Here is a 57,552-nt window from a genome sequence, read left to right on the forward strand (position 1 = left end):
CGCCTCGACGACCACCCGCACCTGCACCCGCTCCAGTCCCGGCGCGAGCTCCTCCGCCGCGGTCATCGCGAGCACCGGCAGACCGTCCACGTCCCAGTGCACCGTCGCCGCGCGTGCGTGCCGGCGCGGGTCGTACAGCCCGGCATCGGTCGCCTCGCCCGGGTTGGACGTGTCCCCGACCGTGCGGGAGTGGTAGACGATCACCGGGTTGCCGAGCTCGTCGACCGTGAACGAGTTGTGCCCCGGGCCGACCTGACCGGGCACGTCGTCCGTGGTCAGCAGCGGGTACGGGTTCTTGGTCCAGGACGCCGGGTCCATCGGGTCGGCACCCTCGGGCATCCACAGCAGACCCACGCAGTACTTGTCGTCGACGGTGGCCGCCGAGTACGCAACCATCACCTTCCCGTCGTGGACGATCACCGCCGGGCCCTCGTTGATCGACTCGCTGCCGCTGGACTCCCAGGCGTACGTCGGCGAGGACAGCAGCACCGAACGGCCGATCAGGCGGGTCGGGTCCGCCGGGTCGATCTCGCCGATGCGCAACGTCGACGCGCCCGGCTTCTCCGCCCACACCAGGTAGTGCCGGCCCCCGGTGGTCAGGTACGTCATGTCGAGCGAGAAGTGCGTGAACGCGTCACCGTCGCCGGCCGCCGCGACCACCTGGCCCAGGCTCGTCCAGCTCGCCGGGTCGAGCGCCGTCTCACCGGTCAGCTCCCCACCGGTGAGCTTGAGCACCGCCGGGCGGATGTCCCACACTCCCCCGGTGCGCGCCGCCGTGAACAGCACGTACCAGTCGTCGCCGATCTTCGTCAGCTCGGGCGCCCACACGTACCGGTTGAGACCCGCGTCGGCAGACTCGTCCCAGATCGTCACCTCAGGGGCGTCGGCCAGGCCCTCGATGGTCTGCGCGCGGCGCAGCACCACCCGGTCGTAGCCCTCCGGGTCGGACGCGCGGGTCATCGGGTACGACGCCGTGAAGTAGTACCAGCCGTCGTCGCCGAGGGTCACGTCGGGGTCGGCCCGCCGCTCGATCAGCGTCTGCGGGTACTCCTGGCGCTGCACGGTCCCGTCGACCACGTACGTGCCCGGGGTCGAGGTGTCGACGGCGGCCACGTCGGCCGCATCCCACTCCACCGCCATCTGCGTCGTCGAGCCGCTGCTGTAGGTGACGCTCGCACTGGCAGGCAGGTCGGTCGTCGCGTCCAGTGCGTCACCCGCGGTCAGCTGCACGTCGGCGAGGGCGCCGACCCCGGTCGACACCACACGGCCGAGCTTGGCTGCGACCCGCGCGGCCTCGTCGGCGGTCACGCCGATGCTCGCCGTCTCCAGCGCACCGGCGGGGAACGCCCCCGCCTCCGGCGTCCGGGTGTCGACGACCTGCGTCGGCGCGGAGAACGTCACCAGGTCCGCCGACCGCACCTCGTACGTGAGTCCGTCCTCGCGCGCGGTGAACGTCAGGCGGTACGCGCCGATGCCGTTGTCGTACCGCACGCTGACCCGCGCCGCGGTCTTGCCGGTGACGAACGTGACCCGCCGCTCCCCCGTGTACGTGAGCAGGTCGGCGGAGTCGAACAGGTAGATCCGCGACGACGCGCTGTCCTCGGTGGCCACCAGGCCGAACGTGCCGTCGGGCTTGCGGAACAGCTCCGGCGAGCCGAGCTTGGCGCTGCCGATCGTCGGGTACAGCACCCCGCGGCCGCTCAGCAGCGCCGTGTACGTGCCGCCGTCGGCGGACGCCGCCAGGTGCAGCACATCCGTCCGGGTCGTGTTGCCCGACGCGATGTACGTGCCGATCCGGCCGGCCTCGGCGGGCAGCACCGTCACCGCGAACTGGCGGCTGGTGGACAGCCCGCCGCGGGAGAACGTCGCGGTCAACGTGACCTCACGGGCGCTCGCGGTCCGCGTCACCGCCCCGGTGGTGCTGACGGCGGCCGGTGCGGACGACTGCCACGTGACGGCGACGTCGTCCACGGCCGTGCGCAGCACCACGTCGCCGGTCAGGTGCGTGATGGCCAGGTCGTAGGAGTCCGCGACCAGCTCCAGGTTCCGTTGCGGGTTGTCCGCCACGACCGTGAGAACGAGCTCGCGCGTGAGGGTCTGCCCGGCCAGTTCTAGGGTCGCCGTGAGCGTGACCGGCGCGTCCGCGTCCGTCGGCCGGGTGACCGTGCCGTCCGCCGCGAGGAGGCTCGCGTCGGAGGTCGCCCAGGTGATCGTCGACCCCGTCGCTCCGGTGGTCGGCAGCGTGAGGTCCTCCGCGACACGCGTGCCCCCGAGGTCGATGGCCTGCGCGTCACCCTCCAGCGCGGCCGTCACCGCCGCCGCGTCGCCCAGCCCCGCGTAGTAGGTGCGGGCGACGTCCGTCGCCGAGAACGCGGACGTGTGCACGGTCAGGTCGCGGATCTGGCCCTTCCAGAGGTCGTCCGGGTACGACGAGCGGCCCACGTAGGCCACCAGGTCGCTGCCGAACTGGCTGACGGTGCGCGAGACCGCGACCGAACCCACCTGGGTGCCGTTGAGGTACCCCGTGATGCGGGTCGGTTCGATGACGGTCGTGTACAACGCCCACGCGGTGTCCGTCACCGGGCCGGCCACCCCGTTGGCGGCCACCGTCGGCGACAGGCCGTACTCGGTGGTCCACGGCGAGCCGGTGCTCAGGCCGTTGGTGAGCACCGACTTCAGCCGACCGGACGGGTTCTTGGGGTTGAGCAACCAGTACTGGCTCGGGTAGTTCTCCGTGGTGCCGAAGAACAGCGCGGCGTAGTTGCCCGACGCCTTCTCGTTGCGCAGCCACGCCGAGATCGTCAACGTGTCCTGCCCGTCGACCAGGCCCGTGGGCAGCTGCACGTACGCGGCGCCGCTGGCGGCCGAGCCGCCGGGCAGGGTGAGCGCGCCGTCGACGCTCGTGGCTCCCGCGCCCCGCAGCGTGGCGTCGTGCCCGGCGCCCGAGACGTCGGGCACCACGCTGTCGGCGGTCGGCGAGGCCGCGAGCGCCTCGAAGTCGTAGTGGGCCAGCAGGTCGGCGTCGGTCGCCACGGCGCCCCCGGCCAGACCGGCGGAGGTGGCGCCCGTGGCCGTGGCGGTGGGCACGGGACCGGCCAGCACCAGGGCTGAGGTCACCGCCAGGGTGCCCAGCAGGGCAGCACTGCGTCTGAACATCGTTCACTCCGTTGTGAGGTCCGAGCGCACGGGTCCGCCACGACGAGGGCCGTCGCGGGCAGCAGGTCGGCGGTGCCGCGAGGTGCTGCGGTCCGCCGCCGGGAGGCGTGGGGTGCACCGTCGCTGGTGCACCCCACGCCGGGAGGGGGTCAGTCGACAGCCGCCCCCAGGCGTCGGCGGCGGACCGCCAGCACCGCGGTGAGGCCGGCACCGAGCAGCAGCAGGGCGGTCAGTGCCACCGCCCCCGCGGCATCGGCACCTGTGGCCGCCAGGCCGCCGGTGGTCGAGCCCTGGACCACGACGGCGACCGAGGAGACCTGGACCCCGTCGACCAGCAGCACCAGGTGGTGCTTCCCCGCCGGGGTGCCGGTCGGGATCGACCCGGTGAGCACCGCGGTGCCGTCCGCGGCCGTGGTCGCCGAGGCGATCAGGACCGGGTCGGAGTGCAGCTCGAGCCGCACGGCGGATCCCGGTGCGGCACCGGTGACCTGCAGGGACACGGCGCTACCGGGCCTGAACGTCGTTCCGTCGCGCAGCACCTGGCCGCCCTGCACCCACCGGAGCGCCGGGGCGCCCGCGGGCGTGGTCGTCGTGCTGGGCGCGGGGGTGGTCGGCGCCGGGCCGGCCGTCGGCCCCGCGGTGGGCTCGGTGGTCGGCACCGTCGTCGGGGTCGCGGTCGGCTCAGCGGTCGGCTCGGCGGTCGGGGTTGCGGTCGGCTCCGGGTCCGGGTCGTCGGTCGGCAGGGCGACGTCGACCTGCGACCCGCTCCCGGTGATCTCCGCCGTGCCGGCGTACGCCGCCGCCACGGTGACCGTGCCGGTCAGCGAGTCGGGCAGGGTCGCGGTGGCCCGGTACACGCCGTCGTCCTCGGTCAGGTACACGGTCTGGGACCACGCACCGGCCGTGAACGTCACCGCCCCACCGACCTGACCGCCGTCGGCCGCCGAGACGATCGCCGTCGCGGTGCGCTGCGCGGCGGACGCCGTGACGCCCAGCGACGAGCCCGTGGTCTGCAGGGGGTTGCCCGTCAGCGAGTTCCACTGGTTCGCCGTGACGGGCATGACCGTCCCGTGGCGCGAGCTCGGCAGGCTGCCCGACACGCGGGTCCAGGCGGCGGCGTCGAGGTCGTTCGTGCCGAGCGGGAAGTACCCGCTGCCGCCGTAGTTGTCGAGGTACAGGTAGTAGTCGTACGGGCTGGTGTCGCCCTCGTTGGCCTTGAAGATCGTCGGACCCTCGACCGCACCGGAGAACCCGGCGTTCTTGGCGATGCAGGTCGCGACGCTGGTCCAGCCCTGGCCGGCGCCCAGGCTCGCGGCCGTGGTGACGGCGCTGAGGCTGGTCGACCGCTCCGAGATGATGTCGGTGCAGCCGGTCTGGCCGCCCTCGTCCTTGGTGAACCGGTAGTACGCGTCGCCGTCCTTGAGCACCGTGGAGTCGATGCGGGCGGCGCCGGTGTCCTGCCAGATGCGCGGCTCGGAGAACGTGATGAAGTCCTTCGTCGTCGCGTACATCATGCGGGCGTAGCAGCCGCTGCCGGACTCGGTGGTGATGCAGGTGGTGCGGGTGTCGTCGGTGAACACGCGCGACGCCCAGAACACGACGTACTCGCCGAGCTCGTCGTCGTAGTAGGCCTCGGGTGCCCAGGTCATGCCGGCGGTGTCGGGCGAGACCTTGACGTGCCGCTGCGCGGACCAGGTGACCAGGTCGGTCGACTCCCAGATCTCGATGTACTGGCTGCCGTCGGTCTGGGCCCGCCCCCAGTCGCCGTTGCGGCCGATCGAGAGGTCGGTCGCGATCAGGTAGAACGTGTCGCCCTCGACGGACCGCAGGATGAACGGGTCACGCAGACCCTTCTCGCCGTACTGCGAGGTCAGCACGTACTGGCCGCCGTTGAGCTCGCTCCACGACAGGGCGTTGTTGCCGTTGGACGCGGCCAGGTAGATGTTCTCGCCGGCCACGGAGTTGCCGGTGAAGTACGCGAACGCGTACGCCTCGTCGGGCACCTCGCGCGGCAGGGCCGCGACGGTGACGGGCACCTGACGGGTCACGGTGGCGTCCCCGGAGGTGACCCGGGCCGTGAGGGTGGCGTGCGTGGCGGGGTGCCCGTACGCCGGGCGGACCGGGTCGGCGTACACGGTGCCGGCGTCGGTGACGAGCGGCAGCACGTCGGCGTCGCCGGTGGTCCACGTGATGGTCGACCCGTTGACCGTGCCGGTGCCCGGCAGGGTGACGATGGTGCGCAGGGCGTCCGCGCCGGTGACCGTGAGCGCGGCGGCGTCGGCCTCGGCCTTCTCGGTGTCGCTGAGCTGCGCGAGGACCGTCAGGTCGAACGACTGCGTGAACGTCAGGCCGCCTCGCGTGAGGGTCGCGGTGAGCGTCACCGGGGCGTCGGCCGCCCCGGGTGCCGGGCGGGTGACGGTGCCGTCGGCGGCGACGACACCGGGCGCGCTGCTGGTCCAGGTGATCAGCGGTGCACCGGGCAGGTCGAGGTCCCCGGTGATCTGCGTGGTGTCGCCGAGGTCGACCGTGGCGAGCAGCTGCTGCCAGGCGAAGTCGGCGTCGACGCGCGCGAGGGCCGAGGCCTGGTCGGCGGTGACGGCGCTGCGGTAGACCTTCACGTCGCGGTACAGCGTCGGCACGTTGTAGAACGCGGTGGCGTCACGGTTGAGCCGCAGCACGCCGTTGCCGATCGACGAGGCGTCCTGCGTGACGCCGGTGGTCTGCGCCGCCTGCACGCCGTTCTCGTAGACGGTCAGGGTGTCGGCCGCGGCGTCCAGCACCACGGTGACGTTCATCCACGTGTCGCGCACCTGCGGGTGGTCGGTGGCCGCGACGGCCACCTGCGTACCGCCGACGGTGACGACCGCCGCGCTGGAGGTCGCGGTGCGGAACGGCCGGTACGAGATGTTCGTGGCCGTGGCGCTCGAGCCGTACGTGAACAGCGTGCTCGACGGCGACCCGGTCGCGGCCGACGAGACGTTCACGTCGAACGAGAACGCCATCGACCCGCCCGCGAGCGTGAAGCCGGTGAACGCGTTGTTGGCGATGTACCCGCTGGTCAGGTCGACGTACTGCTCGGCCCACACGGCGTTCGTGACACCCCCGATGCTCGACGTGCGCGTGGTGTCGGAGCCCTGGAACGCGGCCGTCAACGGGTAGTGCGCGGCCAGCGCGGTGGCCGGCGGCAGCGAGGTCTCCCCCGCCGCGAGCGCCGGCACGGTCACCGGGAACGTGCGGGTGCCGGTGGCCCCGCGCACGGTGGCGGTGGCCGTCAGGGTCGCGGTGGCGTCGGGTGCGCCGCTGGCGGGGCGGGTGACGGCACCCCCGGCGGTGACCACGGACGCGTCGCTGGTGGACCAGGTGACGCCGGTGGGCAGCACCAGGTCGGCGGTGACCGCGGAGGTGTCCCCCAGGTCCACGGCGGCCAGGACGGCGTCGGCGGTGCTGCGCGCGTCGGCGTCGGCCAGGTCGCGCACCTGACCGGCGTCGAGGGCCGCGGTGTAGATGCGGGCCTCGGCGAGCTCTCCGCCGAACCCGTTGTCGCCGGCGTACGCGGACCCGCCGAGGCGGTTCACGGTGTGGTCGGCCAGCGTCGCGGGCGACATCGTGACGGCCGCGTTCTGGGCGACCTGCGTGCCGTCGACGTAGAGGGTCATGGTCGAGGTGCCGTTGCCGTTGTCCGCGAACGTGGTGGTGACGTTCTGCCAGACCCCGGCGGTGAGGTTCGTGCCCGTCCAGGTGGCGTTCTGCTCGGCGGCCCAGTTGGTGGGGGTGATCGTGGAGCGCAGCGTGCCGTTGGTCGAGGTGAACCAGGAGCCGGTGCTGCCGCTGTTGCCCGACGTGCCGCCGAGGTTCCACAGGAACCCGGGCCGGCTGAGCGAGGCGGCGTCGGCCTTGACCTCGACGCTGACGGTCGCCTCGGTCTGCCCGGCGAGCAGCCCGGACGGCAGGGCGACGTAGCTGCCGTTGTTCGCGGCACCGGGCAGGTCGAGCGAGGCGCCGGTCCAGGTGGCGCCACCGACGACCGTGCCGTGCAGGCCGTGGCCGGTCGCGTCGGTGACCACCGTGCCGGTGGTCTCCTCGAACCGGTAGTGCGCGAGCAGGGAGTCGTCGGGGGCGGCGGCCAGTGCGGGTGGCGCTGCCACCAGGGGGCCGGCGAGGACGGCGAGTGCCGCGAGGGCACCGCCGACGGGTCGGGGAATCATCGTTGATCACCACTTCTTCCGCAGGGCAGGGGTGGGCGGTCGAGCCCGCGGCGGTCCGGCTGGACCGTGCGCGCGCACGACTGAGGGACGTCCGGAAGGGACGTCGCCGGTGTGGGGGTGCTGCGAGGTGGGGGTGCTGCGAGGGGCGCACGGGCTGTGCCCGTGCCGAGGGGAGCTCCCCACGCCGGCCCCCTGACGGCGCGGGGAGCGGGTCCTACTCGTTCTTGCGCGAGCCGACCACGACGCGCTGCAGGATCACGAACGCCAGCAGCACGACGCCGGTGATGATCGTCGTGGCCTCCGCCGGGATGCTGCCGTCGCGCGTGATGAGCACGTTCATCAGGCCGAGCACCAGGGCACCGACCACGGAACCGAGCACGAAGCCCGCCCCCCCGGTCAGGAGCGTGCCGCCGATGACGGTCGCGGCGATCGCGTCGAGCTCCCAGCCGGTGCCGGTGATGTTCTGCGCGATGCCGAGCTTAGAGGTGTAGACCACCGCTGCCAGGCCCGCGCAGGTGCCGCTGACCACGTAGATCAGCAGCTTGGTGCGGGTCACGGGCAGGCCCATGAGCGAGGCCGACTGCTCGGACCCGCCGATGGCGTACACGGTGCGGCCGAACCGGGTGCGGTGCAGCAGCACGAACCCGGCGACCACGACCACCACGGCGATCAGCACGTTCGGGGTGGTGACCAGGTCGTTCAGCTTGGGCCCGTCGATCAGCTTGATCTCGGTGGCCAGGTTCCGGAACGCGGAGTCGTCGGGCAGCCGCTCGGGCTCGGTGCTGAGGATCGAGGCCAACCCGCGGGCCAGGAACATCATGGCCAGCGTCGCGATGAACGGCTGCACCGAGAAGTACTGCACGAGCACGCCGGACAGCAGCCCGAAGAACGCGCCGATGAGCACCATGAGCACCATGGCGAGCCCGGCGGGCAGCCCGGCGTTGATGAGCATGACGCCGGACACCGAGGAGAACGCGACGACCGCGCCGACGGACAGGTCGATGCCGCCGGCGAGGATCACGAAGGTCATCCCGACGGCCAGGATGATCAGGTAGGCGTTGGTGATGAACAGGTTGGACACCGTGTTCAGCGCGAAGATCTTGCCGTAGGCCGCCTCGCCGTACACGAGCATGACCACGAGGATCGTCAGCGCCGCGACCGTGGGCAGGGCGCTGCGGTTGAGGTGGATGCGGGACCGCACGACGGTCGGCACGAGGCTGCGGGTGGCGTCCGGGCCCGTGGGGGCTGTGGTGGTGGCGCTCACGCGGCGACCTCCTTCGGGGTGACGACGCGCATCCGTCGTCGGGTGAACAGCTCGCGCACCCGCGGGGACTGCATGAGGCAGACGACCACGATGACGACGGCCTTGAACGCGGGGGTGGCCGCGGACGGGATGGACAGGAACGTGATGGTCTTGTCGAGCGTGACGATGAGGAACGCGCCGATCACGGACCCACCGAGGGAGAACTTGCCGCCGGCCAGCGACGTGCCGCCGATGACCACGGCCAGGATCGCGTCGAGCTCCATGTTCATGCCGGTCTTGGCGACCTCGACGGTCATCACGTTGGCCGTGGTGAACACGCCCGCCATACCCGCCAGCAGCCCGGAGACCGCGTAGACGGTGAACAGGATGTTCCGCGGCCGGATGCCCGACATGCGCGAGGCTCGCGGGTTGATGCCGACGGACTCGATCATGAGCCCCAGCGCGGAGCGCCGGACGACGAGCGCGAGCACCACCACGACGGCGATGGCGAGCAGGAACGCCACGGGGATGCCGAGCACGTACCCGTTGGCGATGAACTTGAAGGGTGCGCTGGTGGCGGTGGTGTTCTGCCCGGAGGTGATGACCTTCGCCAGGCCACGCCCGGCGAGCATCATGATCAGGGTCGTGATGAACGGCTGCAGGCCGATCACGGAGACGAAGAACCCGTTGAGCACCCCGAGCACGAGGCTCAGGCCCAGGGCCAGGCCGAGCGCCGTGAGCACCGCGGCGGGCGAGCCCGGGTCGCTGGTGCCGGCCAGGTACTCCATGGACACCGCACCCGAGACGGCCATGACGGCCCCGACGGACAGGTCGATGCCGCCCGTCGCGATGACCAGGGTCATGCCCGCGGCGATCATCAGCACGGGGGCGGCCCCGCGCAGGATGTCGATGAGCGAGCCGTACAGGTTGCCGTCGTTCAGGGTGATCTGGACGAAGCTGGGGTCCTTGGCGACGTTGACGCCGAGCAGCAGGACCAGGGCGACGATGCCCCACAGGTACTGGCTGCGCAGTGCGGTCCTCATGCGGCTTCGCCCTCTCTCGCGATGATGGTGACGATCGTGTCGGCGGTGACCTCGGGACCGTTGACCACGACGTCGACCTGGTGATGGTCCCGCAGCACGACGATGCGGTCACTGAGCCGGACGACCTCCTCGAGCTCGGAGGAGATGAACACGACGGCCATCCCCTCGCTCGCGAGGGCCACGACGGCCTCCTGGATCTCGGCCTTGGCCCCCACGTCGATGCCCCGCGTGGGCTCGTCGAGGATCAGCAGACGCGGTGCGGTGGCCAGCCACCGGGCAAGCAGCACCTTCTGCTGGTTGCCGCCGGACAGGTTCTTGATGGGGCGCTCGGCGTCGGCGGGCCGGATGTTCAGCTCGGCGATGTACTTCGCGCACAGCTCGTCCTGCTCGCGGCGCGGCAGCGGGCGCATCCAGCCGCGCTTGGCCTGCACGGCCAGGATCAGGTTCTCGCGCACGGACAGGTCGGCGATGATGCCCTCGTCGCGGCGGTTCTCGGTGGAGAACGCGACCCGGTTGGCCAGGGCGGCCACGGGCGAGCCGACGGTGGCGCGCTTGCCGTCCAGGTGCAGCTCACCGGCGTCGGGCCGGTCGGCGCCGTACAGCAGGCGGGCCAGCTCGGTGCGTCCCGAGCCGAGCAGCCCCGCGAACCCGACGACCTCGCCGGGGTAGATGTCCAGGTCGGCGGGCTGCACGGAGCCGCGCCGGCCCAGGCCGCGGGCCTCCAGCAGGGGCTTCTCGGCGGAGTCGCGCACCCGCTCCTCCCGTTCGGAGGCGAGCGAGGCCAGCGTGGCGAAGTCCTTGCCGATCATGAGCGAGATCAGCTCGTTGCGGGGCAGCTCACGCGTGAGGTACTCCCCCACACGCTGCCCGTTGCGCAGCACGGTGAGCCGGTCGGTGATCGCGTAGATCTGGTCGAGGAAGTGCGAGACGAACAGGATCGCCACGCCTTCGTCGCGCAGCCGACGGATCACCGCGAACAGGTTCTCCACCTCGTGCGCGTCCAGGCTCGAGGTCGGCTCGTCGAGGATCAGCACCTTGCAGTCGACGACCATCGCGCGGGAGATCGCGACGAGCTGCTGCAGCGCGATGGACAGGCTGGACAGGGGTGCGCGCGTGTCGAGGTGCTCCAGGCCGAGCTTGGCCAGGGCCTGCCGGGCCAGGGCGTGCGTGCGCCGCCAGCTGACGCCGAGCGGGCCGCGGGCCTCGTGGCCGAGCATGACGTTCTCGCCGATCGACAGGTTCGTGCAGAGGTTGACCTCCTGGTACACGGTGGCGATGCCCGCGTCCTGCGCGTCGGCGGTACCGCCCAGGTCTCGCTGCTGCCCGTCGACCACGATCGTGCCGCCGTCGATCCGGTAGACGCCGGTGAGCGCCTTGATCAGCGTGGACTTGCCGGCGCCGTTCTCGCCCATGAGGGCGTGCACCTCGCCCGGCCGGAGCGTCAGGTCGACGTCCTGCAGGGCCTTCACCCCGGGGAACTCGATGGAGATCCCCGTCATCTGCACCACTGGTTCTGGTTCGGTCATGTCCTCGCCTCGCGCGTCGCTGCGTCGTCGTGCCCCACCGGCAGGTCGGTGGCGCGGGTCGGTCGTCGTGCACCGGGCGGGTGGGTCCCCGCCCGGTGCACGACGGTCCGGTCAGTACTCGCGGTCGGGCAGGGCGGCCTCGGCGGCCTCCGCGGAGTCGAAGGTCACCGAGTCGATGATGATGTTGGACTCGACCTCCTCACCGGCGAGGAGCTTGTTGACGACGTCCACGGCCGTGTCGCCGAACAGCGGGTTGTACTCGGCGACGAAGCTCAGCTGGCCGTCGATGAGGCCCTGCAGCGCGGCCTTGGTGCCGTCGATCGTGATGATCTTGACGTCCGTGCCGGGCGTGAGACCGGCGGCCTCGACGGCCTGCGCGGCACCCAGACCCATCTCGTCGTTCTGCGCGAACACGAGCTGGATGTCGTTGTTGTGGGCCTTGAGCATGGTCTCGAAGACCTTCTTGGCCTCGTCCGTCGACCAGTTCGCGTCCTGGCTCTCGAGCTTGGTGAAGCCGGTGGCGTCGGCCATGGTGTCGTCCCAGCCGCGGTTGCGCTCGTTGACGACCGACAGGCCGGCGGGGCCTTCGAGCACCACGTAGTTGGCGCCCTCGGGGAAGGTCTCGATGGCCCACTCGGCGGCGGAGACGCTGATCGAGTAGTTGTCGGGGCCGATGTGCGTGGCGTACAGGCTGTCGTCGTCGGGCTCGATGCCGCGGTCGAGCAGGAGCACGGGGATCTCGGCCTCCTGCGCCTTGCCGAGCACGTCCTCCCAACCGGTGGCCTCGGTGGCCGACAGCAGGATCACGTCGACCTCCTCGTCGATGAACGAGGTGAAGGCGGTGATCTGCGAGTTCTGGCTGCCGTCGGTGGCCGGGGAGTACTTCAGGTCGAAGCCGGCCTCCTTGCTGAAGGCGGCCTTGACGTTGTTCTCGTTGGCGGTGCGCCAGCCACCTTCGGGGCCGACGGCCACGAAGCCGACGGTCACCAGGTCGTCGCCGCCGGCGGTGGCGGCGTCGTCGGTGCCTCCCCCGCAGGCCGCGAGGCCCAGGGCGAGTCCGGTCACGGTCAGCGCGGCCAGGCCGGCGCGGGTCTTCTTCAGGGACACGTCGTCTCCTCCTCGGGACGAGCCCGACCGTCGAGGCACCACGACGTGCTCGACGGCGAGCACTGCACGGACGACGGGCCGCATCGGTGCGGCACGTCGGGGAACCGGACCACCTCACGTGCCGATCGGGGCCGCCCGGCGCGGGGTCGTAGGGCTCGCACTCCGTTGCGCGAGCCGTTGTGAACCCTCACATCCGGCCGGTGTGCCGATCTACGCTCAGACTGAGCGCGTCGTCACGCCTGGTGTCGTGTCCGATATTAGCGCTCACAATTCGGTGCGCAAGGGGTTCGTCGACCTGCAAGGTCACGAAATGTTAACGCTCACGGTCTCCCGGGCGGGGCACGTCCGTCGACTCGCGCACCACCAGCGTGGGCAGCACCTTCGAAGGCCGCGGGGCGCCGTCCGACTCGATCGCCGCCAGCAACCGCGCCATGAGCAGCGCGCCCAGCTCCTCGAAGTCCTGCCGCACCGTGGTCAACGGCGGGCCGAAGTGCGCCGCCTCGGGGATGTCGTCGAACCCCACCACGCTCACGTCACGCGGCACCTGCAGCCCCCGGACCGTCAACGCGTGCATCACACCCAGGGCCATCGAGTCGTTCGACACGAACACCGCGGTGCACGCCGTGCCCACGTCCGGCGTCGACGCGTACTCGAACCCGCTGCGCGCCGACCAGTCGCCGTGCACCAGACCGCGCGCCGGCAGCCCCGCGTCGGCCAACGCGTCCCGCCAGCCCCGCACCCGCTCCGCCGAGTCGGGCGAGGCCTCCGGGCCGGCCAGGTGCGCCACCGCCGTGTGCCCCAGCTGCAGCAGATGCGTCGTGGCCAGGCGCGCCCCCGCGTACTGGTCGATCGCGACCGAGGCGCCCGTGGCCTGCTCCGTCGGGTCGACCGTCACCATCGGGACACCGATGTCCATCTCGTAGGTGGCGCTCACCACCGCCCGCTCGGCGGCGACCAGCACGATCCCCTCGACGTTCTGCCGGATCAGCGACTCGATCGCCTGCCGCACGTCGGCCACCACCGGGCTGAGCATGCTGATGGTCAGCACCGAGTACCGGGCCTGGCGCGCCGCCTCGTTCACGTGCAGCGCGATCGACGACGGCCCGTACCCCGCACCCGCCGTGACGATCAGCCCGACGACCCGCGTGCGCTTCGTGACCAGCGCCCGCGCCGCCGGCGAGGGCGTGTACCGCAGCTGCTTGATGGCCTGCTCGACCCGGTCGCGCGTGGTGGGACGCACGTTCGGCAGGTCGTTGAGCACACGCGAGACCGTCTGGTGCGACACCCCGGCGAGCCGGGCGACGTCGAAGATGGTGGCCGCGCGCTGCGGGACGTCCTTCTCGCTCACCGCTCCCGCCCTGTCACGTGCCTGCCGCTGCTCGACACGGCCATCACCGCTCCACGCGGTCCCCGTAGGCGATGAGCGCGAGCACGTCGTCGAGGGTAAGGCCTGCGTTCTCGACGTCGGCGACAAGGGTCCCTTCCCGCATGACGACGATCCGGTTGCCCATGCGCAGGTTCTCCTCGAGCTCGGCCGAGACGAACACCACCGACATGCCGTTGTCGGCCAGGTCCGCCACCACCTTCTGCAGCTCGGCCTTGGCCCCGATGTCGATCCCCCGGGTCGGCTCGTCGAGCACCAGCATGCGCGGAGCGGTGGCCAACCAGCGGGCCAGCAGCACCTTCTGCTGGTTGCCACCCGAGAGCGTGCCCGCCTTCACGTGCGGGTCGGCCGGGCGGATGTCCAAGGACTCGATGTAGCTGGCCACGAGTTCTTCACGCCGGGCCCGCCGCAACGGCCGCCACCAGCGCCGCTCGGCCTGCAGGGCCAGCAGGATGTTGTCGGCGACGCTCAGGTCCTCGATGATCCCGTCGCCGCGCCGGTCCTCCGAGGAGTACACGACGCGTGAGCGGATCGCGTCGCCCGGGTCACGGAACCTCACCGCCCGCCCGAGCACCCGCAACGTGCCCTGGTCGGGCTGGTCGACACCGGACAGCAGCCGCACCAGGTGCGTGCGCCCCGACCCCAGCAGCCCGGCCACGCCGACGACCTCGCCCTCGGACACCTCGAGGTCGAACGGGGTCACCGCGCCCTTGCGAGCCAGGCCCTGCGCGCGCACCAGCACGCGGCTCTCGTCCACGTCGCGCGCCTCGGCCTGCTCGGCGACCTGCTCGAGCACCGAGATCTCCTTGCCGATCATCTTGTGCACCAGGTCGACGCGCAGGATCTCCTCGGGCAGGTACTCCCCCACCAGCCGGCCGTCGCGCAGCACCGTCAACCGGTCGGAGATCTCGTACACCTGCTCCAGGAAGTGCGACACGAACACGATCGCGATGCCCTGCTCCTTGAGCGTGCGGATCGTGGAGAACAGCCGGGCCACCTCGTGCGGGTCCAGGCTCGAGGTCGGCTCGTCCAGCACCACGACCCGCGGCCGGACCACGGTCGCGCGGGCGATCGCCACGAGCTGCTGCACGGCCATCGGGTGGTCACCCAGGCGCGAGGCCGGGTCGACGTGCACGCCGAGCTCGGCCAGCACCTCCGAGGCCCGCGCCCGCATCGCCCGCCGCGAGATCAGGCCCCACCGCCGCGTCTCGTGGCCGAGCATCACGTTCTCCGCCACCGACAGGTTCGGCAGCAGGTCCAGCTCCTGGTAAACGGTGCGCACGCCCATCCGGATCGCGTCGGCGGGCCGCGGCACCTGCACGGGGCGGCCGTCCATCTCGATCGTGCCCGCATCGGGCTGCTGCACGCCGGTCAGCACCTTGAGCAGCGTCGACTTGCCGGCGCCGTTCTCGCCCAGCAGCGAGTGCACCTCACCGGGGAAGAGCCGCAGGCTGACACCGTCGAGCGCCAGGGTGCCCGGGAACGCGACCGTGACATCGCGCATGTGCACGATCGGATCGGGCGTCATCATCGACTCGATTCGTCCAGTGGCCTGCTCGTCCAGGCGGGCCGTGCGGGCATCGTAGTGGCGCCGACGGCCGGACGCCGGACCCCGTGGCCCAAGGATCTGACACGACGTGCGATCATGTCAGGATGCCGAAGATCATCGGGGGTTCTCTCCACGAGCACCGCGAGCAGACGCGCCTGAAGCTGTTCGCCGCGCTGTCCGCGCTCATGGCCGAGCGCGGGTTCGACGCGATCACCCTCGCCGAGATCGCCCAGGTGGCCGGCGTCGGTCGCACCGCGGTCTACAACCACTTCCCCGACAAGGAGTCCATGCTCCTGGGGTTCATCACGCACGAGACCGAGCAGTACGCCGCGACGCTGCAGCGGTCCCTCGACGACATCGAGGACCCGGTCGACCAGCTCAGCACCTACGTGCGCCAGCAGGCCCAGCTCAAGCGCGTCTACCACGTGGCCCCCGGGCCCGAGCTGCGCTCCGTGCTGTCCCGCGGCGCCCAGCAGCGCGTGCGCGAGCACGTGGTCGTCGTCGAGCTGATCCTGCGCCGCATCCTGGCCGCCGGCATCGCCTCCGGGGCGTTCCCCGAGCAGGACCTCGAAGTCACCGTGCCCCTGGTCAACGCCTGCCTGTCGGGCCGCGGTGTGCCCGACGACGGCCCCGACCGCGAGCGCGCCATCGCGCAGACCGAGGCGTTCGTGCTCCGCGCGGTCGGCGCGTCCGCGCCCGTCCCCGCGTGAGCACCGCCCCTCGCCCCAGGCGCCACGGCGACGCGCGACCAGCCCGCAACGACGAGCGTCGACCCGGTCGCCCGCAGGACGCCCGACCCGCTCGGCCGGACGCCCGTGCCGACCGGCAGGGCAAGCCGGGCCGACCTGTGGATCGCCACCCCGGCCGACGCGACCCGCGCGAGCAGACGCGCACCGCGCCGCGCAGCGGCCCCCGGGCGACCCGCGTCGAGCTGACCTTCCTGCCCGGCCTCGGCGACGTGCTGGCCGACGAGATCACCGCGACCTTGCGTCCCGAGCGCCCGGCACAGCCCGTGCGCGGACGCGAGGACGCCCTGGTCGTCGAGCACCGCGGACCCCTCACCGACGTCCTGGCCCTGCGCACCGCCGTCGCCGCGTTCGTCTCGCTGCACTTCGACGTGCCGCGTCCCCGCTCGCTGACGTCCGGCGACCACCTGGCCCGGATCGTCGAGGCCGTGTACGCCTCGCTGCGGGCCCGCGGCTCGTCCACCTTCCGGTTCGAGGCTGCCGGGCGCGACTCCGTCGCGTTCACCAAGCTCGCCGCCGCCGTCACCGAGGCCACCGGCCTGCGGTACGACGACACCAACGGCGAGCTCGTGCTCAAGGTCCGCCGCGGCGTCGCTCCCCGTGGCGACGCGCGCCGGGTGCCTGCGCGCGGGTCCGGCGCGAACCCCCGGTCCACGGGGTCCGCCACCGAGGTCGACCCCGGCTGGGACGTGCTGGTCCGCATCGGCCCCCGCCCGATGTCCGCCCGCACCTGGCGGGTCCGCGACTACCCGGGTGCGGCCAACGCGACCATCGCCGCCGCCATGACCCGGCTCGGCGGTATCCACGAGCAGGACCGGGTTCTCAACCTCATGAGCGGCTCCGGCACCCTGCTCATCGAACGCCTGCTGGCCGGCCCCGCAGCGCAGGCCGTGGGCGTCGACGTCGACCCCGACTCGACCGCCATGGCCACCGAGAACGCCGCCGCCGCGGGCCTGGCCCGCCGCACCACGTGGGTCACCGCCGACGTCCGCTCCCTGCCGCCCGAGCTCGACGGCCCGTTCGACCTGGTGCTCGCCGACCCGCCATGGGGCACCCTGCACGGCTCGCACTCGAGCGCAGTCGAGGTGCACACCGGCCTGCTGCACGCCGCGTACGACCGCACCGCCCCCGGCAGCCGCCTCGTCGTGCTCACGCACGAGATCACCGTGATGGAGAAGGTGCTCCGCGACCAGGCCGCCCGCTGGACCGTCCGCACCGAGCAGAAGGTCTACGCCAAGGGCCACCACCCCCGCATCTACGTCCTGGACCGCACATGAACCCCACCGACAGCCCGACCATCGACCGCGCCGACGGTGAGGTCCCCGCAGGCGACACCCACGCCCCCGAGCTGACGCTCACCCGACCCTCCGGGCGTACCCGCGGCCAGTGGCGGGAGACCGCAGGCAGCGGCACCGTGCTCGCGTTCAGCGCCCTCGCCGTCGTGCTGGCCGGCGCAGGCATCTGGGTCTGCATCCTCTGCCTCAACGCCGCGCTCTGACGCCTCCGTCGCACGCTGAGGTGCGGCGAGCGGACCACACGTCCTCTCCGGCGTGTTGCACTCCGCTCTCTCCGGACATGAAGGGGTGTGGGGATGGCTGCTGACGACGGGACGCGCATGGCCGAGTTGTGGGCGGCTCACAGCCGCAACGTCCTGGCATTCGCGAGTCGTCAGGTGGGCCCGGATGCAGCGCAGGACGTGCTCTCGGAGACGTTCGTCGTCGCGTGCCGGCGCATGGCGGACGTCCCAGAGGAGCCCCTTCCGTGGCTGCTCGTGGTCGCCAGGAACGTGATTCGCAACCAGCAGCGCAAGAGCCGCCGGGGCGAGGCTGCGTTCCGCGAGATGGCGAACCTGCGCGGCGTGCTGCTCCACGAGGCTCCCGAGCGGCACGTCGCCGAGCGAGAGGCGCTCGTCCACGGACTGGAGCAGCTGCCGCCCCTCCTGCGCGAGGCCCTTCTTCTGACGGGGTGGGACGGCCTCAGCAGTGAGGACGCCGCGCGGGTCGTGGGATGTCGACCTGCGACCTTTCGCGTCCGGCTCGCGCGGGCCCGCCGGAGGCTCACCGAGAGTGCGGAACGAGACGAGTGGACCCTCGACGGTGGCGCGACGCCCATCGTGGCCGCAGGGGCCCGAGCTGAGACGAAGGAGTGATGATGGCTGCGCCTGACCCGATCGAGCTGCTGGCGATCATCCGTCGCGAGCACGACATCGACGAAGCTCGTCTCGATGCCGCGTGGCAAACCGTGAGTGGCGCCACGCGGTACGACGGCCCGGCTGTCCCACGACTCACAGCGGTCAACCGCGGAGCCCTGTGGCGGGCCGGTGCGCGTCTGGTCGCCGTCGCCGCGGTCAGCGCGGGACTCGTGGTGTCCACAGCGTCGTGGTGGCGACCCGAACCGGCGTTCGCCGGGTGGACCGCAGTACCGGACGCCGTTGCTGAGTCGCCGAACCTGTCCCCGAACTGCCGGGGTGCACTGCAGGCCGCAGGAGCGCCGGACGGCGTCGAGGCAGTCGCTGCAGAACGCCGCGGCCTCAGCGTCCTCAGCCTGGCGGAGGGCGGCGATGGCTGGGGACTCTGCCTGTCGATCAGTGATGAGGCGCATGTCTGGTTCGCGTCGGACCTCACGACGCGCTCCACCGCGGTCCAGCACCTCGGCGGACTGTCGGTGGGAGCCCAGGCCGTCGGCGTCGTGATCGGCGTCGTGCCCGAAGGGTCAACGGTCACGATCGAGCCGGAGGATGGACCGCGCACCACTGCCACGGTCTTCGAGGGTCACTTCTTCGCATGGTGGCCGGCTGACCACGTAGGTGAGGTGACGGTCTCGGTGCAGGACCAGTCCGGCGAGGTCACATCGGTGAGCAGCTCGCTCGCGGGCTAGCGAGGTGGCCAGACCCAGGATGTTGCACCTTCGGCATTGCGGACATTGCTGGGTATGTGGACAACCAGCCGCACCAGGCGCCACGTGCGCCGATCACGTCATCGGACGTTGCGCCGTGGGCAGAGGCTCGCTGTCGGCGCCGTCACCCTGTGCGCTCTGCTGGCATCGACCTCGGCCTGCTCCAGCCCCGGCGGCCCGGCGACTCCGCCCGCAAAGACATCGGGCGCCTCGGCGGTTCCTGACGACTGGAGTGTGGACGAAGCGGGGCTGATGAGCCTGTACAGCCAGTACCTCGAGGGGCTCACAACCCAGTACATGCTCGACGAACCTCCGCAGACTGAGCTCGTCCGCTTCGTCAGCCAGGACGAGTGGGCACAGACGCAGATCGACTGCCTCGCGGGGGAAGGCGTCGCCGCCCACCTCGGGTCCCAGGGGGGTATCGAGTACGACGACGTGCCGACCGAGCAAGGACCGGCGTTGCGCGAGGCGGCCTACGTGTGCGCCGCCGAGTACGCGGTGGATCCGAGGACGCAGCAGCAGCTACCTCGTGTTCGAGCCAAGATGCAGTACGCGTACCTGGTCTCGACCGTCGCTCCGTGCGTGACCGGGCTGGGCTACCCGGTCGACGACGCCCCGTCGGAAGCGACCTGGTTGGGTCAGTACTACTCGGGTTCATCGCCCTGGGACCCGTATGCCGACGCAACGGCGACCGTCTCGGTCGGCGAAGCAGACCAGATCCTTGACGAACTGTACGAGCGGTGCCCGCACGACTCCCCGGACTTGTTCCCACCGGTGACACAGTGAGCACCCCCCGGCAGAACGGCTCCACAACGGCACGGCCTACGGGACGTAGCTTCGTTCGCATCGGTGCGGGTAGCGCGGCTGTCGTCGCACTGGCCGCCCTGGCGTTCTGGGCAGGGCGTGCCACCTTCGTCTCCCCCACCGCAGTCGCAGCACCGCAAGGCTCCGTGACGGCAACCGTCACCGAGTCCACGATCGGGAGATCCGTCGCGGTGAGCGTCACGGTGTCGCAGCCGACAGCGGCACTGGCGACGAACCTGCTCGCCGGAGTAGTCACCGCCGTGACCCCAGACGGTTCACGCGCGACGGGTGACCCCATCTACTCCGTGGCAGGCACCACGGTGCGCGTGATCGTCGGCGCGGTGCCCTTCTACCGGCCCTTGGCAGCGGGCACAGCCGGTACCGACGTCCGGCAGCTGCAGGATGCCTTGGTCGCGCTCGGCTATCTGGGCCGGTCCGACGGGACATTCGGCACGACAACGGACCGAGCGGTACGCGCGTGGCAGAAGGCGAACGGAGCAGCACCGACCGGGCAGGTCGCCCTCGGCGAGCTCATCGCCGTCCCGGCGCTGCCGTCCGAGCTCAGACTGGGCGACGAGATCACGCTGGGGGCGTTGATCGCTGGTGGGGAGGACGCGGTGATTGGCCGCACCGGCTCGCAGGACTTCCGTGCTGTGCTCTCCACGGAACAAGCCCAGCTGATCGCCCACGACACCCAGTTCGTGGTGTCCTACGACGACCAGACATGGACGGCGATCGTCGCCGACAGCGCCGTCGATGAGGACGGGAACACCGTGATGAGGTTGACCGCACCCGGCGGCGGGCCGGTCTGCGCGGATGCGTGCGCACGGCTACCAGGGGATGAGGTTGTCACCCTGCGCGCCACCGCCCTCGTCGTCCCTGAGACCCGTGGGCCATCCGTGCCGGTCGCTGCGCTACGGACCGCGACGAACGGCTCGTCCTACGTGCTGCTGGCGGACGGCCAGAGCGTCACGGTGACCTCGCTTGCGTCAGCGCAGGGACTTGCGGTCGTCGAAGGCCTGCAGGTCGGCCAGGTCGTGCTGATCGGCGACGCACCACAGCCCAAGGCCAGCGACTCACCTGGAGCCGGGTAGTGCTGGCCGTGAAAGACCTGGCCTTCACCTACCGCCGGGGTGGTGAGGAGCTCTTCGACGGCCTGAGCCACACCTTCGCGCCGGGGGCATTGACTGCCGTGACCGGCCCGTCCGGACGAGGTAAGTCGACGCTGCTGTACGTGTTGGGCCTCATGCTTCAGCCCACGCGCGGAGTGGTGGAGGTGAATGGAGCGCCGGTGAGCAGCCTTCCCGACAGCTCGCGTGCGTCGTTGCGAGCGCACCAGATCGGCTTCGTGTTCCAGGACGCCGCGCTCGACCCCTCACGGTCGGTCCTCGATGCCGTGGTCGAGCCGGCTCTGTACGCCGGGGTCAGGCGCTCGACCGCGTCGACGAGAGCTCGCGAGCTCCTTGCCGCCCTCGGAGTCGAGGATCGCGTCGATCACCGCCCCGGGGAGATCTCCGGTGGCCAAGCGCAGCGCGTGGCAGTCGCCCGAGCCTTGGTGAACGCGCCGACGATCGTGCTCGCTGACGAACCGACCGGGAATCTCGACCGAGCGAATGCCGCGACCGTGCTCCAAGCACTCCGATGGGCAGCGGCTGAGACGTCGGTCGTGATCGCCACACACGACCCCTTCGTGCTCGAGCATGCCGATGAAGTGGTGGCACTATGAGCCAGGATTCCCGTAGTCCCGCAACCGGGAACCAGGGTGCGTTCCGCGCAGGCGGGTCCGGCGTCCGCATGGGCGCCCTGTTGCGCGAAGCTGTGGTCTCCGCCTTGGCGCGGCCGGTTCCGACCGCCATGATTCTCGTCCTGGTGGCTGCCACGTGCGTGACCACGCTGCTGACCGTCGGTCGCGCGGCCGCCACCCAGGCGCAGGTTCACGCCCGCCTTGACTCAGCGGGGGCGCGCCTGATCGTCGTCAGCGACAGCGCCCACAAGGGTCTGATCTCCACCGCGGTGGTCGACGTCGTCAACCAGCTCAACACGGTCCAGGGGGCTGTCGCGATCGACACTCCACGGGATGTCGTCTCGACCGCCCAAGGCAGGGGTGGCACGAAGACCCCCCTGTGGCACGTACTCGGTGACCCGGCCACCGCGGTGACCCTCACCTCCGGTCGATGGCCACGTGCGGGAGAGGGAGTCGTGGCGGAGGACGCGATGACGAGCCTCGGCCTCGAAGGGCCCATCGGTTCAGTCGAGAACGACGTCGCCCAGTGGCCGATCGTCGGGACGTACCGCGCTCAGGACAGCTTCACTGAGCTCGACGGCGGCGTCCTCGCACGGCCTGTCGTCGTCCGGGAGGACCCGCAGGCTGCGACCGTCGACAGGCTCTACGTCCTGGCTTCCAGCGCCGGCGACGTCGAGTCCGTGCAGAGTCTGGTCCTGTCGGCGATTGCTCCGCCGGCGTTGACCGACGTCACCGTGCAGTCGCCGAGCACCCTCGCCGACCTCCAGGCCCACGTCGGGGCAGATCTTGGCTCCTTCAGCCACACGCTGCTCGTCCTGGTCATGACCGCCGGCGCGGGCCTCACTGCTGTCGTGGTGCTCGCGGACGTGCTCATCCGACGCCCCGACCTGGGGCGACGGCGTGCCCTGGGTGCCACCCGCTACACGATCATCTGTCTCATCACGCTGCGGACACTCGTTCCGGCGATCGCGGGCGCGGTACTAGGCACCGCCGTCGGTGCCCTGACGGGCGCAGGGTGGGGCGGACTACCCCCAGCCAGCTTCGTCGCCGGCACGGCAGTACTCGCGAGCTTGACCGCGGTCTTCGCCGCCGTTCCTCCGGCGATCGCTGCCTCGTGGGCTGACCCGGTGAGGGTGCTTCGCACGCCGTGACGGCGCGCTATCGCCGTAGTGCCTGCGAAGTGTCCGTAGAGCAGCGGACGGAAGCGCTCGGGCAGGGGACCGCCGGGACCGTCGGCCCCCTGCCCGAGCGATGAACCCGTCAGACCCCGCAGACGGTTCCCGCGGGGCAGTAGCAGGACGCGTTCATCGAAGTGAAGCTGCCGGTGGTTCCCATCGAGGCGGAGTGGCTTCCTGCTGTGGTCGCGCCGCTCCACGAGTGCGCACCGCTCGTCGACCAGGAAGCCTTAGGCACTCCGTCGACGGAGTAGGAGACACCGCCGGTGGTGTTCGAGGACATCGCACACCGGTAGTTGACGCCGCAGCCGCCGACTTGATATCGGGCCCACGGGGAACCCAGGCCGTCAAGCCGCAAACGTTCGCGACTGTGGCCCCGCAGAACACGGGCTAACCTCGTGCTTTGACCCCACCCGGGGCGCGCTGCGGCGGACAGTTCGCCTGCGCGCTACCTCAATGCTCGCGAATCGCGGATGGGGATCGTTCGGGTCCAGGCGATCGCCACGACCAATCGAAGGTTGTCCTCGACGTCCTGAATCCTGTGCGCGGCTATGCGCGCCACCCGATGCCGCACTGGCCGGCATTGGCGCGGCATCAGCAACCTCGAGTCCCGCGTGGCGAGGGGATCAGAGGATGCTGGAGATCGTCACCATGCCCGCGGTCGCCAGGAAGCACACGGTGATCGCGGCCAGCAGCCCGCCGTAGAACCGCCAGTCACGCCAGTCCGACGCGGCACGCTGCACCCGATCCGGCGCCGGCAACGGGCGGGCCAACCACGCGGCGGCGTGTTCCGTCGAGCAGAAGCCGCGGTACCAGTGCAGCTCGGTGACGCCCTCGTCGCTCTCCAGGTCCAGGGAGCACCAGCCGGGCGGGTGCGAGCGCGCGCGTCTGCCGCAGTAGGTGCACTCGAGGTGGCCGTCGTCGCCCGCCATGCGCCCAGCGTGCACCGCGTCCCGGACCGGCGCACGGGGACAAGAGTCCTCCCGGCACGCTTCACCCGGTCACCGTCGTAAGTGGGGAGACAGGTCTCACGCTCTGTCGTTGCCCGATCGACTCAGTCGCGATCGGGCCGCCGGCCGGACCCTCCAGCCGAAAGGCCGCCCGAAGGGGGCGTTCGGTCGAGACCCGCGCAGAGAACTCCACCACTGCCTCCCAGCCAGCGGGCTCGTCCGGGGCCGACCACAGCAACTCGCCGGCCACCATCACGTCACCGCCCCACACGCCCGTGTAGACCGCGGCCTGGTCACCCTCGGCCGTCACCACGAAGGCGTGGCAGTCGGCCAGCACGGTCGTGTGCCTCGCACCCCGACCCATCCGTTCGCCACGGACCTGCCCTGTCAGAACGTGAAGTCGAGGAGGAAGCGAATCGGCGCCCACAAGGCCCGGCCCACGAGACGCAGGGGGTGGACCCTGTCGGCCCTGCCCTTCAAGATCGTGGCGGTCACGAAGCAGGCAGCCCCGAGGACGAGGACCACGGCAGCCGCGACGGCCGCCCAGAGCGGGGGTGCGCCAACGAGGCCCCACAGCATGACGGGGCCGGCAAGGACGGCGAGCCCGAACGCCGCCAGCCACCATCGCCCCGCGCCGGCGGGGATCCGCTCCGGATCGGGCGTCATGTCCACGGACCCATCCTGCCGTCGGCCGACCCTCGTGGTGTCGGATTCGAGAGGTGGACCCCAGCCTCCGCCCGCCCGGCCCTCGTCGTGTTGTCGTTGCTGCGAGACTCGTGAATGCGACAGACGGGACGAGAACTGGCGCAACCCCGACCACCCGCCCCGTACCGCTCGACGCGGGCGGCCCATGGAGGCTGGGATCCACGTAGGTGCTGTTGTCCTCCACGCAGGGCCGGTGCAACTCGGTCAGGCGCCCAACTGCGATGCAGCGGGCGACATGGACGGGCTTGACCACGTCCCCCACTCCTACCCGTTCATGGGACAAGATGAGGGGCCAGCCCGCAGCAACGGAACTGGCCCCTCTGCACCGAACGCCCGGCAAGGCGTCCGATGCGGCTACTTCGACTGGACGGTCGTGCTGGGGTGCCCATCGGCGTACCCCTGCGGCACGAAGCGACCGGTGCCCGCATCACGCGGCGCATCGGTCGGCTTCGACCCGCTGGTCACACGCACCGTCGTGCTCGGATGCGTTGCCGCGTAGCCCGGCGACACGAACCGCCCGGTTCTGGCGCTGTGGTAGGTCGAGTTCTTTGCCATTGCTCACCTCCCTTCACTGATTGTGATCACCGGGAGCCCGGCGATCTGGCGCGAACGAGGATACCCGGAGGCTCACAACATCTAGTAGCCGACACGCCGACGAACCACTAGATGTGCCCCCGACGTCGGGCGCGCCTTCCGCTGAGTGGGCCGCTCCGCAGGACACGAGACATGGGCTCGAGGGAGGCAACAGTTGATGGGTGGCTCGGAGCATCCGGAGCCATCGGAGTTGCCGGACGGGTCGCACCAGAAGCCCCGCGAGGATGCTGGGAACGATGGCGGGCGACGTGCGGCGCGTGACGTGTCGGAGAATGCTCCCGTGACCGAACGTGCTGTGCGCCTGCCCCGTGTCCGTGCGTCCGAGCTGGTGGGCCGGGGGTGGCTGAACACCGGCGGCAAGGACGTGAGCCTGGCCGACCTGCGCGGCAAGATCGTGATTCTCGATTTTTGGACCTTCTGCTGCGTGAACTGCCTGCACGTGCTGGACGAGCTGCGTGAGCTGGAGGCGGCGCACCGCGACGTGCTGGTGATCGTCGGGGTGCACTCCCCCAAGTTCGTGCACGAGGCGGACCCGGTGGCGTTGGCGGCGGCGGTCGAGCGGTACGAGGTGCACCACCCGGTGCTGGACGACCCGGAGCTGGTGACGTGGTCGGCGTACACGGCGCGGGCGTGGCCGACGCTGGTGGTGATCGACCCCGAGGGGTACGTGGTGGCGCAGATGGCCGGTGAGGGTCACCGGCACAACGTCGAGGTGCTGGTGCGCGACCTGGTCGCGGAGCACGAGGCGAAGGGCACGTTGCACCGCGGCGACGGCCCGTACGTGGCGCCGGAGCCGGTGTCCTCGACGTTGCGGTTCCCGGCCAAGGCGGTGGCCCTGCCCGACGGGCATCTGCTGGTCGCCGACGCGGGTCACCACCGCCTGGTCGAGCTCGAGGCCGACGGCGAGACGCCGGTGCGGACCATCGGTGCCGGGGAGCGTGGGTTGGTCGACGGCGGGCCGGACGAGGCGCGGTTCAGCGAGCCGAACGGCCTGTGCCTGGTGCCCGACGCGTTGCGCGACGAGCTCGGGTACGACGTGCTGGTGGCCGACACCGTCAACCACGCCCTGCGCGGGGTACGGCTGTCGGACGGCCAGGTCACGACGGTCGCGGGCACAGGTGAGCAGTTCATGGTCGGCGCCGCCGACAACGTGCGACCGGCGGGCGGCGGCGAGCCCGTGCCGGCCGACGTGCGGGTGGGGTTCACGGCGCCGGCGCGCGACGTGCGGCTGTCCTCGCCGTGGGACGTGACGTGGTCGGCCGAGCTGGGCGCGTTCGTCGTGGCCATGGCCGGGCACCACACGCTGTGGACGTTCGACGGCGCGCAGGGCAGCGTGACGCACCTGGCGGGGACGATGAACGAGGGGCTCGTCGACGGCGACGCCGCACAGGCGTGGTTCGCGCAGCCGTCCGGCCTGGCCGTGGCCCCCGACGGGCAGGTGTGGGTCGCCGACTCCGAGACGTCGGCCCTGCGCCGCCTCGACCCGACGGACAGGACCCTGCACGCCGCGGTGGGCACCGGGCTGTTCGACTTCGGGCACCGGGACGGCTCGGCCGACCAGGCGCTGTTCCAGCACCCCCTGGGTGTGGCCGTCCTGCCTGACGGCTCCGTGCTGGTGGCCGACACGTACAACGGCGCCGTGCGCCGCTACGTGCCGCCCGCCCCCGACGCACCCGCCGGCACCCCCGGTGAGGTGAGCACGATCGCCACCGGCCTCGCCGAGCCGTCCGGCCTGGTGGTGCTGACCGGACCGGGCGACGACGGGCTCGTGGTGCTCGTGGTGGAGTCCGCCGCGCACCGGCTGACGCGGCTGGCGCTGCCCGCCGGGCTGGTCGGCGAGGTCCTCGACGCCGGCGCCCACCGCACCAAGCGGCCGGTGACGGACATCGCCCCCGGCGAGCTGCAGCTCGACGTCGTGTTCACCCCGGCCGCCGGCCAGAAGTACGACGACCGCTACGGACCTTCGACGCGCCTGCAGGTCTCCTCGACCCCACCCGAGCTGCTGCTCGACGGGGCGGGCGACGCCGTGCCGCTGACCCGCACGCTGCGCATCAACCCCGAGGTCACCGACGGGGTGCTGCACGTCACCGCGCACGCGGCCAGCTGCGACGCCGACCCGGCCATCGAGTACCCGGCGTGCCACCTCAACGCGCAGGACTGGGGCGTGCCGGTGCGCGTCATCGACGGGGCCCCCACGGTGCTGACCCTGCCGCTGCACGGCTGAGTGCGGGCCGGGCGTCGAACGGGCGCCCGGCTCGGCGCGGGTCCGCGTCCGGTCAGGACGCGCCGACCACCGCCACGGCCGTCAGGGCCTGCAGGGCGGTGGTGACGACCTCACCGTGCGCGGCCGTCGGTGAGGCACCCACCTCGAGCACCCACGTCTCGTATTGCACGGTCACCACGGCCGAGTCGGTGCCGGGCTCCGTCGGACTGCCACCACGGGCCACCGCGGACGGCTGCTCGTCGGGGCCGGCGTCGGGGCGACGCATGAGCACGGCCCACGCGGAGCCGCCGAGGGTGTGGGTGGCCACGGCGGCCAGCGCGCACAGGCGCGGCACGGCCGACGGCTGGGCGGCGGCGATCGCGTTCGAACCGGCGACGATGACGCGTTCGGCGGTGACGGCCGGGTCCGCGCCGGCGGGGGCCAGGTTCGCGCGGGCCCGTGCCCGGGCACGCTTGGCGCGGTACTGCGCGGCGTCGGCGCGGCGGAACAGGTGCCGGGCGGAGACCGCCCCGGTGACGGCCGTCGAGGAGATGCCGTACGAGATGGCGGCGCCGTGCGGCAGCGGGAACGCGGAGATGACGGCGTGGGTGGTCTCGGCGACGGTCGCACGGGTGTGCCCCACGGTGACCAGGCTGAACTCGTCGCCGCCGATGCGGGCCGCGGTGGTGCCCGGCAGTGCGTCGGCGACGCGGCGGATCACGTCGGCCACCGTGCGCAGCAGGTCGTCGCCGACGTCGTGCCCGAGCTCGTCGTTGACGCGCTTGAGGCCGTCGACGTCGCACACCACGATGCAGGTCTCCTGGCCGGACTCGAGGGCAGCAGCGGCAGCGTCGTCGGCGATCCGACGGTTCGCGAGCCCGGTCAGCGGGTCGTCGGCGACCAGGTGACGGATCTGCGCACCGAGGTCCACACGAGCGATGGCCCCTGAGACGAGCGCGGCGGCGACCTCGGCGCGGGCCACGTCCTCCTGGTCGAACGGCGGCAGGTCGTCACCGCGCAGCGCGGACAGCTGGCCCCACACGGTGCCGTTGACCACCAGGGGTGTGCCCAGCGACGAGCTCAGGCCGAGGTCGCGCAGGCTGGTCACCTCGACGGCGTCGCCGAGGGCCGGGTCGCCGGGCTGGCCGGGGGTGCCGTCGGGGTGGGCGACGTGCGCGGTCCAGCTCTCGCGGTTGCGCAGCAACCGGCGCATCGCGGGGTGCTCGTCGGCGCGCAACGAGCGTCGGGTGAGCCACAGGGAGCGGGCATCGGCGGGTTCGGGCTCGGTGGCCAGCGTGCGGCAGGTGTCCTGCTCGATGCGGCCCACGGACGCGCGGGCAGCCGGCAGGAGGCGCACCACGTGGACCACTGCGGCCTCGACGACGTCCTCCAGCGTGCGGCACTCGTCGAGCCGCCGGGCCAGCAGGGCGAAGGCGGACGCGCCGAGCGGAACCGCCGCGGGGAGGTCCTCCTCGCGGTCGCCGTCGGCACCGGTCTTCGCCACGTGCACATCATCGACCCTCGGGGGCCTCCGGGACGACCTCGGGCGGCTCCTGGTGCAGGATCACCCCAGGTCGGGATGCCCTTCGATGTCCGGTTCGCCCGTCAAGGTCCGGTCCGAGGGCGCCTGCTGGTGGTGGAGCGCACCGAGTTCGGCGAACACGGCGCGGTTGAGCTCGAAGGCGAGGCGCGCCTCCTCGACCACGAGCGCACGGGCCGGTCCGTCGAGGGGCAGCGCGTCGAGGCGCTCGCGGTAGACGTCCTTGAACGGCTTGAGCCGGTGGATCTGCGGGAAGTCGTAGAAGGCGACCCCGTCGTCCTGGAACCCGTAGTGCCGCTGCAGCATGCGTCGCAGGATCTGCCCGCCCGACAGGTCGCCGAGGTAGCGGGTGTAGGCGTGCGCGGCGTAGTGGGGTACCGAGTCGCTGATCTCGTAGAGCCGGGCGACGTAGGCGCGGGTGGCCGGCAGGGGTGCGGTGTGCTCGGCCCAGTCGGTGCCGAGCAGGTGCGCGAGGTCCTGCTCGATGGCGGGCACCCGGGTCAGCTCGGTGAACACGAGCGTCGTGCCGAGGGGGTCGTGCGCGACGCGGTCACCGGCGGCCTCGAGGGCGCGGTAGATGGACAGCTGCTGGACCGCGAGCGCGGTGTAGGCCGCGCGGTCGAGCCGACCGCCGACGAGGGCGTCCATGAACGGCATGCGTTCGGCGGCGCTGTGCTGCTCGCGCGTGCCGGCCCGCAGGGCGGCCGACAGCGGTGCGTCGGACAGGGGTGTGTCGGCCTCGGCCGTGGTGGGCGTGCTCATCGGGTTACCTCCGTCGGCCACCGACGGTGGCGAATCTGACGCGACGTCAGCAAGCCTACGGGACGCGACTAAGGGTTGCCTATCCTTCGGCGCACACTCGTTCGCGGGCGCGCGGCAGACGTGTCCGCACAAGTTCACGCCAGGTGCATCCAGAACCAGCCCCACCCGGGAAGAAGGGGTGTCAGGACACGCAGCCCGCCCGCCGGGCCCGCCCAGGAGGACACCATGCGCACTCGATCGATCGCCGGCACCGCCGCCGGCACGCTCACCCTCGCCGGCCTCTCCGTCGCCGCGCTCACCTTCACCGCACTGCCGGCCTCGGCCGCCACCACCGCACAGCTGTCCGTGCTGCACGGGGTGCCCGGCCTCGTCGTCGACGTGTGGGTCAACGGCGAGCGCACGCTCGACGACTTCGCACCGGGCGACCTCGCCGGACCGCTCGACCTGGCCGCCGGCACGTACACGGTGGCGATCACCGCGTCCGACGCCGCCGACGCCAGCGCCCCCGCCATCGGCCCCGTCGACCTGACGCTCGCCGCCGACACCAGCTACACGGCCGTCGCGCACCTCGACGCCGGCGGGACACCGACCGCCACGCTGTTCACCAACGACACCTCGCCGACCGACCCCGGCCAGGGCCGACTCACCGTCCGCCACGTGGCCGCTGCCCCGGCCGTCGACGTGCTGGCCGGCGGGACCGCCGTGATCAGCGGGCTGACGAACCCGAACGAGAAGGTCCTCGACCTGCCGGCCGGCACCGTCTCCGCGAGCGTCACCGCCGCCGGGACCACCACACCGGCCCTGCTCGGACCGGCCGACGTGCCCGTGCGCGAAGGCGTCAACACCATCGTCTACGCCTGGGGCAGCGCGACGGCCACGCCCGCCACGCTCGCGCTGGCCACGCAGACGATCGAAGGCCTGCACTCGTCGCCCACCGGGGTCCAGGCCGGCGAGGTGGGACTCGCGGCCGACCAGGGCCTGACCGGGTCCGCCACGGGTGAGCAGGGCATGAGCCAGGGCAGCCTGCTGGGGGTCGTCGCCCTCACCGGGCTCGCCGTCGCCGGCATCGGCGGGTACGTCCTCGCCCGTCGCCGCCTGGCGACCGTGCCGGGTGGGCAGCGCTGACCGGGAACCCCCCGGCCCGGCACGACGCACCTGCACGGCACGACGCGACCCGGGGAGGACATCATGAACGGTGAACCTCCCCGGGCCGCGTCCCGCGTGCTGGTCGGCATGCTGGTGGTGCTCGCCGCGCTGACCGCCTGCACCCAGGGCGCGACGCCCACGATCACCCCGAGCCCCGACGCCGGCACCGCCACGACGTCCGCCGCACCGAGCAGTCCCGACCCCACCCCGACGGACCCCGCCTGGGCCGACGTCCCGGTCCGCAGCAGCGACCTGGGCGCACTCCCGGCGGCAGGCGAGCTCCCCGCACCGACGCGTGTGCAGGTGCCCGACGTGGGCGTGGACATGGCCGTCGACGCGGTCGGTGTGCAGGCGGACGGCTCCATGGAGGTCCCCGCCGACGCCGACCGGGCCGGCTGGTACCGGTTCGGCGCCACCCCCGACTCCCCCGCCGGCAGCACCGTGCTCGCCGCGCACGTCGACTCGGCACTCACCGGCATCGGGCCGTTCGCCCGGCTGCGCGAGGTCGGCGTCGGCGCACCGGTCCAGGTGACGACGAGCGACGGCCGCACCCACGGCTACCGGGTGGTCACGGTCGAGCAGACCGCCAAGGACGGTGCACCCGTGGCGCAGTGGTTCGCCCGCGACGGGCAGCCGCGGCTGGTGCTCGTCACGTGTGGTGGGGCGTTCCGGCGGGACATCGGGCACTATACGGACAACGTCGTCGTCACCGCCGAGCCCGTGCCAGACCTGTCGGGCGGGGGGTGACCACGCATGCTGCGTGCCACCGTCGCCCCGCGGCGCTCGACCAGTCAGGAGGCGACCGTGAGCCCACCCGGCGTCGTCCCCGACCCCGGTGAGCCCGGACCCGCGACCTTCCCGGACCGTGACGGTGAGGGTGTCGACGCGTTGGGTGCCGCCTTCGCCGCCGGCGACGAGGTGGCCATCGCGGAGGCCTACCGCCGGTGGGCGACGCTCGTGCACACCGTGGCCCTGCGCTCGCTCGGCTCGGCGGCCGACGCCGAGGACGTCACGCAGCAGGTCTTCGCGGACGCGTGGCGCGGTCGGCACCGCTTCGACCCGACGCGCGCCCGGCTGCCCGCCTGGCTGCTCGGCATCACCCGGCACGCCGTGGCCGACGCGCACGAACGCCGCACGCGCGACCGCCGCACGCAGCACGCCACCGCGACACTCGCCACGCCCACCGGCCCGGGCGTACCCGTCGGCGGCGCACCGGTGGACGATCGTGTGGTGGACCAGGTGGTGGTGGCCGACGAGCTCGACCGGCTCGGCGACCCGCAGCGCACGATCCTGCGGCTGGCGTTCTACGACGACCTCACGCACGACCAGATCGCCGACCGGCTCGGGCTGCCGCTCGGCACGGTGAAGAGTCATGTCCGGCGCAGCCTGGCCAGGTTGCGGACCCGATGGGAGGTGGACGGTGCCGTTCGATGAGTCGCACGTGGACGACGAGACGCTGGCGCTGCTCGCCCTCGGGGAGAGCGCCGGGTCCGACGCGGAGCGCGCGCACGTGGCCGGGTGCGCCCGGTGCACGCAGGAGCTCGACGCCCTGCGCGGCGTCGTCGGGCTGGCCCGTGACGCCGGGCCGGACTCACTGACTCCGCCGCCGCCCGCCGTGTGGGAACGGGTCGTCGCCGAGCTGGGACTGACCGCGGCCGGGACTCCCGCCCCGATGGCCGCCGCTCCCGTGGCTGTCGCTCCGGTCGAGCCCTCCCCGGTGGTCCGGCTCGACGACCGGCGCCGACCGTCCGGCGGTGCCCCCACGGCGCGACGCCCGTGGGCGTGGGTCGCGGGGGCCGCGGCGGCGGGGGTCGTCCTCGGTGGCCTCGGCGTCTGGGGAGTGCTGCGGGGCACGGGCGCTCCGACGGTGACGGCGAGTGCGACTCTCGAACCGCTGCCCGGCTGGCAGGCGAGCGGCACCGCCGTGGTCGAGACGAGCGGCGACGGCAGCCGGGTCCTCGTCGTCGACCTGGACGACGGTGGCGGCGACACGGACGGCTTCCGCGAGGTCTGGCTGCTCACACCCGATGTCAGCGGGCTGATCAGCCTCGGCACCCTCGAGGGGAACGAGGGCCGGTTCGACCTGCCCGTCGGGCTCGACCTCGACGAGTTCTCCGTGGTCGACGTCTCCGCCGAGCAGTTCGACGGCGACCCGGCGCACTCGGGCGACTCGATCGTCCGAGGTCCGCTGGGCGCCTGACGAACCGCCCGGCGCGAGCGACGTCAGTCGACCGGGTCCTCCTCGAGCCACGCCGCCGCCGACCACAGCCGGTCGAGACGGATGGTCATCGCGACGGTCCGGCCGTCGAGCAGCACGTCGTACGTCTGGTACGGCGTGCCGCCCGTCACGGCGTCGTCGGTGGAGCGCAGCCCGCCGTTCAACCGCCGCGCCACCTGCCCCACGAACGACTCGTCGACCGCACCGGCCAGCTCGTACGTGGCCCCGTTGAGGTGGACGAACCCGCGGGCCATCAGCCCAGCACCTCCGGGTAGGCGACGTCGTCGCGACCCAGCACGTGCCGCGCCAGGAACGCCTGCACGGTCAGGTACCAGACCTTCGCGTGCTGCGGCGTGAGCACCCAGTGGTTCTCGTCGGGGAAGTACAGGAACCGGTGGTCGGTGCGACCTTCGTCGTCGGCGGGCAGGCCCGAGCGGGACACCAGCTCGTACCAGAGCCGCAGGCCCTCGCCGATCGGCACCCGGTAGTCCTTGTCGCCGTGCACCACGAGCATCGGGGTGACGATGTCCTCGACGAACATGTGCGGGGAGTTGGCCAGCGCCATCTCCTCGGTCATCTCCCGGCCCCAGTAGTACGCCGCGTCGGTGGTGGGCCCGAACTGGTCGAGCGCCCACAGGCTCGCGTGCGTGACGATCGCGCGGAACCGGTCGGTGTGCCCAGCGACCCAGTTGGCCATGTACCCGCCGAACGAGCCACCCATCGCGGCGGTGCGGGTCGCATCGATGTCGACCCGCGCCTCGGCGACGTCGGTGATCGCCATGAGGTCGGTGAACGGTGCTGCACCCCACGCACCCCAGCCGCGCTGGATGAACTCCTGCCCGTACCCGGTCGACAACGCCGGGTCCGGCAGCAGCACCGCGTAGCCCTGCGCGACCAGCAGCCACGGGTTCCACCGCCACGACCAGGCGTTCCACGACCCGAGCGGACCACCGTGGATCCACAGCAGCAGCGGCGCGGGGGCGTCCGGTCCGGCCCCCTCGGGCAGCGCGAGCCAGGCACGCACGCGCGAGCCGTCGGCGACCGTCGTCTCGACCTCCTCCAGGCGGCCCGGCAGCGTGGGCAGCGGCGCGGGCGCCCGCAGCGCGACCGCCTCCACCGGGGCCCCTGTGGCGAGTGCGGCGGCCAGGTCGATGCGCACCGGGTGCGCCGGCGCCGTGTACGAGGCGCGCAGCGCGTAGGCCGTGGCACCGTCGGAGCTGACGACGACGTCGGAGAACAGCGCGTCGTCCGCCGTCACCCGTGTCACCTCGCCCGTGGCCACGGCGACGTGGAACAGCGGGCCGCGCCCGCCGTCGTCGGCCTGCACGAGCACCGCGGTGGAGTCCGGCAGCCACACGATGCTCCCCGGCCAGCGGTCCCAGTCCGCGCCGAGCCGTCGCGCCCCGGTGCCGTCGATGCCGACGACCCACAGCTCGACACGCGGCGCCTCGTGCGGCGTCGAGATCGTCTCGCGGGCGTACGCGACGAGCGTGCCGTCGGGCGAGACGGCCGGCGCCCACAGGTCGGCCTCCGGGTCGTCGACCAGCACCCGACGCTCCCCCGTCGCCACGTCGATCGCCTCGAGGCGGGCGCGCACGGCCCCCTTGGCCTGCGGCAGCGCCCAGCCGGTCACCACCGTGCGGCCGTCGGGCGTCAGGTCCGAGTGCTGCTCCACCAGCGCGGCACCCGGCGCTGGCGTCACGTCCGTCAGGTCGACCCGCGGCTCCGGGGCGCCGGCGACGGGCTCGTGCGCGACGACCTCCGTGAGATCCGCGGCCAGCAGGTGCGGCTGCGCGGGGCCGAGATCGTGGTCCCAGTACCGCACCGGGTACGCGTCGTGCAGGATCGCCGCGACCTTGGAGTCCTTGCGCAGCTTGAGCAGCCGGTCGTCGTCGGCGAGGTCCTTGGCGTGCGGGTGCACGTCCGAGCCGAGCAGGACGGTCGGCACGTCACGCGCGACCGCCGCGAGGCCCAGACCACCGTTGCGGCGGGCGACCACGCGCGCCTCGGCGCCGTCGGCCGGCAGCCGCCACAGCGTGGGGACGTCCGCCTCCTCGCCGTCCTTGGCCTCCGGGTCGGGGCGGCCCGACGTGAACAGCAGGTCACCGGTCGAGGTGAACGCCGCACCCGACTCGCCCTTGACGGACCGGGTCAGCCGGCGGGCGGCACGCTCACCGGTCGGGTCGACCTCCCACACGGCCGAGCGGTACGCGGTGGCCTTCTCGTCGAGCGTGGCGACGACGGTCACCAGGCGGGTGCCGTCGGGCGACAGGCGCAGGCCCGACAGGCGCGGCAACGCCAGGTACGCGTCGAGCGAGGCGAACGGTGTGGTCGGCTCGGTGCCGGCGGGGGTCGGGGTGTCGGACGGCGGGGTGGCAGGCGCATCGGTCACCGGTCCGTCCTACCACGCGACCGCTCGACGGGCTGCACGGATTCCCCGGCTGGCGAAGGGCTCGTGGGCGGCTCAGCGGTTCGGCTCGATGACGAGGTTGCCGACCTTGTGCCCGCCGTCGATGCGACGGTGGGCCTCCTGCACGGTGTCCAGCCCGCCGACGGTCTCGGTGACCGGGTCGAGCTGCCCGGCGGCCAGCAGGTCCAGCAGCAGCCGCACGTCCGCAGGGTTCTCGGGTGCCGGTCCGGCCACGACGCGTCCGCGCGCCCGGACGGTGTCGGCCAGGTCCGCCGCCACGAGCAGCAGCACCCCACGGTCGGTGAGCAGGTGCGGCCCGGTGGCGCTGGTCAGCGTGCCGACCGCGTCGAGCACGACGTCGAACCGGTGCTGCACGGAGCGCAGGGGGGTACTGGTGTAGTCGAGCACGTGCTGGGCACCGAGCCGGGTGACCAGGTCGGCGTTGCGGGCGCTGGTCACGGCGGTGACGGTGCCGCCGGCGCGCGCGGCCAGCTGGACGGCGCTGGTGCCGACCGCCCCGGACGCACCGTTGATCAGCACGGAGGCGCCGGGCGTGACGCGGTCGCGCAGGAAGTGCAGCGCGGTCGTCCCGCCGAACAGCGACCCGGCCGCGGCGTCGTGGTCGACGGTCGCGGGCGTCGGCACCAGGCGGCGGGCGCGCATCGCGACGAGCTCGGCGTGGCCGCCCAGCCGGGTCCCGTTCATGCCGCTCACCCGGTCGCCGACCCGCAGGCCCTCGACGTCGGGGCCGAGCTGCTCGACCGTGCCCGAGATCGCAGAGCCGAGGATCGCCCGGCGCGGTCCGCGCAGACCCACGGCGACGCGCGCCGGGGCGCCGAAGCCGCGGGGGAACCGGCCGGCCCGCAGCCGCGCGTCGCCCGCGCTGACCGCGACGGCCTCGACCCGGACCAGGACCTCCCCACGCCCGGGGGCGGGCGCCGGCACCTCGATGACCCGGACGACGTCCGGCGGGCCGTACCTCTCGACGACTGCGGCGCGCATCCGACTCTCCCTTACATCCGTAAGACCAGTACCCGGCGAGAGTAGCCTTACGCACGTAAGTCCGCAATGATCAGCGCATGACCCGCCTGCCCCTCAGCCGCGACCGCATCGTCGAGGCCGCGGTCGCCGTCGCCGATCGCGGAGGGCTCCCCGCGGTGACCATGCGCAGCGTCGGCAAGGAGCTCGGCGTCGAGGCCATGTCGCTCTACCACCACGTGGCCGGCAAGGAGACGCTGCTCGACGCCCTGGCCGACCACGTGTTCGCCCAGATCGAGCTGCCCGACCCGGCCGACCCGTGGCGCACCGCCATGACACGCCGCGCCGCCTCCACGCGCGCGGCACTCACCCGCCACCCCTGGGCGCTCGGCATGCTCGAGTCCCGCCTCGCCCCCGGGCCCGCGGTGCTGCGCCACCACGACGCCGTCCTCGGCGCACTGTGCGGCGCAGGCTTCCCCATGCCACTCGCCGCGCACGCGTTCTCGGTGCTCGACGCCTACGTGTACGGATTCGTGCTCACCGAGGTGAACCTGCCGTTCACCCCCGGCGACGGCGCAGAGGAGACCTTCGCGACCGACGTCGCCCCACCCGAGGGCGACTACCCGCACCTCGCACGGTTCCTCGGCGAGCTCGTCGTCGGCAAGGACTACGCGTTCGCCGACGAGTTCGACTACGGGCTCGACCTCATCCTCGACGGCCTCGCCCACCGCCTCGCCGCCGACCGGTGACGCCTCAGCTGCCCCGGTAGGCGGTCCCCTCGACCATCACCCGGCAGTCGTCGTCGATGAACTGGGTGGTGGCGGTCATCCGGGCGGGGTACCCGTCGACCGGGAACCGCCCGACGAACGCCTGCTCCATGGCGGGCAGGTCCGCGATGTCGCGCAGCCACACGTGCACCTTGACCAGGTCGTGCAGGTGCAACCCGTACGGCTCGAGCGTCCGCGCGACCCCGTCGAGCGCGTCCGCGAGCTGCGCCGCGAAGTCGTCGCCGAACCCGCGGTGCAGGCCGAGGAACACGAGGTCGCCGGCGGCCACGGCCGACGAGTAGCTGTGCGGGGTGGTGGTGCGGGTGACGGCTGACATGCGCGGTCCTTCCGGTCGGTCGCCCGGCAGGTCCGGACGCGCGGCACGCTACGCCCGACCACCGACGCCCGCCCTGGTCAGCGGGCCCGCCGGCCGGACGTCAGCCGCGCTCGTCCTGCTCGGCCATGCGGGCGAGCATCGCGTTGTACTCGTCCATCTCGACGTCGCCCTCGCGGTCGACCTTCCGGTCGCGGCGCCGGGCGACCCGGTCGTCCTCGCGCGACCAGGCGAAGGCCACGCCGACGGCCAGGGCGAGCGTGGGCAGCTCGCCGATGCCCCAGGTGATCGCGCCGCCGGTGTGCTGGTCGTCGATCGCGGTGGCACCCCACGGGCGGCCCATCAGGCCGAACCAGTCGGCCACCAGCAGCGCCTCGCCGCTGACCAGCGCCACACCGAAGAACGCGTGGAACGCCATGGTGGCGAACAGCAGCAGCAGGCGCTGCGGGTACCCGAGCCGCGTGGGTCCGGGGTCGATGCCGACGAGCGCGTTGGCGAACAGGTACCCGGCCGCCGAGAAGTGCACGATCATCGCCAGGTGCCCCACGGGGCTGCGCAGCGACCACTCGAAGAAGTCGGTGTAGTAGAAGAGCACCATCGACCCGGCGAAGTTGATCGCGGCGACCAGCGGGTGCGCCAGGAACGTCCCGACGTGGCTGTGCACGACCGTGAGGATCCACTCGCGGGGTCCGCGCGAGACGTCGCCGCGCAACCGGGTGGACCGCACGGGCAGGGCACGCAGGGCGAGCGTGACGGGTGCGGACAGGGCGATGAAGATCGGCACCACCATCGCCAGCACCATGTGCTGCACCATGTGCGCGCTGAACAGCACGTGCCCGTACAGCGACGGCCCGCCGGACGTCGTCCAGAAGAAGATCGCGAGTCCGGTCAGCGCGGAGACGGTCCGCAGCCACGGCCACGTGTCACCGCGGCGGCGCAGCCGGCGCACCCAGCGGACGTACACGACCATGCCGGCGACGGCCGCCGAGGCCATCAGCAGGTCCCACTTCCACTCCGTGAACCACCGCAGCACCGTCGGTTCGGGGGGCAGAGGGTGCCCGGTGATCTGGTAGGCGGGGCTCTGGTCGAGCGGCACGTCGTCGGGCACGGGTGGGGCGGTGGAGCCGAGCGCGACGGCGACCCCGGACACGGCGCCCATGACGGCGAGCTCCACGAGCACGAGCCGCCAGAACAGCGTCCCGCCGGCACGGCGCACCGCGGCGGCTCCCGCACCGGTCTGGTTCCCGCCGGCCAACCGGGGCACCACGGACCGCCGGTGCCACAGCCCGAGCAGCCCGAGAGCGCCGAACAGTGCGGCCTTGACCAGCAGCAGCACCCCGTACCGGGTGGTCAGGCCGTCCCAGCCGCCCAGCCGCAGCGTCCCGTTGACGATGCCGGAGGCGCCGACGCCCACGAAGCACCACCCGGCGATGACCGAGTACCGCGCGACGGAGGCCGACAGGTCCGTGCCGAGCCGCCCGACGAGCACCGCGAGCGCGGCCAGCGCCCCGACCCAGATCGCGACGGAGACCAGGTGCAGCACCATCGACGACGTCGCCAGGTCGTGCCCGGCGGCCCCGGCCGCGTGACCCGTCTGACCCTGCTGCCACAGGGCGACCAGCACCAGTGCACCGGTCCAGGCGGCGCCGGTCGGGGTCGCCACGACGAACGCGAGCACGGTCGCGACGGCCGCGAGCGTGGTGATGCCCAGCAGTGTGCGGCCCAGGTCGACCTGCGTGACGAACAGCCCGAGCTCGTCGCCGAACGTCGCCGAGTCGAGCGGGCGTCCGGCGACGGAGGCGTACGTGAGCACCAGGTGCAGCACGGACAGCAAGGTCCAGGCGATGCCGGCGGCACCGGCCACGACGGTCGCGCGCGGGTAGGCGCTGCCGTCGGCCACCGGCCCGGAGCCGCGCGGTGTGGGGTCGGTGCGGCGGGGCAGCACGCAGGCCGCGAGGACCAGCGCCCCGAGGGTGAGCGCACCGGCGAGCTCGGTCAGGGTGGTCGTGGCGGGCAGCCCCCAGCGCACGATCGCGCCGGGGTCGCGCAGCAGGGTCGGCAGCGCCGCACCGCTGAACGTGATGCCGGCGGTCACCGCGAGCAGTGCGGCGGTGACGAGGACGACCAGGCGCCACGGCCCTGCGGGGCGCGTCGGGGTCTCCATCCCGCCAGCGTAGGTGGCTGTCGGGGTGTGGCCGGGCGGCAACGGGCAGCCGTCGCTCCCAGTCGATTCCCAGGCAACCCGGGGACAGTTGCCGGGACGCGCAAGGGACCAAGGTCTAGCGTCTGACCTGCACGGCTCGCGGAGGCCCGACACGGAGGTGGACATGTCCCGGACGACGGTGGAGACCCACGAACCCTGCGCCGGGTGCCTCAGCCGACGCGACGTCCTCGTCCGTGGCGGCATGGCCACCATGGGGGTGGCCGCGGTCGGCGTCCTCGCCGCGTGCGGCGCCGGTTCCGACGGCACCGACGGCACCGGTGACGGCACCGTCGCCACCCCGGACGCGTCCGGCGCCCTCGCGCAGGTGTCCGACATCCCCGTCGGCGGCGCACTGTCGGCCACCGCCGTCGACGGCAGCCCGATCATCCTGGTGCAACCCACCGAGGGCACCGTCGTCGCCGTGTCCGCCGTGTGCACCCACCAGGGCTGCACGGTCGCCGTCGACGGCGATCAGCTGTCGTGCCCGTGCCACGGCTCCGTCTTCACGTTCGAGGGCGCCAACGTCTCCGGCCCGGCGGAGACCCCGCTCCCGTCGTTCGCCGTGCACGTCTCCGAGGGTGCGGTGCTGGAGGGATCCGCATGACCGCCCACCCGGACCCCGCCGCCGCACTCGACCCGACCGACGCGGCAGCCCCCGTCCACGTCGCGTGGGTGCTGCGGTCCCTGATCGCGCTGTGCGTGGCCACCTCCGGGGTCGTCCACCTGTCCCTGTGGTGGGACGGCATGCGGAACGTCGACGTCGTGGGGCCCGCGTTCCTCGTCAACGGCATCGGTGGTCTGGTGCTCGCCGTGCTGCTGTTCGCGTGGACGTCGATCTGGCCTCTGCTCGGCTCCGTCGCGTTCGGGCTGACCACCTTCGGGGCGTTCGTCGTGGCCACCAGCCCGGTCGGCCTGTTCGGCGTGCACTCGCGGTGGCAGGGCGCACCCGAGTGGCTGTCGGCGATCACCGAGGTCGCAGCGGTGCTGCTGGCCTTCGCAGCGATCTGGCGCGAACGACCCCGCCGCGCCTGAACGCCCGCCACGCCTGGACGTCAGGCCGGCGAGCCCCGGCCGGTGTCCCCCAGCTGCGCCGCGAGCGCCGCGTGCACCGCCAACGGCCCACCCTGCAGGGCGACCTGCAGCTGACCGGACTGACGCACCACCATGACCACACCGGGCAGCGCACCCAGTGCGGCGTCGTCCGCGACGGTGTCGTCGCGCAGCACGAACCGCAGGCGCGCCCAGCAGTGCGTGAGGCGCTCGACGTTCGCCGGCCCACCCACCAGGCGCAGCACCTGGGCGGCCAGCACGTCGACGGCGGGGACCTCAGCCATCTGCCCGCTCCCCCGCCTCGGCCAGAGCCGTGGCCGTCAGCCGTGCCACGTGCAACGTCAGGTAGATGACCTCCTCCGCGCCGACGTCCCAGCCGAACCTCTGCCCGAGCAGGTCGGCGATCTGCTGCCCGCACGCGTACTCGCGCGGCTGGGCGGCACGGACGGCCTCGTGCAGGCTGTCGGCCACGGCGGGCAGCTGACGACCCTGCTGCTCACGGCGGAACAGGTAGCGCAGGTGCGTGACGAACCGTGCGACGACGGGTGAGCGCTCGTCGATCTGCACGTCGTACTCGGTGCAGATGATCGCCAGCGTCTCGGTGAGGACCTCGGTCATCCGCATCGTCACGTCGAGGTCGGCGGCCGAGCCGAACTGCGCGTTGACGAAGTGCAGCGCGAGCGGCACGGCCTCGATGGCCGGCAGCCGCACACCGGTGCGCCGCTCGATGATCGCCAGGGCCTCCCGGCTGAACGCGACCTCGTTCGGGTAGAGGTTCTCGACCTCCCACCGCAGCGGGTAGTCGATCTGGGTGGCGCCCTCCCGTTCGCGGCGCAGCGCGAAGCTCACGTGGTCGGCCAGGGGCACGAGGATGTGGTCGGTCACGTGGTCGCCGAGCACGCGGCGGGCCTCGCGGACGATCTCCTCGGTGGTCTCGATGTCCGCGCGCGGGATCTCCTGCACGAACGCCGCGATCCGCTCGGCGGTGGTCGACCCGTCGGGCACGAACGTGCGCTCCACGAGCGCGTCGTCGACGACGTCACCGGGCTTGGCCTGGAACCCGACGCCGCGCCCGAGCAGCACGAGCTCGGTGCCCGAGTCGTCGACCCCGAGCACCACGGAGTTGTTGAAGACCTTGAGGACCTTCATGGGTGCCGCTCCTCCTTCGCAGCCGGCGCTTCTGATGATGACTGCTCCCCGCCCGACGTGTCGCCTGGCGGGGAGCAGCTCGTCTCGTCGAGCCCGGGTCAGTCGGGCAGGGCGTTGCCTGCGATGAGCGTCTGGTACCAGGCGAAGCTGTCCTTGCGGTACCGGGCCAGGTCCTTGAGGTCGTCGTCGTCGCGGTTCACGTAGACGAAGCCGTACCGCTTGGCGATGCCCTGGTGCGTGGACACCAGGTCGATCGCGGACCACGGGCAGTACCCGAGCACGTCGACGCCGTCGCCGATCGCCGCCTGGATCTGCGCGATGTGGTCGCGCAGGTAGTCGATCCGGTACTGGTCGTGCACGGTGCCGTCGGGCTCGAGCTGGTCGAACGCGCCCAGGCCGTTCTCGGTGACGAGCAGCGGCAGGTGGTACCGGTCGTAGATCGCCCGGAACGTCATGCGGAAGCCGACGGGGTCGATCTCCCACCCGAAGGCGTTCTTCGGCAGGAAGGGGTTGTCGACCGCCCGGTAGAACCCGGGGTCGTCGAACGCGATCTGCTGGTCGCCCCCGCTGCCGCCCTGCGCGGTGCGGTCCTCGTCGGACAGGGGCGCGGCGACGGTGTGGGTCGCGTAGTAGTTGAACGCGAGGAAGTCGGGGTGCGCCGACGCCAGCACGTCCAGGTCGCCGTCCTCGACGTCGGGCGTGAGGCCCTTGGCCTCCAGGTACGCCCAGGCGGTCGCGTTGTAGCGGCCGTGCACGGCGGCGTCCAGGTAGAGCCAGTTGCGCACCGCGTTGAGGTCGTCGGCGGCGATGACGTCCTCGGGCCGGGGCGAGGCCGGGTACACGTACGCGATGTTGGGTGCCGGGCCGATCTTCGCGCCGGGGACCGTGCGGTGCAGCAGCTCCATGGCCCGGGCCTGCGCCACGAGCATGTGGTGGTTCTTCTGGTAGACGTTCACGCCGGTGTTGGCGGGGCCGTCGATGATGCCGATCAGCTCACCGAACATCACCATCATGTTCTGCTCGTTGATGGTCAGCCAGTACTCGACCTTGGACCCGTACTCGCGGAACAGGATCTCGGCATAGCGCACGAACGCGTCGACCGTGCCGCGCGAACCCCACCCGCCCTTGTCGGCCAGGGCCTGCGGCAGGTCGAAGTGGTACATGGTCAGCACCGGCGTGATGCCGTGGGCCAGCAGGCCGTCGATGAGCCGGTGGTAGAACGCGATGCCGTCCGGGTTCTCGGCACCGTCGCCGTCGGGCACGATGCGCGTCCACTGCACGGAGAACCGGTACGCCTTCAGACCCAGCTCGGCGAACAGGGCGACGTCCTCGTCGACGTGGTGGTAGTGGTCCGAGGCGACCGTGTAGTCGGTGGTGCCGGGCGGGAACTGCGTGCGGGCGTCGACGATCGAGCGGCCCTTGCCGTCGGCGTCCCACCCGCCCTCCACCTGGTAGCCGGAGGTCGAGGCGCCCCAGAGGAACCCCTCGGGGAACGGTGCGGGCTGGGTGTGGTGCACGACGGGTCCTTCCTGACGTTCAGCGGGCGTGGCGCGGGTTCCGACGCGATGAACGGGTGCCGGGGGTGCGTCGACGCGCGACCCCCGGCACCCGGGCTCTCAGCCGACCAGGTCGAGCACGAGCTCCTGCGGCCGGACCTGGCCCTCGGCGACCGGCACGACCGCCGAGGCGGCACCGCGGTTGGTCACGATGAGCACGGTCATCGGGTTGAACCCGGCGGCCTTGATGCCCTCGATGTCGAACTCGGTGAGCGGCTGCCCGGACTCCACGCGGTCACCCTGCGCGACCTTCGAGGTGAAGAACCTGCCGCCCAGCTCGACCGTGTCGAGACCGACGTGCACCAGCACCTCCAGGCCCGTGTCGGTGCGGATGCCGAACGCGTGCGGCATCACGGTGACGAGCACACCCGACGCCGGCGCGTACGCCTTGCCCTCGGACGGGATGACGGCCAGGCCCTCACCCATCGCCCCGGACGAGAACACCTTGTCCGGCACGGCCGACAACGGCACGACCTCACCGGCCACGGGGGCACCGAGCGCGAGCGCCTCGGACGGGACGGCGCCACCGGCGGCACCGGCAGCAGCCGCGTCCTTGTTCGGGACGTCCTTGAAGCCGAGCGTCATGGTCAGGACGAACGCGATGAGGATCGCCAGACCCGTGCCGACCAGCTGGAGCGTGAAGTTGCCGATGTTCATCGTCGAGGTGAGCGTGATCGCCCCCGGCAGGACGAAGCCCTCGGCGGCCGAACCGCCCGACGCCGCGATCGCGCCGCCGACGGCACCACCGATGCACGCGTAGATGAACGGCTTCTTCAGGCGCAGCGTCACACCGTAGATGCCGGGCTCGGTGATGCCGGCGAGGAACGCGGAGATCGCAGCCGGGCCGGCCACACCCTTGAGGTCGCGGTTCTTGGTCTTGAGGAACACGGCGAAGATCGCACCGGCCTGCGCCAGCACCGCGGCGAACAGCGGACCGGTGAGCAGCGAGTAGCCCTGCGTGGACAGGTCCTGCACCATGACCGGCACGAAGCCCCAGTGGACGCCGAAGATGACGAACACCTGCCAGAACGCGCCCATGATCGCGCCACCGATGACCGGCGACAGACCCCAGAACCAGTTCACGCCGTTCGACAGGCCCGTGCCGACCCAGTCGGAGATCGGGCCGATGACGATGAAGGTCAGCGGGACGATCACGGCGAGCGTGACCAGCGGGGTGAAGAAGTTGCGCAGCGCGTCGGGGAACACCCGGTTCAGCAGCCGTTCGAGCTGCGACTGCGCGTAGACCGCCAGGATCGTCGGGATGACCGCGGACAGGTAGCTGACCATGATCACCGGGACACCCAGGAACGTGAGGTCCTGACCGCCGCCCGCGTAGCCCTGCAGCGTGACGGACGCGCCCTCCGCGTTGGGGATCACCGCGATGGTGGCCGAGTAGATCAGCGCGGCGGCGATCGCCACCGACGTGAACTGGTTGGCCTTGAACCGCTTGGCCGACGTGATGGCCAGCAGGATCGGCAGGAACTGGAAGATCGCGTCCGCCGCGGCGAACCAGATCGCGTACGTCGAGGTGGTCGCGAAGTCCGGGTCGGCCTTCACGACCACGGCCAGCAGGGCCTTGAGCAGACCGGAGCCGGCCAGCACCCACAGGAACGGCGTGAAGATGCTCGTGATGAGGTCGATCGCGCGAGCCAGCAGGCCGCCGGACGCGCCGCCCTCGGCGGTGACCGACGCCCGGTTGGTCAGCGACTCGTACACGTTCGCGACGGTGCTGCCGATGACGACCTGGAACTGGCCGCCCGCCTCGACGACGGTGATGACGCCGCGGGTCGCCTCGACGGCGTCCTTGTCGGCCTTGGACCGGTCGTTCAGCTGGAACCTGAGCCGGGTCGCGCAGTGCGTCACCGACTTCACGTTGCTCTCGCCGCCGACGGCCTTCAGGACGTCGTCGGCGATCTGGTCGTACTTGCTCGCGGTGGCCACGATTCCTCCTCGAATCGATGTCGTCACGCCGTCGTCCAGAAAGGAGTCGACCGCATTCGGGCAACAAAAAAACCCAAGCCCGGTCATGTGCCACGACTACGTGGAACATCTCGACCGAGCTCGGGTTTTGCCTGAACGCCAGTAACAATCCCAGACTCTGCGGGGCGCCCTAGGCGTCCGAGCGGCAACGTAGACCACATCTGCCCGGCTTGTCCAGCCCCCCTCGTGAGGAGGGTCCTCGTGCGCAGGTTCCGCACGATCATGCGGATCCTGGACACCCGTCAGGCGATTCCCGAGCTCGGACGGCGTCGTCGCAGGCCTGGGGTCCGCCGTCCACGAGGCGGCCCGCGACGTCCCGCCGAGCGACCCCGGCGACCCCGGCGGCTCGTGCGACGCCCCCGGGCGCGGGCGGCACGACCGACCCCCGTGCTGCCGACGCCACCGGCCCCCGCGGCGAGAGATCCCGGGTTGACGGCCCCGCGGAATGCGGCGTATAAACCCTTCCGAGGATTGTTACTGAGATCGATCAGGCAAGACCTGGCGCGTGCTGTGCACGCCCAGGTCTTTTTTCATGTCACCGGCCGACGGCGGCCGGGCGACGAGGGAGCGGAGCAACGGATGCCTCAACGACGAGCCACGATCGGGACGACCAGCGGGCTGCACGCCCGCCCGGCCTCGAAGTTCACCCAGGCGGTCGCCGCCACCGGCACGGACGTGCTGATCGGCCGGGACGGGCAGCCGCCCGTGACCGCCTCGAGCGTGCTCATGGTCATGGGGCTGGCCCTGCAGGGTGGCGAGGAGGTCCTGCTCAGCGTGGACGACCCCGCGGCCGAGCCCACCCTCGACGAGCTGGTCGCGCTGCTGGCCACCGACCTGGACGCGTCGTGAGCCTCACCGGGCTCGGGGTGGACGTCGCCGACGTCACCGCGACCCCCGGGACCGCGCTGCACGGGCTGGGCGTCGGTCGCGGTGTCGTCGTCGCGCCGCTGGCGGTGCTGCGTCCTGCCACGCAGGCACCCGCCGACGAGCCGCCGGCCGCGGACCGTGAGGCCGCCGCCCAGCAGGTGCTCGACGCCTTCGCGGAGGTCGCCGCCGCCCTGTCCGCGCAGGCTGCCCGCGCCACGGGTGCGCTGGCGGAGGTGCTGACCGCCACCGCCGCGATCGCCGCCGATGCGGCCGTGGCCGCCGACGCCGCCACGCGGGTGCGGGCCGGGACCGGTCCGGCCACGGCCGTCACCGAGGCCGTCGAGGGCTTCGTCACCATGTTCACCGCGGTCGGCGGGTACCTGGCTGAGCGGGTCACCGACCTGCGCTCCGTGCGCGACCGCGTCGTGGCCCGGCTGCTGGGCGTGCCGGAACCCGGGCTGGGGGCCCTGAGCGTGCCGTCCGTGGTCGCCGGCATCGACCTGGCGCCGGCCGACACCGCCGCACTCGACCTGGCGTTCGTGGTCGGGCTCGTCACCGAGGAGGGCGGCCCGACCGGGCACACCGCGATCATCGCCGGCCAGCTCGGCCTGCCCTGCCTGGTCCGCACGCCCGGCATCACCGCCGTCCCCGACGGCACGGTCGTCGCGCTGGACGCCGCCGCCGGTCAGGTGCTCGTCGACCCGCCGGCCGCCGTGCGTGCCCAGCTGCAGCAGCGCGCCGACGCCGAACGCGAGCTGGCCCGCGACACCGCGCCGGGCGCCACCGCCGACGGTCACCGCATCGACCTGCTGGCCAACATCGGCACCGCCGCCGACGCCGACCGTGCCGCCGCCACCGCCGTGGCCGGTTCGGGCCTGTTCCGCACCGAGGTGCTGTTCCTCGGCCGGCAGACCGCCCCCACGCTGACGGAGCAGACCGACGTGTACGGCTCGGTGCTGCGCGCGTTCGGTGACCGCAAGGTCGTGGTGCGCACCCTGGACGCCGGGGCCGACAAGCCGCTCGCGTTCGCCACCCAGCCTGATGAGGAGAACCCGGCGCTCGGCGTGCGCGGCTACCGCTTGGTCCGCACGCTGCCCGACCTGCTGGACACCCAGCTGGCCGCGCTCGGCGCCGTGGCGGCCGACCTGCCCGAGGGCGACCGCGACCACCTGTGGGTGATGGCGCCGATGGTCGCCACGCCCGCCGAGGCCCGCGACTTCGCCACCCGGGCCCGTGCCGCCGGCATCACCCGGGTCGGGGTGATGGTCGAGGTCCCCGCCGCCGCGCTGCGTGCCCGGGAGATCCTGGCCGAGGTGGACTTCGTCTCGTTGGGCACCAATGACCTGGCCCAGTACACGATGGCCACCGACCGCCTGCGTGGTGAGCTGGCCGACCTGCTGGACCCGTGGCAGCCCGCCGTGCTGGACCTCGTCGCGGCCACCGCCCGCGCCGGTGTCGAACTGGGCAAGCCGGTGGGGGTGTGCGGGGAGTCTGCCGCCGACCCGCTCATGGCACTGGTCCTGACCGGCCTGGGCATCACCAGCCTGTCGATGTCGGCGGGCGCCGTGCCCGCCGCGCGGTTCGCCGTCCGCCGGCACACCCTGGCGCAGTGCCAGGCGATCGCGGACGCCGCGCTCGCCGCCGGCTCCGCGGCCGAGGCCCGGGCCGCTGCGCTCGCCCTCACCGCCCCGGAGGTCCGCAGCGCGCTCACCCTGCGCTGATCAACGGGCGGCGGGTCCCTCATCAGGGGGTTCGCACGCAGGGGCGACGAGCGCCCGGAGCACTGCTACCGTGCTTCCGGGACGCCGCTGCGGTGTCCCGGTTCCGAGCAACGGGATCGTGACCGCGCCGGTGCGGGCGAGACCCAGACTCCTCATGACCACCAGGCCTGCCGACGTCGGCGTGCGCCTCGTGCGTCGGGGCGGTCTGGGTCTTTCTGCTTTTCCGGGGCACGGTCCCGGGGTACGGCACCTCCGGACGAAGGAGAGAGCAGCCATGAGCAGCACCGTCGCCCCGTTCCCCGAGGGCTTCCTGTGGGGCGGGGCCACCGCCGCCAACCAGATCGAAGGCGCCTACGCCGAGGGCGGCAAGGGTCTGTCGATCCAGGACGTCATGCCGCAGGGCCTCATGACGCCGCGCACCGAGGGTCCCACCGACGACAACCTCAAGCAGGTGGCGATCGACTTCTACCACCGGTACGCCGACGACATCGCGCTGTTCGCGGAGATGGGCTTCAAGACCTTCCGCTTCTCCATCGCATGGAGCCGGATCTTCCCGCTGGGTGACGAGGCCGAGCCGAACGAGGAGGGCCTGGCGTTCTACGACCGGGTGCTCGACGAGCTCGAGAAGCACGGCATCGAGCCGCTGGTGACGATCTCCCACTACGAGACGCCGCTGCACCTGGCCGAGCAGTACGACGGCTGGGTCAACCGTGAGCTGATCGGCTTCTACGAGCGGTACGTGCGGACGCTGTTCTCCCGGTACGGGCACCGCGTCACGTACTGGCTGACGTTCAACGAGATCAACTCCGTGCTGCACGCCCCGTTCATGTCCGGCGGCATCAACACCCCCAAGGACCAGCTCTCGCAGTCCGACCTGTACCAGGCCGTGCACCACGAGCTCGTCGCGAGCGCCCTGGCCACCAAGGTCGCCCGCGAGCTGGCGCCGTCGGCGCAGATCGGCTGCATGGTGCTGGCGATGCCGACCTACCCGCTCACGCCGAACCCGGACGACGTCATGGCGGCGCTCACCACCGACCGCAGCAACCTGGCCTTCGGCGACATCCACGTGCGCGGCGAGTACCCCGGCTACTACCTGCGGCACCTGCGCGAGGCCGGCGTCGAGCTGACCATCACCGACGAGGACCGGGCGCTGCTCAAGGAGCACACGGTCGACTTCGTGTCGTTCAGCTACTACGTCAGCATCTGCGAGACCACCGACCCGAGCCTGCGCGTCACCGGTGAGGGCAACATCTTCCCGGGCGTGAAGAACCCGACGCTGCAGGCCTCCGAGTGGGGCTGGCAGATCGACCCCGTCGGGCTGCGGTACGTGCTCAACACGTTCTGGGACCGCTGGCAGAAGCCGCTGTTCATCGTCGAGAACGGTCTTGGCGCCAAGGACCAGCTCGTCGAGGTCGACGGTGCGAAGACCGTCGTCGACGACTACCGGATCGCCTACCTCAACGACCACCTCGTGCAGGTCGGCGAGGCCATCGCCGACGGCGTCGACGTGCTCGGCTACACCACGTGGGGCTGCATCGACCTGGTCAGCGCCAGCACCGCCCAGCTGTCCAAGCGGTACGGCTTCATCTACGTCGACCGCAACGACGACGGAACGGGCACGCTCGAGCGGTACCGCAAGAAGTCGTTCGGCTGGTACCGCGACGTCATCGCCAGCCGGGGTGCGACCCTGCAGCGCTGAGCGCCCGACCCGCACTGGGCACCACGAGGGCCGGCCGCGCACCAGCGGGCCGGCCCTCGTGGTGCATCTCGCTCGCGGGAACAGCAGGTGGGCACCGGCCGTTGACCTCAGTCCCGCACTCCCCCGCACAGGAGGTTCGCATGGGTGTCCCCACCGTCGACGTCGATCCCGCCCTGCCCACCGTCCTCGCCGCACCCTCCCCCTCGTCCACCGCGCACTCCCCGGCCCTGACGCGCGACGAGGAGCTCGCCCGGCAGGTGCGCACCTACGTCGAGACGGGTGTCGCCGCGACCCTCGGCTGGTCGGCCGACGACCTGACTGCTCGGGTCGCCCCGCTGGCCGCGCTGCTCGCCCACGCCCCCGCGCCGGGCGACGACGGGGCGTGGGCCGCCCGCCCCGAGGACGCCGTGCCGTTCGTGCTCGTCCTCCCGTCGGTCGACGTCAACGCCGCCGCCCCCGCCATGCGACGCGGCGTCAAGGCCGGGGTCAGCGTCATCCCGCCCGCCGAGGCCGCCACGTACCAGCCGATCGCAGGCCTCGACGTGCCCGGCCAGCCGTACCTGCTGACGGCGATCGACACCGGATCGGACTTCTGCGGCGTCACGCCCGAAGATGCGCTGCACGCGGTCGTCGACCGCGGCCGGACCCCGCTGACCATGGCCGAGGGCGTCGCCCTCACGGTGCTGCGGCCCGACCTGCTCCGACCGAACCGCTGCTACTCCCTGGCCGGGTCACGGACGGGCACGAACCAACGGGTGCCGGCCGTGTGGATCAGCGAGCGGCGCGCCAAGCTCGGCTGGTGCTGGGACCGCAACCCGCACACCTGGCTGGGCCTGGCCTCCGCGGGCGGGCGCCTGACCCGCTGACCCCGACCCCGACGCCTTGCCAAACCCGGCCCACTCGGCGCGTGTGAACGCTCACACGCTCGCTACGCTGGCAGCCATGACCGTCGACGCCCGTGATCTCGTCCTCAACAACGGGGTCACGATCCCCCAGCTCGGCTACGGCGTGTTCCGCGTCCCGGCGGACCAGGTGCAGGCCCAGGTCGAGCACGCCGTCGCCTCGGGCTACCGGCACGTCGACACCGCGCAGGCCTACGGCAACGAGGAGGGCGTCGGCGCGGCGATCCGGGCAGTCGGCCGCGAGCGCGTGTTCGTCACCACCAAGCTGTGGAACTCCGACCAGGGCTACGAACAGGCGCTGCGCACGTTCGAGGAGAGCCGCCGGCGGCTGGGTGTCGACCAGATCGACCTCTACCTGATCCACTTCCCCGCGCCGCAGCGGATGCTGTGGGCGGAGACCTGGCGGGCGTTCGAGAAGCTGTACGCCGACGGTGCTGTGCGGGCGATCGGCGTCTCCAACTTCAAGTTCCCGTACCTGAACCGGCTGCTCCAGGTCGCCGAGGTCGTGCCGGCCGTGCACCAGATCGAGGTGCACCCCACGTACCAGCAGGCCGAGCTCGATGCGCTGAGCCGCGCGCACGGCCTGGTCGTCGAGGCGTACAGCCCACTCGGTCAGGGCACCGACCTCACCTCACCCGCCGTCACCGGCATCGCCGCCGCGCACGGTGTGGAGCCGGCGCACGTGATCCTGGCCTGGCACCTGCAGCGCGGCCGCGTCGCCCTGCCCACCTCGCAGAAGCCCGCGCGCATCGCCTCGAACATCCGGGTCGGCGACCTGATGCTCACGGCCGACGAGCTCACCGCGATCGACGGCCTCGAGGCCGGCCTGCGCACCGGCGAGGACATCGAGACCTTCAACTAGAACGCGACCCACCAGAACACGCCGAACCGGTCGACGACGTTCGCGCAGAACGGGTTCCAGTCGCACGGCCCGAGCTCGTCGAGCATGGTGCCGCCCTCGCTCAGCACGGTGACGGCGTGCCGCACGGCCTGCTCGTCACCGACGTCGAACACGTTGAAGGCCATGCGCTGCCAGGTGGTCCGGGGGCTCGTGTCGCACTCGGGGGGCGCCTCGCTCACGGCGAGGAACAGCTCGTCGTCGCGCGTGAGCTGGCAGTGGGCGTAGGCCTGCCCGGTGTCGTCCAGGATCTCGAGGGCCCGGGTCGCGCCGAACGCCTCGCAGTAGAGCGCGGCAGCCTCGAGGCTGCCCTTCACGTAGACCTGCGGGCTGATCCTCATCGACGCCTCCGGCTCGGGCACTGATGCCTGACAGCCCGGGACGGTACTCCTGACGTGCGACAACGCGGCGGCCGGTGGTGCGCGCTACGCCGCGGAGGTGTCACTGCCTCGCAGGATGCTCGCCAGCTTCTTGCCGCGCGCCAGCTCGTCGACCAGCTTGTCCATGTACCGGATCTGCCGCATGAGCGGGTCCTCGATCTCCTCGACCCGGTACCCGCAGATCAGTCCCGTGATGAGCGATGCGTTCGGGTTGAGCCCCGGGGCCTGCGCGAAGAACGCCTCGAGGTCTCGTTCGTCGGCGATCGCCTCACGCAGACCGGCGTCGTCGTAGCCGGTGAGCCAGGTGATGACCCGGTCGACCTCGTCCTGCGTGCGGTTCTTGCGCTCCACCTTCCGCACGTACAGCGGGTAGATGCTGGCGAAGCTCATGCCGAAGATCCGATGCCCTGCCATGCCCTCCCCCTCCGTGCCGCGACCGATCCGCCCGTCAGCCCCAGACGAGCCCGCGGGCCGGGTCGGCCAGCACCGCGGCGACGTCGGCCAGCAGGCGTGAGCCGAGCTCACCGTCCACCAGGCGGTGGTCGAAGCTCAGGGCCAGCTGCGTGACGTGACGGACCTTGATCTTGCCCTTGTGCACCCACGGCTGCTCGCGGATCGCGCCGAAGGCGAGGATCGCCGCCTCCCCCGGGTTGAGGATCGGCGTACCGGTGTCGATGCCGAAGACCCCGACGTTCGTGATGGTGATCGTCCCGTCGGACATGTCCGTCGGCGAGGTCTTGCCGGCGCGGGCCGTCGCGGTCAGTCCCATGAGCGCCTGCGCCAGGTCCTTCATGCCGAGGCGGTGGGCGTCCTTGATGTTCGGGACGACGAGGCCGCGGGGCGTGGCCGCGGCGATGCCCAGGTTCACGTAGTGCTTGTAGACGATCTCCTGGCGGGCCTCGTCCCACGACGCGTTGATCTCCGGGTGCCGGCGCACCGCCAGCAGCAGGGCCTTGGCGGCGACCAGCAGCGGGGTGACGCGCACGTCGGCGAACTCGCGGTCGGCGCGCAACGTCTCGACGAGCTTCATGGTGCGCGTGACGTCGACCGTGTGGAACACGGTGACGTGCGGGGCGGTGAAGGCGCTGGCCACCATCGCCTCGGCGGTGCGCTTGCGCACGGACTTCACCGGGACGCGGGTCTGCCGGCCGTCGGCGGAGACGATGCCCGAGGCCAGCCACGGGTCGACGTCGCCCGGGTACGTGGCCAGGGTGCGGCCCTCGGCCTGCGCGGCCTGGGCGAGCACGTCCTCGCGGGTCACGATGCCGCCGGGGCCGGTCGGGCTCACCGAGTCCAGGTCGACGCCCATGTCGCGGGCGAGCTTGCGCACGGGCGGCTTGGCCAGCGCGTGCCGGGTCGCGGCGGTCACCGTGACGACGGTCTGCACCGGGGCGGGCGCGGGCGCGGCGGGGGCAGCGGCCGGCGCCGGGGCGGGGACGGGGGCGGCCGGGGTCGCGGCGTCCTGCGCGGACCGGCGGCGACGGGGGCCGTCCTGCTCGGCCAGCCCGTAGCCGACGAGCACGGCCTGGCGCTCGGTGGGCGGGGCAGCCTCGGGCGAGACGGCCCGCGCGGAGGCGATCTCGTCCGCGCCACCCGGCTCGACACCCACGTGCGTGGCCTCGCCGCCGTGGTGCCCGTGCGCGATGGCCCCCGCAGCGGGTGCGGGCGGCAGGGCCGGGGCCGGCTGGCCGTGCGGGTCGGTGTCGATCTCGATGATGGGCGTGCCGACGTCCACCGTGGTGCCCGTCTCGACGAGGATCCGCGAGACCACACCCGACCACGGGCTCGGCAGCTCGACCAGCGACTTCGCCGTCTCGATCTCCACGATCGTCTGGTTGACGGTGACGGTGTCGCCGACGGCCACGTGCCACTCGACGATCTCGGCCTCGGTCAGGCCCTCACCTGCGTCGGGGAGCGGGAACTGCTGGTACGTCGGCACGGGCTTCTCCTCGTCCGGGCGGTGGTGCGCGCGCGGGTCGTGGTCGGGGATCGGGGCGTCGGTGGTGGAGGGGTGCGTCAGAACGCGAGCGACCGGTCGATCGCGTCGAGCACTCGGTCCAGCCCGGGCAGGTACTCGTGCTCGAGCTTGGCGACGGGGTACGGCATGTGGAACCCGCCGACACGCAGCACGGGTGCCTCCAGGTGGAAGAAGCACTCCTCGGTGATCCGTGCGGCCACCTCGGCACCGGTGCCGTACAGCACGGGTGCCTCGTGGATCACGATGCACCGGCGGGTGCGGCGCACCGACTCGGCGATCGTCGCGGTGTCCAGCGGCGAGAGCGTGCGCAGGTCGACGACCTCGACGCTCGTGCCGTCGGCCGCAGCGGCCTCGGCGGCCTTGAGGGCGGTCGCCACCGTCGGCCCGTGCGCGACGAGCGTGACGTCGGTGCCCGAGCGGACCACGCGGGCCTTGTCCAGCCCGAGGCCGTCCGGCGAGTGCGGGTCGGCGAGCGGTGCGTCGAGGTCGACCTCGCCCTTGTCCCAGTAGCGACCCTTCGGCTCGAAGAACAGCACAGGGTCGGGCGAGGCGATGGCCTGCTGGATCATCGTGAACGCCTCGGCGGGCGTCGACGGGCTGACCACCCGCAGGCCGGCGGTGTGCGCGAACAGCACCTCGGGCGACTCCGAGTGGTGCTCCACGGCGCCGATGCCGCCGCCGAACGGCACCCGGATGACGACCGGCAGGGTCAGCCGCCCGCGCGAGCGGTAGTGCATCTTCGACAGCTGCGTGGTGATCTGGTCGAACGCCGGGAAGATGAACCCGTCGAACTGGATCTCCAGCACCGGGCGGTAGCCGCGCAGCGCCAGGCCGATCGCGGTGCCGACGATGCCGGACTCCGCCAGGGGTGTGTCGACGACCCGGTCGGCGCCGAAGTCGCGCTGCAGACCGTCGGTCACACGGAACACCCCGCCGAGCCGGCCGATGTCCTCGCCCATGAGCAGGGTCTTCTCGTCGCGCTCGAGCGCGCGGCGCAGACCCAGGTTGATGGCCTTGGCCATCGGCAGCTTCTGCACCCCGGTGAGCGGCTGCTCGACCTTGCGGGCGGGGGCCGCGGTCGGCTGCACGCCGCTGGTGGGCGTCTCGGTGGTCGTGGTCATCGGTGGCTCCCCTCGCCCGTGCCTGCGTCGAGGAACGAGGCCTCGTACTGCTCGAACCAGACCCGCTCGCTCTCGACCACCGAGTGCGGCGTGGCGTACACGTGCTCGAACATCGACGCGGTGCTCGGCCGTCCCATGGTGCGCACCGTGGTGCGGATGTGCTCGCCGAGCGCCTCGCCCTCGGCGTCCAGACCGGCCTGGAACTCGGGGGTCAGCGCGCCGCGCGCCTGCAGGTACGTGCGCAGGCGGTCGATCGGGTCGCGGCGGCGCCAGTGCTCCTCCTCCTCCGACGAGCGGTAGCGCGAGGGGTCGTCCGAGGTGGTGTGCGCGCCCATGCGGTAGGTGAACGCCTCGATGAACGTCGGGCCGCCGCCGCTGCGCGCCCGCTCGAGCGCCTGCGCGGTCACCGCGTACGTGGCCAGCACGTCGTTGCCGTCGACCCGCACCGAGGGGACGCCGAAGCCGGGGCCGCGGTCGGCCAGCGGCACACGCGCCTGGTGCGTCGTCGGCTCGGAGATCGCCCACTGGTTGTTCTGGCAGAACAGCACCACGGGTGCGTTGTTCACCGCGGCGAACACGAGTGCCTCGTTGACGTCGCCCTGCGCGGTCGCACCGTCACCGAAGTAGGCGACGACCGCGGTGTCACGCGTGGGGTCGCCCGTGCCGACGTCGCCGTCGCGCTGCACGCCCATCGCGTAGCCGGTGGCGTGCAGCGTGTGCGAGCCGATGACCAGCGTGTACAGGTGGAACCGGTGCGCCTCGGAGTCCCAGCCGCCGTGGTCCACACCGCGGAACAGGCGCAGCACGTCGGTCAGGTCGACCCCGCGCACGTGCGCGACGCCGTGCTCGCGGTACGAGGGGAACACGTGGTCCTGCGGGGCCATCGCGCGACCCGAGCCGACCTGGGCGGCCTCCTGGCCCAGCCCCTGCGCGAACAGGGCGAGCTCGCCCTGCCGCTGCAGGCTGGTCGCCTCGGTGTCGAACCGCCGCACGAGCACCATGTCGCGCAGCAGCCCGAGCAGGGCGTGGTCGTCGAGGTGGGCGACGTACCGGTCGTACTCGTGGTCGTGCAGTCGCTCACCGGTGTGGGTCAGCAGGCGCACGAGGCCGTCGTCGGTCAGCGGGCCGATCGGGCTCACGCAGTTCTCCTTCACGTGCGGCGGCGGGGTGCGCCGTGCCGGTGGGGCGTGCGGTTCCCGACGCCGTCGGGCCGAACCTACGTCAGCGTAGGCTACGGAACCGTAGGTTAGCGGCGCGCGACGACGACAAGCCTCCGGGCCGCCCGTTTGTGCGATCCCTACAGACACGATCAGCGGACCACGAACCGGGCCCCCCGGCCACCGGGGAGCCGTCGACGAGCATCCGACCCCGCCGCAGCGATCAGCGCCGGAAGCTCCCCGTGACCTCGAGCAGCAGGTCAGTGGCCTCCGGCTCGCCCACGCTCACACGCACGCCGTCGCCGTTGAACGGGCGGACCAGCACCCCGGCCCGCGTCGCATCGGCCGCGAACGACGAGGACTGGTCACCCAGCGGCAGCCAGACGAAGTTCGCCTGGCTGTCGGGCACCTCCCAGCCCTGCGCACGCAGACCGGCGAGCATCCGGACGCGCTCCGCGACGATCGCGTCCACCCGTGCCATCAGCTCGTCGACCGACCGCAACGAGACGAGCGCGGCGTGCTGCGCGAGCGAGCTCACACCGAACGGCGTCGAGGCCGACCGGATCCCCGCGACCAGGCGGGGGCGCGCCACGGCGTACCCGACCCGCAGGCCCGCCAGGCCGTACGCCTTGGAGAACGTGCGCAGCAGCACCACGTTCGGGTGCGCGGCCAGGGCGGCCAGCCCGTCGGCCGCCTGCGGGTCGCGGACGAACTCCACGTACGCCTCGTCGAGCACCACCAGCACGTCCTGCGGCACCGCGGCCAGGAAGGCGTCCAGCTCGTCGGCGTGCACCGCCGGGCCCGTCGGGTTGTTGGGGGTGCACACCAGCACCACGCGCGTGCGCGGGGTCACCGCGGCCGCGAGCGCCGGCAGGTCCAACCGGCCACCGGGCGCCAGCGGCACCTGCACGCCCACGGCACCGGCCAGGGTCACGGCGATCGGGTACGCCTCGAACGAGCGCCACGGCATGACGACCTCGTCGCCGGTCTCGCACACGGCGGCGAGCACGTGGGCGAGCACCGCGACCGAGCCGTTGCCCGTGACGACGTTGTCGGTGGCGACGCCGAGCGAGGACGCGATGGCCTCCGTCAGCTCGGTCGCATACATGTCGGGGTACCGGTTGACGTCCATGGCGGCGTCGGCGAGCGCGGCGACCACACCGGGCAGCGGCGGGTACGGGTTCTCGTTCGAGGAGAGCTTGAACGCCGCGGCGCCGATCGGGGCACGGGCCCCCGGCACGTACGGGGGCAGGTCGGCCAGGGCCTTGCGGAGGGGGACGCGCGTCACCGGGACAGCATGCCACCGCCCGCGGCAGCACCCGGATGGCAGGATCACCGCATGGGATTCGTCGTCCGTGTCATCGTCAACGGCATCGCCATCTGGTTCGCCACCCTGATCGTGCCCGGGCTGGAGATCGTCGGCTCGACCGGTGGCTGGAACACCGTGGGGGTCGTGCTGCTGATCGCCCTGGTCTTCGGGATCGTCAACGCGATCGTCAAGCCGATCGTGGCGCTGTTGTCCCTTCCGCTCTACGTGCTGACGCTGGGCCTGTTCACGTTGGTGGTCAACGCCCTGATGCTCATGCTCACGGCGTGGATCACGGAGCAGACGTCGTGGGGTCTGCGTGTCGACAACTTCGGCACCGCGGTGCTCGGCGGCCTGCTCATCTCGGTCGTCAGCCTGGTGCTCAGCACGCTCGTCGGTGA

Annotated in this window: 50 protein-coding genes (2 of these 50 running past the window's edge); 23 read left to right on the top strand and 27 right to left on the bottom strand. The window is 72.3% G+C overall.

The features are described 5' to 3' along the window. From ACTHAM_RS00800 to ACTHAM_RS00835, 8 genes are all read right to left on the bottom strand, one after another. Positions 1 to 3,156 carry the 5' portion of a family 43 glycosylhydrolase gene (locus ACTHAM_RS00800; protein WP_440683773.1) on the bottom strand. 1,032 nt of this gene lie to the left of the window's left edge, so only the first 3,156 of its 4,188 coding nucleotides appear in the window; it begins with the start codon at positions 3,154 to 3,156; its stop codon lies off the left edge, out of view. A gap of 149 nt (positions 3,157 to 3,305) precedes the next feature. Further along, positions 3,306 to 7,361, bottom strand: a complete 4,056-nt coding sequence (locus tag ACTHAM_RS00805) for an immunoglobulin-like domain-containing protein (RefSeq protein ID WP_440683774.1) — start codon at positions 7,359 to 7,361, stop codon at positions 3,306 to 3,308. A gap of 214 nt (positions 7,362 to 7,575) precedes the next feature. Beyond that, entirely contained in the window at positions 7,576 to 8,625 is a 1,050-nt protein-coding gene (locus ACTHAM_RS00810; protein ID WP_440683776.1) for an ABC transporter permease subunit, read from the bottom strand. Next, positions 8,622 to 9,647: an ABC transporter permease gene (locus tag ACTHAM_RS00815; RefSeq protein WP_440683777.1), complete on the bottom strand. Its 1,026-nt coding sequence runs from the start codon at positions 9,645 to 9,647 to the stop codon at positions 8,622 to 8,624. The genes ACTHAM_RS00810 and ACTHAM_RS00815 overlap by 4 nt, the downstream gene beginning before the upstream one ends. After that, entirely contained in the window at positions 9,644 to 11,173 is a 1,530-nt protein-coding gene (locus ACTHAM_RS00820) for a sugar ABC transporter ATP-binding protein (protein WP_440683779.1), read from the bottom strand. Before ACTHAM_RS00820 ends, ACTHAM_RS00815 begins: the two co-directional genes overlap by 4 nt. A 111-nt stretch (positions 11,174 to 11,284) precedes the next feature. Further along, on the bottom strand, positions 11,285 to 12,280 hold the full coding sequence (locus ACTHAM_RS00825; protein WP_440683781.1) for an ABC transporter substrate-binding protein: 996 nt from the start codon (positions 12,278 to 12,280) through the stop codon (positions 11,285 to 11,287). A gap of 313 nt (positions 12,281 to 12,593) precedes the next feature. Further along, positions 12,594 to 13,628, bottom strand: coding sequence for a LacI family DNA-binding transcriptional regulator (locus tag ACTHAM_RS00830; protein WP_440683783.1), 1,035 nt, complete (start codon positions 13,626 to 13,628; stop codon positions 12,594 to 12,596). A gap of 43 nt (positions 13,629 to 13,671) precedes the next feature. Further along, positions 13,672 to 15,168: a sugar ABC transporter ATP-binding protein gene (locus ACTHAM_RS00835; protein ID WP_440683785.1), complete on the bottom strand. Its 1,497-nt coding sequence runs from the start codon at positions 15,166 to 15,168 to the stop codon at positions 13,672 to 13,674. Between the two features lie 149 nt (positions 15,169 to 15,317). On the opposite strand from ACTHAM_RS00835, the gene ACTHAM_RS00840 reads away from it, so the two are divergent. The 9 genes from ACTHAM_RS00840 to ACTHAM_RS00880 all read left to right on the top strand — a co-directional run bounded on the left by ACTHAM_RS00840 (position 15,318) and on the right by ACTHAM_RS00880 (position 22,553). Then, the gene (locus tag ACTHAM_RS00840; protein WP_440683787.1) at positions 15,318 to 15,923 is read left to right on the top strand and encodes a TetR/AcrR family transcriptional regulator; all 606 of its coding nucleotides are present in this window, start codon (positions 15,318 to 15,320) and stop codon (positions 15,921 to 15,923) included. Between the two features lie 137 nt (positions 15,924 to 16,060). Then, complete coding sequence (locus ACTHAM_RS00845; protein WP_440683789.1) at positions 16,061 to 17,236, top strand: methyltransferase domain-containing protein; 1,176 nt, start codon at positions 16,061 to 16,063, stop codon at positions 17,234 to 17,236. Continuing rightward, on the top strand, positions 17,233 to 17,457 hold the full coding sequence (locus ACTHAM_RS00850; protein ID WP_440683791.1) for a hypothetical protein: 225 nt from the start codon (positions 17,233 to 17,235) through the stop codon (positions 17,455 to 17,457). The genes ACTHAM_RS00845 and ACTHAM_RS00850 overlap by 4 nt, the downstream gene beginning before the upstream one ends. A 93-nt stretch (positions 17,458 to 17,550) precedes the next feature. Continuing rightward, on the top strand, positions 17,551 to 18,108 hold the full coding sequence (locus ACTHAM_RS00855; protein ID WP_440683792.1) for an RNA polymerase sigma factor: 558 nt from the start codon (positions 17,551 to 17,553) through the stop codon (positions 18,106 to 18,108). Between the two features lie 2 nt (positions 18,109 to 18,110). Further along, positions 18,111 to 18,836 (top strand): hypothetical protein, encoded by a 726-nt coding sequence (locus ACTHAM_RS00860; RefSeq protein WP_440683794.1) that lies wholly within the window; start codon positions 18,111 to 18,113, stop codon positions 18,834 to 18,836. Between the two features lie 270 nt (positions 18,837 to 19,106). Then, entirely contained in the window at positions 19,107 to 19,640 is a 534-nt protein-coding gene (locus ACTHAM_RS00865; RefSeq protein ID WP_440683796.1) for a hypothetical protein, read from the top strand. 209 nt (positions 19,641 to 19,849) lie between these two features. Continuing rightward, the gene (locus ACTHAM_RS00870; protein WP_440683798.1) at positions 19,850 to 20,752 is read left to right on the top strand and encodes a peptidoglycan-binding domain-containing protein; all 903 of its coding nucleotides are present in this window, start codon (positions 19,850 to 19,852) and stop codon (positions 20,750 to 20,752) included. Further along, positions 20,752 to 21,384 (top strand): ABC transporter ATP-binding protein, encoded by a 633-nt coding sequence (locus tag ACTHAM_RS00875; RefSeq protein WP_440683800.1) that lies wholly within the window; start codon positions 20,752 to 20,754, stop codon positions 21,382 to 21,384. Before ACTHAM_RS00870 ends, ACTHAM_RS00875 begins: the two co-directional genes overlap by 1 nt. A 143-nt stretch (positions 21,385 to 21,527) precedes the next feature. Continuing rightward, entirely contained in the window at positions 21,528 to 22,553 is a 1,026-nt protein-coding gene (locus tag ACTHAM_RS00880) for an ABC transporter permease (protein ID WP_440683802.1), read from the top strand. A gap of 650 nt (positions 22,554 to 23,203) precedes the next feature. Here the strand turns inward: ACTHAM_RS00880 and ACTHAM_RS00885 are convergent. Together ACTHAM_RS00885 and ACTHAM_RS00890 are read right to left on the bottom strand one after the other, a co-directional pair. After that, complete coding sequence (locus ACTHAM_RS00885; protein ID WP_440683804.1) at positions 23,204 to 23,509, bottom strand: hypothetical protein; 306 nt, start codon at positions 23,507 to 23,509, stop codon at positions 23,204 to 23,206. Positions 23,510 to 23,914: 405 nt separating this feature from the next. Beyond that, positions 23,915 to 24,199 carry a hypothetical protein gene (locus ACTHAM_RS00890; protein WP_440683806.1) on the bottom strand — a complete coding sequence of 95 codons (285 nt, stop codon included), beginning with the start codon at positions 24,197 to 24,199 and terminating at the stop codon, positions 23,915 to 23,917. A 907-nt stretch (positions 24,200 to 25,106) separates the two neighbouring features. On the opposite strand from ACTHAM_RS00890, the gene ACTHAM_RS00895 reads away from it, so the two are divergent. Next, positions 25,107 to 27,050, top strand: a complete 1,944-nt coding sequence (locus ACTHAM_RS00895; protein WP_440683808.1) for an NHL domain-containing thioredoxin family protein — start codon at positions 25,107 to 25,109, stop codon at positions 27,048 to 27,050. A 52-nt stretch (positions 27,051 to 27,102) separates the two neighbouring features. On the opposite strand, the gene ACTHAM_RS00900 is transcribed toward ACTHAM_RS00895, so the two are convergent. After that, positions 27,103 to 28,533, bottom strand: coding sequence for a diguanylate cyclase domain-containing protein (locus tag ACTHAM_RS00900; RefSeq protein WP_440683810.1), 1,431 nt, complete (start codon positions 28,531 to 28,533; stop codon positions 27,103 to 27,105). A 60-nt stretch (positions 28,534 to 28,593) separates the two neighbouring features. Then, positions 28,594 to 29,331: a heme oxygenase (biliverdin-producing) gene (locus ACTHAM_RS00905; protein WP_440683812.1), complete on the bottom strand. Its 738-nt coding sequence runs from the start codon at positions 29,329 to 29,331 to the stop codon at positions 28,594 to 28,596. A gap of 225 nt (positions 29,332 to 29,556) precedes the next feature. Here ACTHAM_RS00905 and ACTHAM_RS00910 point away from each other — a divergent pair, with 225 nt between their 5' ends. From ACTHAM_RS00910 to ACTHAM_RS00925, 4 genes are all read left to right on the top strand, one after another. Then, positions 29,557 to 30,456 carry a DUF4397 domain-containing protein gene (locus ACTHAM_RS00910; protein ID WP_440683814.1) on the top strand — a complete coding sequence of 300 codons (900 nt, stop codon included), beginning with the start codon at positions 29,557 to 29,559 and terminating at the stop codon, positions 30,454 to 30,456. A gap of 63 nt (positions 30,457 to 30,519) precedes the next feature. Continuing rightward, positions 30,520 to 31,224, top strand: a complete 705-nt coding sequence (locus tag ACTHAM_RS00915; RefSeq protein ID WP_440683816.1) for a sortase domain-containing protein — start codon at positions 30,520 to 30,522, stop codon at positions 31,222 to 31,224. Between the two features lie 57 nt (positions 31,225 to 31,281). Next, a complete protein-coding gene (locus ACTHAM_RS00920) occupies positions 31,282 to 31,911 on the top strand; it encodes an RNA polymerase sigma factor (RefSeq protein ID WP_440683818.1) in 630 nt (209 codons plus the stop codon). Further along, entirely contained in the window at positions 31,898 to 32,677 is a 780-nt protein-coding gene (locus tag ACTHAM_RS00925; protein WP_440683820.1) for an anti-sigma factor, read from the top strand. Before ACTHAM_RS00920 ends, ACTHAM_RS00925 begins: the two co-directional genes overlap by 14 nt. 23 nt (positions 32,678 to 32,700) lie before the next feature. Here the strand turns inward: ACTHAM_RS00925 and ACTHAM_RS00930 are convergent, their stop codons facing one another. From ACTHAM_RS00930 to ACTHAM_RS00940, 3 genes are all read right to left on the bottom strand, one after another. Next, positions 32,701 to 32,949 carry a hypothetical protein gene (locus ACTHAM_RS00930; RefSeq protein ID WP_440683822.1) on the bottom strand — a complete coding sequence of 83 codons (249 nt, stop codon included), beginning with the start codon at positions 32,947 to 32,949 and terminating at the stop codon, positions 32,701 to 32,703. Further along, positions 32,949 to 35,087, bottom strand: coding sequence for an alpha/beta fold hydrolase (locus tag ACTHAM_RS00935; protein ID WP_440683824.1), 2,139 nt, complete (start codon positions 35,085 to 35,087; stop codon positions 32,949 to 32,951). The genes ACTHAM_RS00930 and ACTHAM_RS00935 overlap by 1 nt, the downstream gene beginning before the upstream one ends. A gap of 72 nt (positions 35,088 to 35,159) precedes the next feature. After that, positions 35,160 to 36,107 (bottom strand): NAD(P)-dependent alcohol dehydrogenase, encoded by a 948-nt coding sequence (locus tag ACTHAM_RS00940; RefSeq protein WP_440683826.1) that lies wholly within the window; start codon positions 36,105 to 36,107, stop codon positions 35,160 to 35,162. Positions 36,108 to 36,184: 77 nt separating this feature from the next. Between ACTHAM_RS00940 and ACTHAM_RS00945 the strand changes: the two genes are divergently transcribed. After that, complete coding sequence (locus tag ACTHAM_RS00945; RefSeq protein WP_440683828.1) at positions 36,185 to 36,832, top strand: TetR/AcrR family transcriptional regulator; 648 nt, start codon at positions 36,185 to 36,187, stop codon at positions 36,830 to 36,832. 4 nt (positions 36,833 to 36,836) lie between these two features. Here ACTHAM_RS00945 and ACTHAM_RS00950 read toward each other — a convergent pair whose 3' ends face one another. Both ACTHAM_RS00950 and ACTHAM_RS00955 read right to left on the bottom strand, forming a co-directional pair. Then, positions 36,837 to 37,187 carry a RidA family protein gene (locus ACTHAM_RS00950; protein ID WP_440683830.1) on the bottom strand — a complete coding sequence of 117 codons (351 nt, stop codon included), beginning with the start codon at positions 37,185 to 37,187 and terminating at the stop codon, positions 36,837 to 36,839. 100 nt (positions 37,188 to 37,287) lie between these two features. Further along, the gene (locus tag ACTHAM_RS00955; protein WP_440683832.1) at positions 37,288 to 39,348 is read right to left on the bottom strand and encodes a cytochrome c oxidase assembly protein; all 2,061 of its coding nucleotides are present in this window, start codon (positions 39,346 to 39,348) and stop codon (positions 37,288 to 37,290) included. A 163-nt stretch (positions 39,349 to 39,511) separates the two neighbouring features. Here ACTHAM_RS00955 and ACTHAM_RS00960 point away from each other — a divergent pair, with 163 nt between their 5' ends. Beyond that, positions 39,512 to 39,991, top strand: coding sequence for a ubiquinol-cytochrome c reductase iron-sulfur subunit (locus ACTHAM_RS00960; protein ID WP_440683834.1), 480 nt, complete (start codon positions 39,512 to 39,514; stop codon positions 39,989 to 39,991). Next, positions 39,988 to 40,419 (top strand): hypothetical protein, encoded by a 432-nt coding sequence (locus ACTHAM_RS00965; RefSeq protein ID WP_440683836.1) that lies wholly within the window; start codon positions 39,988 to 39,990, stop codon positions 40,417 to 40,419. The genes ACTHAM_RS00960 and ACTHAM_RS00965 overlap by 4 nt, the downstream gene beginning before the upstream one ends. Positions 40,420 to 40,439: 20 nt before the next feature. On the opposite strand, the gene ACTHAM_RS00970 is transcribed toward ACTHAM_RS00965, so the two are convergent. From ACTHAM_RS00970 to ACTHAM_RS00985, 4 genes are all read right to left on the bottom strand, one after another. Beyond that, positions 40,440 to 40,721: a PTS glucose/sucrose transporter subunit IIB gene (locus tag ACTHAM_RS00970; RefSeq protein ID WP_440683838.1), complete on the bottom strand. Its 282-nt coding sequence runs from the start codon at positions 40,719 to 40,721 to the stop codon at positions 40,440 to 40,442. Further along, positions 40,714 to 41,586, bottom strand: coding sequence for a PRD domain-containing protein (locus ACTHAM_RS00975; protein WP_440683840.1), 873 nt, complete (start codon positions 41,584 to 41,586; stop codon positions 40,714 to 40,716). Before ACTHAM_RS00975 ends, ACTHAM_RS00970 begins: the two co-directional genes overlap by 8 nt. Positions 41,587 to 41,684: 98 nt before the next feature. After that, a complete protein-coding gene (locus ACTHAM_RS00980; RefSeq protein WP_440683842.1) occupies positions 41,685 to 43,103 on the bottom strand; it encodes a glycoside hydrolase family 1 protein in 1,419 nt (472 codons plus the stop codon). A 99-nt stretch (positions 43,104 to 43,202) separates the two neighbouring features. After that, positions 43,203 to 45,083 (bottom strand): beta-glucoside-specific PTS transporter subunit IIABC, encoded by a 1,881-nt coding sequence (locus tag ACTHAM_RS00985; RefSeq protein WP_440683844.1) that lies wholly within the window; start codon positions 45,081 to 45,083, stop codon positions 43,203 to 43,205. A 618-nt stretch (positions 45,084 to 45,701) separates the two neighbouring features. Between ACTHAM_RS00985 and ACTHAM_RS00990 the strand changes: the two genes are divergently transcribed. The 5 genes from ACTHAM_RS00990 (at position 45,702) to ACTHAM_RS01010 (ending at position 51,173) form a co-directional block, all read left to right on the top strand. Beyond that, positions 45,702 to 45,971 carry an HPr family phosphocarrier protein gene (locus ACTHAM_RS00990; protein WP_440683846.1) on the top strand — a complete coding sequence of 90 codons (270 nt, stop codon included), beginning with the start codon at positions 45,702 to 45,704 and terminating at the stop codon, positions 45,969 to 45,971. Then, a complete protein-coding gene (locus tag ACTHAM_RS00995; protein ID WP_440683848.1) occupies positions 45,968 to 47,710 on the top strand; it encodes a putative PEP-binding protein in 1,743 nt (580 codons plus the stop codon). Before ACTHAM_RS00990 ends, ACTHAM_RS00995 begins: the two co-directional genes overlap by 4 nt. 274 nt (positions 47,711 to 47,984) lie before the next feature. Further along, on the top strand, positions 47,985 to 49,409 hold the full coding sequence (locus ACTHAM_RS01000; RefSeq protein ID WP_440683850.1) for a glycoside hydrolase family 1 protein: 1,425 nt from the start codon (positions 47,985 to 47,987) through the stop codon (positions 49,407 to 49,409). A 140-nt stretch (positions 49,410 to 49,549) separates the two neighbouring features. Then, positions 49,550 to 50,275 (top strand): DUF5701 family protein, encoded by a 726-nt coding sequence (locus ACTHAM_RS01005; RefSeq protein ID WP_440683852.1) that lies wholly within the window; start codon positions 49,550 to 49,552, stop codon positions 50,273 to 50,275. A 76-nt stretch (positions 50,276 to 50,351) separates the two neighbouring features. Continuing rightward, positions 50,352 to 51,173, top strand: coding sequence for an aldo/keto reductase (locus ACTHAM_RS01010; RefSeq protein ID WP_440683854.1), 822 nt, complete (start codon positions 50,352 to 50,354; stop codon positions 51,171 to 51,173). Here the strand turns inward: ACTHAM_RS01010 and ACTHAM_RS01015 are convergent. From ACTHAM_RS01015 to hisC, 6 genes are all read right to left on the bottom strand, one after another. Further along, positions 51,170 to 51,550 carry a VOC family protein gene (locus tag ACTHAM_RS01015; protein ID WP_440683856.1) on the bottom strand — a complete coding sequence of 127 codons (381 nt, stop codon included), beginning with the start codon at positions 51,548 to 51,550 and terminating at the stop codon, positions 51,170 to 51,172. The genes ACTHAM_RS01010 and ACTHAM_RS01015 overlap by 4 nt on opposite strands. A gap of 84 nt (positions 51,551 to 51,634) precedes the next feature. Continuing rightward, a complete protein-coding gene (locus tag ACTHAM_RS01020; protein ID WP_440683858.1) occupies positions 51,635 to 52,003 on the bottom strand; it encodes a DUF2200 domain-containing protein in 369 nt (122 codons plus the stop codon). Positions 52,004 to 52,037: 34 nt separating this feature from the next. Then, a complete protein-coding gene (locus tag ACTHAM_RS01025; protein WP_440683860.1) occupies positions 52,038 to 53,528 on the bottom strand; it encodes a dihydrolipoamide acetyltransferase family protein in 1,491 nt (496 codons plus the stop codon). Between the two features lie 77 nt (positions 53,529 to 53,605). Next, a complete protein-coding gene (locus tag ACTHAM_RS01030; RefSeq protein WP_440683862.1) occupies positions 53,606 to 54,688 on the bottom strand; it encodes an alpha-ketoacid dehydrogenase subunit beta in 1,083 nt (360 codons plus the stop codon). Further along, positions 54,685 to 55,842, bottom strand: a complete 1,158-nt coding sequence (gene pdhA / locus ACTHAM_RS01035; protein ID WP_440683864.1) for a pyruvate dehydrogenase (acetyl-transferring) E1 component subunit alpha — start codon at positions 55,840 to 55,842, stop codon at positions 54,685 to 54,687. Before pdhA ends, ACTHAM_RS01030 begins: the two co-directional genes overlap by 4 nt. A gap of 226 nt (positions 55,843 to 56,068) precedes the next feature. Continuing rightward, entirely contained in the window at positions 56,069 to 57,133 is a 1,065-nt protein-coding gene (gene hisC, locus ACTHAM_RS01040) for a histidinol-phosphate transaminase (protein ID WP_440683866.1), read from the bottom strand. A gap of 51 nt (positions 57,134 to 57,184) precedes the next feature. On the opposite strand from hisC, the gene ACTHAM_RS01045 reads away from it, so the two are divergent. After that, positions 57,185 to 57,552, top strand: the 5' portion of a protein-coding gene (locus tag ACTHAM_RS01045; RefSeq protein ID WP_440683868.1) for a phage holin family protein. The gene runs 16 nt beyond the window's last position; 368 of the gene's 384 nt are visible here — the first part of the coding sequence; the start codon lies at positions 57,185 to 57,187; its stop codon lies beyond the right edge, outside the window.

Origin of the sequence: Cellulomonas soli, from assembly GCF_052036975.1 — a bacterium.
Classification (GTDB): domain Bacteria; phylum Actinomycetota; class Actinomycetes; order Actinomycetales; family Cellulomonadaceae; genus Cellulomonas; species Cellulomonas soli_A.

Bases quoted from the DNA above. Each gene is read 5' to 3' on its own strand.
- ACTHAM_RS00805 (WP_440683774.1), bottom strand. From the start codon at position 7,361: ATGATTCCCCGACCCGTCGGCGGTGCCCTCGCGGCACTCGCCGTCCTC.
- ACTHAM_RS00815 (WP_440683777.1), bottom strand. From the start codon at position 9,647: ATGAGGACCGCACTGCGCAGCCAGTACCTGTGGGGCATCGTCGCCCTG.
- ACTHAM_RS00820 (WP_440683779.1), bottom strand. From the start codon at position 11,173: ATGACCGAACCAGAACCAGTGGTGCAGATGACGGGGATCTCCATCGAG.
- ACTHAM_RS00835 (WP_440683785.1), bottom strand. From the start codon at position 15,168: ATGCGCGATGTCACGGTCGCGTTCCCGGGCACCCTGGCGCTCGACGGT.
- ACTHAM_RS00840 (WP_440683787.1), top strand. From the start codon at position 15,318: ATGCCGAAGATCATCGGGGGTTCTCTCCACGAGCACCGCGAGCAGACG.
- ACTHAM_RS00850 (WP_440683791.1), top strand. From the start codon at position 17,233: ATGAACCCCACCGACAGCCCGACCATCGACCGCGCCGACGGTGAGGTC.
- ACTHAM_RS00855 (WP_440683792.1), top strand. From the start codon at position 17,551: ATGGCTGCTGACGACGGGACGCGCATGGCCGAGTTGTGGGCGGCTCAC.
- ACTHAM_RS00860 (WP_440683794.1), top strand. From the start codon at position 18,111: ATGGCTGCGCCTGACCCGATCGAGCTGCTGGCGATCATCCGTCGCGAG.
- ACTHAM_RS00865 (WP_440683796.1), top strand. From the start codon at position 19,107: ATGAGCCTGTACAGCCAGTACCTCGAGGGGCTCACAACCCAGTACATG.
- ACTHAM_RS00885 (WP_440683804.1), bottom strand. From the start codon at position 23,509: ATGGCGGGCGACGACGGCCACCTCGAGTGCACCTACTGCGGCAGACGC.
- ACTHAM_RS00905 (WP_440683812.1), bottom strand. From the start codon at position 29,331: ATGAGCACGCCCACCACGGCCGAGGCCGACACACCCCTGTCCGACGCA.
- ACTHAM_RS00910 (WP_440683814.1), top strand. From the start codon at position 29,557: ATGCGCACTCGATCGATCGCCGGCACCGCCGCCGGCACGCTCACCCTC.
- ACTHAM_RS00915 (WP_440683816.1), top strand. From the start codon at position 30,520: ATGAACGGTGAACCTCCCCGGGCCGCGTCCCGCGTGCTGGTCGGCATG.
- ACTHAM_RS00930 (WP_440683822.1), bottom strand. From the start codon at position 32,949: ATGGCCCGCGGGTTCGTCCACCTCAACGGGGCCACGTACGAGCTGGCC.
- ACTHAM_RS00940 (WP_440683826.1), bottom strand. From the start codon at position 36,107: ATGCGCGCCGCAGTCGTCGAGAGGTACGGCCCGCCGGACGTCGTCCGG.
- ACTHAM_RS00945 (WP_440683828.1), top strand. From the start codon at position 36,185: ATGACCCGCCTGCCCCTCAGCCGCGACCGCATCGTCGAGGCCGCGGTC.
- ACTHAM_RS00950 (WP_440683830.1), bottom strand. From the start codon at position 37,187: ATGTCAGCCGTCACCCGCACCACCACCCCGCACAGCTACTCGTCGGCC.
- ACTHAM_RS00955 (WP_440683832.1), bottom strand. From the start codon at position 39,348: ATGGAGACCCCGACGCGCCCCGCAGGGCCGTGGCGCCTGGTCGTCCTC.
- ACTHAM_RS00960 (WP_440683834.1), top strand. From the start codon at position 39,512: ATGTCCCGGACGACGGTGGAGACCCACGAACCCTGCGCCGGGTGCCTC.
- ACTHAM_RS00965 (WP_440683836.1), top strand. From the start codon at position 39,988: ATGACCGCCCACCCGGACCCCGCCGCCGCACTCGACCCGACCGACGCG.
- ACTHAM_RS00970 (WP_440683838.1), bottom strand. From the start codon at position 40,721: ATGGCTGAGGTCCCCGCCGTCGACGTGCTGGCCGCCCAGGTGCTGCGC.
- ACTHAM_RS00975 (WP_440683840.1), bottom strand. From the start codon at position 41,586: ATGAAGGTCCTCAAGGTCTTCAACAACTCCGTGGTGCTCGGGGTCGAC.
- ACTHAM_RS00990 (WP_440683846.1), top strand. From the start codon at position 45,702: ATGCCTCAACGACGAGCCACGATCGGGACGACCAGCGGGCTGCACGCC.
- ACTHAM_RS01000 (WP_440683850.1), top strand. From the start codon at position 47,985: ATGAGCAGCACCGTCGCCCCGTTCCCCGAGGGCTTCCTGTGGGGCGGG.
- ACTHAM_RS01005 (WP_440683852.1), top strand. From the start codon at position 49,550: ATGGGTGTCCCCACCGTCGACGTCGATCCCGCCCTGCCCACCGTCCTC.
- ACTHAM_RS01010 (WP_440683854.1), top strand. From the start codon at position 50,352: ATGACCGTCGACGCCCGTGATCTCGTCCTCAACAACGGGGTCACGATC.
- ACTHAM_RS01015 (WP_440683856.1), bottom strand. From the start codon at position 51,550: ATGAGGATCAGCCCGCAGGTCTACGTGAAGGGCAGCCTCGAGGCTGCC.
- ACTHAM_RS01020 (WP_440683858.1), bottom strand. From the start codon at position 52,003: ATGGCAGGGCATCGGATCTTCGGCATGAGCTTCGCCAGCATCTACCCG.
- ACTHAM_RS01030 (WP_440683862.1), bottom strand. From the start codon at position 54,688: ATGACCACGACCACCGAGACGCCCACCAGCGGCGTGCAGCCGACCGCG.